Origin of the sequence: Chitinophaga pinensis (genome assembly GCF_007896845.1) — a bacterium.
GTDB lineage: Bacteria > Bacteroidota > Bacteroidia > Chitinophagales > Chitinophagaceae > Chitinophaga > Chitinophaga pinensis_C.
Genome location: NZ_VOHS01000023.1, coordinates 1 through 57,671 on the forward strand (window position 1 = coordinate 1; position 57,671 = coordinate 57,671).

At 45.5% G+C, this 57,671-nt stretch carries 45 protein-coding genes, 1 tRNA gene and 1 pseudogene (1 of these 47 running past the window's edge); 20 read left to right on the forward strand and 27 right to left on the reverse strand.

What is annotated here, in order from left to right; all coding sequences use genetic code 11:
- The 4 genes and pseudogenes from FEF09_RS31645 to FEF09_RS19685 form a co-directional block, all read left to right on the forward strand.
- Window positions 1-235, forward strand: a pseudogene (locus FEF09_RS31645) (hypothetical protein); the annotation flags it as partial.
- Window positions 236-604: 369 nt separating this feature from the next.
- Window positions 605-1,135 carry an MFS transporter gene (locus tag FEF09_RS31650; RefSeq protein WP_261387619.1) on the forward strand — a complete coding sequence of 177 codons (531 nt, stop codon included), beginning with the start codon at window positions 605-607 and terminating at the stop codon, window positions 1,133-1,135.
- Window positions 1,136-1,145: 10 nt separating this feature from the next.
- Window positions 1,146-1,676, forward strand: a complete 531-nt coding sequence (locus FEF09_RS31655; protein WP_222597041.1) for an MFS transporter — start codon at window positions 1,146-1,148, stop codon at window positions 1,674-1,676.
- 130 nt (window positions 1,677-1,806) lie between these two features.
- Complete coding sequence (locus FEF09_RS19685; protein WP_146306691.1) at window positions 1,807-2,958, forward strand: FAD-dependent oxidoreductase; 1,152 nt, start codon at window positions 1,807-1,809, stop codon at window positions 2,956-2,958.
- Between the two features lie 555 nt (window positions 2,959-3,513).
- On the opposite strand, the gene FEF09_RS33285 is transcribed toward FEF09_RS19685, so the two are convergent.
- The 6 genes from FEF09_RS33285 to FEF09_RS19695 all read right to left on the reverse strand — a co-directional run bounded on the left by FEF09_RS33285 (window position 3,514) and on the right by FEF09_RS19695 (window position 6,874).
- A complete protein-coding gene (locus FEF09_RS33285) occupies window positions 3,514-3,843 on the reverse strand; it encodes an alpha/beta hydrolase (RefSeq protein WP_261387620.1) in 330 nt (109 codons plus the stop codon).
- Complete coding sequence (locus FEF09_RS33290) at window positions 3,726-4,055, reverse strand: hypothetical protein (protein ID WP_261387621.1); 330 nt, start codon at window positions 4,053-4,055, stop codon at window positions 3,726-3,728. The genes FEF09_RS33285 and FEF09_RS33290 overlap by 118 nt, the downstream gene beginning before the upstream one ends.
- Window positions 4,052-4,354 carry a hypothetical protein gene (locus FEF09_RS33295; RefSeq protein WP_261387610.1) on the reverse strand — a complete coding sequence of 101 codons (303 nt, stop codon included), beginning with the start codon at window positions 4,352-4,354 and terminating at the stop codon, window positions 4,052-4,054. Before FEF09_RS33295 ends, FEF09_RS33290 begins: the two co-directional genes overlap by 4 nt.
- A gap of 68 nt (window positions 4,355-4,422) precedes the next feature.
- Window positions 4,423-5,067, reverse strand: a complete 645-nt coding sequence (locus tag FEF09_RS33300) for an alpha/beta hydrolase (RefSeq protein ID WP_261387611.1) — start codon at window positions 5,065-5,067, stop codon at window positions 4,423-4,425.
- 26 nt (window positions 5,068-5,093) lie between these two features.
- Window positions 5,094-5,426, reverse strand: a complete 333-nt coding sequence (locus tag FEF09_RS33305) for an alpha/beta hydrolase (protein ID WP_261387612.1) — start codon at window positions 5,424-5,426, stop codon at window positions 5,094-5,096.
- Between the two features lie 1,055 nt (window positions 5,427-6,481).
- Window positions 6,482-6,874 carry a DUF1330 domain-containing protein gene (locus FEF09_RS19695; RefSeq protein ID WP_146306692.1) on the reverse strand — a complete coding sequence of 131 codons (393 nt, stop codon included), beginning with the start codon at window positions 6,872-6,874 and terminating at the stop codon, window positions 6,482-6,484.
- 134 nt (window positions 6,875-7,008) lie between these two features.
- Between FEF09_RS19695 and FEF09_RS19700 the strand changes: the two genes are divergently transcribed.
- A complete protein-coding gene (locus FEF09_RS19700; protein ID WP_146306693.1) occupies window positions 7,009-7,578 on the forward strand; it encodes a Crp/Fnr family transcriptional regulator in 570 nt (189 codons plus the stop codon).
- A gap of 604 nt (window positions 7,579-8,182) precedes the next feature.
- Here FEF09_RS19700 and FEF09_RS19710 read toward each other — a convergent pair.
- Window positions 8,183-8,704 (reverse strand): hypothetical protein, encoded by a 522-nt coding sequence (locus FEF09_RS19710; RefSeq protein WP_146306694.1) that lies wholly within the window; start codon window positions 8,702-8,704, stop codon window positions 8,183-8,185.
- Between the two features lie 52 nt (window positions 8,705-8,756).
- Here FEF09_RS19710 and FEF09_RS19715 point away from each other — a divergent pair, with 52 nt between their 5' ends.
- Window positions 8,757-9,344: a hypothetical protein gene (locus FEF09_RS19715; protein ID WP_261387613.1), complete on the forward strand. Its 588-nt coding sequence runs from the start codon at window positions 8,757-8,759 to the stop codon at window positions 9,342-9,344.
- 151 nt (window positions 9,345-9,495) lie between these two features.
- Here the strand turns inward: FEF09_RS19715 and FEF09_RS19720 are convergent, their stop codons facing one another.
- Genes FEF09_RS19720 through FEF09_RS19730 form a run of 3 tightly spaced genes read right to left on the reverse strand, consistent with a single transcriptional unit; the run spans window position 9,496 to window position 12,383 of the window.
- Entirely contained in the window at window positions 9,496-10,527 is a 1,032-nt protein-coding gene (locus tag FEF09_RS19720) for an ABC transporter permease (RefSeq protein WP_261387614.1), read from the reverse strand.
- A complete protein-coding gene (locus FEF09_RS19725) occupies window positions 10,475-11,488 on the reverse strand; it encodes an ABC transporter ATP-binding protein (RefSeq protein WP_186774418.1) in 1,014 nt (337 codons plus the stop codon). Before FEF09_RS19725 ends, FEF09_RS19720 begins: the two co-directional genes overlap by 53 nt.
- Before the next feature lie 55 nt (window positions 11,489-11,543).
- Window positions 11,544-12,383 (reverse strand): NEW3 domain-containing protein, encoded by an 840-nt coding sequence (locus FEF09_RS19730; RefSeq protein ID WP_261387615.1) that lies wholly within the window; start codon window positions 12,381-12,383, stop codon window positions 11,544-11,546.
- A gap of 1,031 nt (window positions 12,384-13,414) precedes the next feature.
- Between FEF09_RS19730 and ltrA the strand changes: the two genes are divergently transcribed.
- Window positions 13,415-14,716, forward strand: coding sequence for a group II intron reverse transcriptase/maturase (ltrA, locus tag FEF09_RS19735; RefSeq protein ID WP_146306696.1), 1,302 nt, complete (start codon window positions 13,415-13,417; stop codon window positions 14,714-14,716).
- 1,143 nt (window positions 14,717-15,859) lie between these two features.
- On the opposite strand, the gene FEF09_RS19740 is transcribed toward ltrA, so the two are convergent.
- The 3 genes from FEF09_RS19740 to treZ form a co-directional block, all read right to left on the reverse strand.
- Window positions 15,860-15,943 (reverse strand) — tRNA-Leu (locus tag FEF09_RS19740).
- Between the two features lie 61 nt (window positions 15,944-16,004).
- Window positions 16,005-18,632, reverse strand: coding sequence for a malto-oligosyltrehalose synthase (gene treY / locus FEF09_RS19745; protein WP_186774419.1), 2,628 nt, complete (start codon window positions 18,630-18,632; stop codon window positions 16,005-16,007).
- Complete coding sequence (treZ, locus tag FEF09_RS19750) at window positions 18,619-20,451, reverse strand: malto-oligosyltrehalose trehalohydrolase (protein WP_146306698.1); 1,833 nt, start codon at window positions 20,449-20,451, stop codon at window positions 18,619-18,621. Before treZ ends, treY begins: the two co-directional genes overlap by 14 nt.
- A gap of 207 nt (window positions 20,452-20,658) precedes the next feature.
- Between treZ and FEF09_RS19755 the strand changes: the two genes are divergently transcribed.
- Window positions 20,659-22,473: a glycoside hydrolase family 13 protein gene (locus tag FEF09_RS19755; protein WP_146306699.1), complete on the forward strand. Its 1,815-nt coding sequence runs from the start codon at window positions 20,659-20,661 to the stop codon at window positions 22,471-22,473.
- Between the two features lie 77 nt (window positions 22,474-22,550).
- Window positions 22,551-24,683 carry a glycogen debranching protein GlgX gene (gene glgX, locus FEF09_RS19760; protein ID WP_146306700.1) on the forward strand — a complete coding sequence of 711 codons (2,133 nt, stop codon included), beginning with the start codon at window positions 22,551-22,553 and terminating at the stop codon, window positions 24,681-24,683.
- A gap of 1 nt (window position 24,684) precedes the next feature.
- Here glgX and FEF09_RS19765 read toward each other — a convergent pair whose 3' ends face one another.
- The gene (locus FEF09_RS19765; RefSeq protein WP_146306701.1) at window positions 24,685-25,188 is read right to left on the reverse strand and encodes a GNAT family N-acetyltransferase; all 504 of its coding nucleotides are present in this window, start codon (window positions 25,186-25,188) and stop codon (window positions 24,685-24,687) included.
- A gap of 63 nt (window positions 25,189-25,251) precedes the next feature.
- Here FEF09_RS19765 and FEF09_RS19770 point away from each other — a divergent pair, with 63 nt between their 5' ends.
- The 4 genes from FEF09_RS19770 (at window position 25,252) to FEF09_RS19790 (ending at window position 31,930) form a co-directional block, all read left to right on the forward strand.
- Entirely contained in the window at window positions 25,252-25,758 is a 507-nt protein-coding gene (locus FEF09_RS19770; RefSeq protein ID WP_146306702.1) for a YdeI/OmpD-associated family protein, read from the forward strand.
- Between the two features lie 28 nt (window positions 25,759-25,786).
- Window positions 25,787-26,620 carry a S1 RNA-binding domain-containing protein gene (locus FEF09_RS19775; protein ID WP_146306703.1) on the forward strand — a complete coding sequence of 278 codons (834 nt, stop codon included), beginning with the start codon at window positions 25,787-25,789 and terminating at the stop codon, window positions 26,618-26,620.
- 387 nt (window positions 26,621-27,007) lie between these two features.
- On the forward strand, window positions 27,008-30,313 hold the full coding sequence (locus FEF09_RS30820) for a glycosyl hydrolase family 18 protein (protein WP_186774420.1): 3,306 nt from the start codon (window positions 27,008-27,010) through the stop codon (window positions 30,311-30,313).
- 162 nt (window positions 30,314-30,475) lie between these two features.
- On the forward strand, window positions 30,476-31,930 hold the full coding sequence (locus FEF09_RS19790; protein WP_146306704.1) for a T9SS type A sorting domain-containing protein: 1,455 nt from the start codon (window positions 30,476-30,478) through the stop codon (window positions 31,928-31,930).
- Between the two features lie 72 nt (window positions 31,931-32,002).
- Here FEF09_RS19790 and FEF09_RS19795 read toward each other — a convergent pair whose 3' ends face one another.
- The 8 genes from FEF09_RS19795 to FEF09_RS19830 all read right to left on the reverse strand — a co-directional run bounded on the left by FEF09_RS19795 (window position 32,003) and on the right by FEF09_RS19830 (window position 45,224).
- Window positions 32,003-33,118, reverse strand: a complete 1,116-nt coding sequence (locus tag FEF09_RS19795) for an efflux RND transporter periplasmic adaptor subunit (RefSeq protein ID WP_261387616.1) — start codon at window positions 33,116-33,118, stop codon at window positions 32,003-32,005.
- Between the two features lies 1 nt (window position 33,119).
- Window positions 33,120-36,338, reverse strand: a complete 3,219-nt coding sequence (locus FEF09_RS19800) for an efflux RND transporter permease subunit (RefSeq protein ID WP_146306706.1) — start codon at window positions 36,336-36,338, stop codon at window positions 33,120-33,122.
- A 4-nt stretch (window positions 36,339-36,342) separates the two neighbouring features.
- A complete protein-coding gene (locus FEF09_RS19805) occupies window positions 36,343-37,743 on the reverse strand; it encodes a TolC family protein (RefSeq protein ID WP_146306707.1) in 1,401 nt (466 codons plus the stop codon).
- 30 nt (window positions 37,744-37,773) lie between these two features.
- Window positions 37,774-39,108: a sensor histidine kinase gene (locus FEF09_RS19810; protein ID WP_146306708.1), complete on the reverse strand. Its 1,335-nt coding sequence runs from the start codon at window positions 39,106-39,108 to the stop codon at window positions 37,774-37,776.
- Window positions 39,105-39,788 (reverse strand): response regulator transcription factor, encoded by a 684-nt coding sequence (locus FEF09_RS19815; protein ID WP_146306709.1) that lies wholly within the window; start codon window positions 39,786-39,788, stop codon window positions 39,105-39,107. Before FEF09_RS19815 ends, FEF09_RS19810 begins: the two co-directional genes overlap by 4 nt.
- 438 nt (window positions 39,789-40,226) lie before the next feature.
- Entirely contained in the window at window positions 40,227-42,185 is a 1,959-nt protein-coding gene (locus FEF09_RS19820; protein ID WP_146306710.1) for a gliding motility-associated C-terminal domain-containing protein, read from the reverse strand.
- A gap of 32 nt (window positions 42,186-42,217) precedes the next feature.
- Complete coding sequence (locus tag FEF09_RS19825; protein ID WP_146306711.1) at window positions 42,218-44,665, reverse strand: PKD domain-containing protein; 2,448 nt, start codon at window positions 44,663-44,665, stop codon at window positions 42,218-42,220.
- Between the two features lie 259 nt (window positions 44,666-44,924).
- Window positions 44,925-45,224, reverse strand: coding sequence for a protease inhibitor I42 family protein (locus FEF09_RS19830; RefSeq protein WP_146306712.1), 300 nt, complete (start codon window positions 45,222-45,224; stop codon window positions 44,925-44,927).
- A gap of 138 nt (window positions 45,225-45,362) precedes the next feature.
- Here FEF09_RS19830 and FEF09_RS19835 point away from each other — a divergent pair, with 138 nt between their 5' ends.
- The 3 genes from FEF09_RS19835 (at window position 45,363) to FEF09_RS19845 (ending at window position 48,169) form a co-directional block, all read left to right on the forward strand.
- Entirely contained in the window at window positions 45,363-45,896 is a 534-nt protein-coding gene (locus FEF09_RS19835; protein ID WP_146306713.1) for a hypothetical protein, read from the forward strand.
- 126 nt (window positions 45,897-46,022) lie between these two features.
- Complete coding sequence (locus FEF09_RS19840; RefSeq protein ID WP_146306714.1) at window positions 46,023-47,000, forward strand: DUF2157 domain-containing protein; 978 nt, start codon at window positions 46,023-46,025, stop codon at window positions 46,998-47,000.
- Complete coding sequence (locus FEF09_RS19845; RefSeq protein WP_146306715.1) at window positions 46,997-48,169, forward strand: hypothetical protein; 1,173 nt, start codon at window positions 46,997-46,999, stop codon at window positions 48,167-48,169. The genes FEF09_RS19840 and FEF09_RS19845 overlap by 4 nt, the downstream gene beginning before the upstream one ends.
- A 63-nt stretch (window positions 48,170-48,232) precedes the next feature.
- Here FEF09_RS19845 and FEF09_RS19850 read toward each other — a convergent pair whose 3' ends face one another.
- From FEF09_RS19850 to FEF09_RS19860, 3 genes are all read right to left on the reverse strand, one after another.
- Window positions 48,233-49,906, reverse strand: a complete 1,674-nt coding sequence (locus tag FEF09_RS19850; protein WP_146306716.1) for a C25 family cysteine peptidase — start codon at window positions 49,904-49,906, stop codon at window positions 48,233-48,235.
- A 626-nt stretch (window positions 49,907-50,532) separates the two neighbouring features.
- Window positions 50,533-51,540, reverse strand: coding sequence for a fatty acid desaturase family protein (locus FEF09_RS19855; RefSeq protein ID WP_146306717.1), 1,008 nt, complete (start codon window positions 51,538-51,540; stop codon window positions 50,533-50,535).
- Window positions 51,541-51,601: 61 nt separating this feature from the next.
- Window positions 51,602-52,507: a lysophospholipid acyltransferase family protein gene (locus FEF09_RS19860; RefSeq protein ID WP_146306718.1), complete on the reverse strand. Its 906-nt coding sequence runs from the start codon at window positions 52,505-52,507 to the stop codon at window positions 51,602-51,604.
- Window positions 52,508-52,880: 373 nt separating this feature from the next.
- Here FEF09_RS19860 and FEF09_RS19865 point away from each other — a divergent pair, with 373 nt between their 5' ends.
- From FEF09_RS19865 to FEF09_RS19880, 4 genes are all read left to right on the forward strand, one after another.
- The gene (locus FEF09_RS19865) at window positions 52,881-54,224 is read left to right on the forward strand and encodes an alpha-L-fucosidase (RefSeq protein ID WP_146306719.1); all 1,344 of its coding nucleotides are present in this window, start codon (window positions 52,881-52,883) and stop codon (window positions 54,222-54,224) included.
- A gap of 47 nt (window positions 54,225-54,271) precedes the next feature.
- Entirely contained in the window at window positions 54,272-55,060 is a 789-nt protein-coding gene (locus FEF09_RS19870) for an AraC family transcriptional regulator (protein WP_186774421.1), read from the forward strand.
- Between the two features lie 171 nt (window positions 55,061-55,231).
- A complete protein-coding gene (locus tag FEF09_RS19875; RefSeq protein WP_146306721.1) occupies window positions 55,232-55,930 on the forward strand; it encodes a hypothetical protein in 699 nt (232 codons plus the stop codon).
- 17 nt (window positions 55,931-55,947) lie between these two features.
- Window positions 55,948-56,865, forward strand: a complete 918-nt coding sequence (locus FEF09_RS19880; protein ID WP_146306722.1) for a c-type cytochrome — start codon at window positions 55,948-55,950, stop codon at window positions 56,863-56,865.
- Between the two features lie 345 nt (window positions 56,866-57,210).
- On the opposite strand, the gene FEF09_RS19885 is transcribed toward FEF09_RS19880, so the two are convergent.
- Window positions 57,211-57,435: a hypothetical protein gene (locus FEF09_RS19885; RefSeq protein WP_146306723.1), complete on the reverse strand. Its 225-nt coding sequence runs from the start codon at window positions 57,433-57,435 to the stop codon at window positions 57,211-57,213.
- Between the two features lie 53 nt (window positions 57,436-57,488).
- On the reverse strand, window positions 57,489-57,671 hold the 3' end of the coding sequence (locus FEF09_RS19890; RefSeq protein WP_146306724.1) for a hypothetical protein. 351 nt of this gene lie beyond the right edge of the window; 183 of the gene's 534 nt are visible here — the last part of the coding sequence; its start codon lies off the right edge, out of view — the gene reads right to left on this strand; its stop codon occupies window positions 57,489-57,491.

A 57,671-nucleotide genomic window follows, 5' to 3' on the forward strand; every position in this document is an offset into this window, starting at 1 on the left:
AAAACGAACAGGCACTGGAAGAATTTGCCAATGCGTTATCGCGATAGGGCGTTATGAACAAATACCTGTCCTCGACTTATACCATCATCCATTGCTCAAACTGGAGGAAATGGTAAACTTTAAACGTCTGAAGAATCCTCAGACCGGTCAGTACGTTAATTACACTTACCCGGCTTCAGTTAATATACCTTTCGATCCCAAAATGATGAATACCCTTATCCGCCAGCTGCAGTAAACTTACATTCGATGGATTACATCCTTCGGATAAAGGAAATGCGATCATAGCTACTGCGCTTGCGGATGTGTTTAAACAACTCGGGCTGGCACCATTGTAGGACGCTTATATCATTTGCGACTATTTTATTATCGTAGAGGGCTATTTTATTGGGAAATGCGGCGCAACTTTGCAATATGCAACCGACACCTTCTTTTTCCCGCTACCAGCAGTTCGTCATTTTTGTATTGGCAGTTACCCAATTACTGTGGTACTTGATTTTATGGTTATCTCACCGTTGGGTGATGTGCTCATGAAATCGCTTTCCCTGCAACCGCAGGCCTTTGGGTTTGCGGTATCCGCCTACGCTTTAGTGCGGGTATTTCCGGTCTGCTTACTGCGGGTTTTGCAGACCGTTTTGACCGGAAGAAATTGTTACTGTTTTTTTATATCGGCTTCGTTACCGGCACGGTGTTGTGTGGTTTTGCACATAGCTACGAGTTGTTGGTAGCGGCCCGTATTGTTACGGGTTTGTTTGGCGGCGTGATTGCCTCTGTTTCTATGGCCATTATCACCGATCTTTTCACGTTGCAGCAGCGCGGCCGGGTGATGGGGTATGTGCAGATGGGCTTTGGCGCCAGTCAGGTACTGGGGATTCCCATCGGGTTATACCTGGCCAATGCGCTGGGTTGGGAAGCCGCGTTCTGGATGATCGCTGGGCTGGGCATGATCGTGGTGGTGCTGATCGCGCTGCGTTTCCGCCCTGTGGCCGCACATCTGGCCGTGCAGCAGCGCAAGCCGGCATTGATCCACCTGTGGCATACGCTTACCAAAGGCTCATACCGTCTCGGTTTTGCGGCTACGGCGTTGCTATCAATTGGCGGTTTTATGATGATGCCTTCGGCAGCACCTTTGCCGTGAAAACCTGGGATTGACCAATGAACAGCTGCCGTTGTTGTTCATGGTATCAGGGGTGAGTTCTTTGTTCATCATGCCATTGGTGGGACGGTTGAGCGACCGGGTGGACAAGTTCCGCATTTTTACTATAGCAGCCATCCTGATGGGTATTACAAGCGTATTGTACACGAACCTTGGGGTAACACCACTGTTGCCGGTGATGGGCCTCAACGTGGTGATGATGATGGGTATCATGGGTCGTATGGTGCCTTCGGCTGCACTCACCAGCGCTATTCCTGCGCTGGAAGACAGGGGGACGTTTATGAGTGTGAACTCCTCGTTGCAGCAGATTGCGGGTGGTGTGGCTGCGGCCATGGCAGGTTTTATTGTTACCCAACCGGCCAAAGGCGCTCCACTGGAACATTACAGCACTTTGGGGTATATAACGCTGGGCATCTCCCTCCTTACCATCTGGCTTGTGATGGGCGTAGACAGACTGGTAAAACAGAAACCGGAGGCGGTAGCAACGGTGGAGGAGGCGGTTATTTTGAGTGAAGGGTATTAATCCTTACTTCCGTTTTGAGACGATGCTTATACCGTCCACGGCTATTTGGTTCCCAAAACCTATTCTGATTTGCTGGTGAAAACCGAAACACTTACCAAAACAAAATACTTATGTTAATAGCAGCTAAAAAGTGGCTATCATTGGCGGTGGCCCGGGTGGCTTAACGCTGGCCCGCCTGTTACAATTGAAAGGCGTGGATGTGACCGTGTATGAAAGAGATGCAAACGCCGAAGCCCGCGTACAGGGCGCCACGCTGGATCTTCATTTTGAATCAGGCCTGAAAGCTATTAAAGCCATGGGTCTGCGCGATGCATTCCTCGCCAACTATCGCCCCGGTGCGGAAAAGGGCCGGGTGATCGATAAATACGGTAAAATCGTTTATGACGAACATAGTACTAACTTCGGGACAACGGTGGACGTACTGGATCTTGACAGTGAATGTGCCCGGCCGGAGATAGACCGGGGGCCGCTGCGCGATATTTTGCTGGATTCCCTGCGACCCGGCACTGTGGTGTGGGACAGCCAGTTTAAAAACATGATACCGGCAGGTCATGGCTGGCAGATCGAATTCAAGAACGGTCATACGGTTACTGCTGATATTGTGATCGGTGCAGACGGCGGCAATTCCAAAGTACGCCCGTTCGTGACAGATATTCACCCCAGCTATGCCGGCGTAGTGATCGTGCAGGGCAATGTGGGTCATGCCGCTACCACTGTGCCCCAGGCCAGTGAACTACTCAAAGGTGGGAAAGTATACGTGCATGCCGATGGCAAATACCTGCACATTTCTTCCAAAGGCGATGGCAGCATAGATTTTTACTTCGTGGAAGAAAAGCCGGAGGGCTGGTGGAACAACAGCGGGGTTGATTTCTCCGATGGCCGGCAGGTGCTGGCGTGGTTCCTGTCTGAAACACCGGGTTGGAATGATGTATGGGCGCCCATGTTCGAGAAGGCGGACTCGCCTTATTTATTGCGCCCGCAATATTGCATTCCCTTCGACCAAAGCTGGGAAGCCCATGCGAATGTTACGTTACTGGGTGATGCAGCTCACATCATGCCGCCCTCCGGCGAAGGTGTGAATCTGGCCATGCTGGATGCGTTGGAACTGAGTGAATGTCTTACTAACGGGGAGTTTACAGACATTAAAGCGGCCATTGCAGCGTATGAAGCGGCCATGCAGGAAAGGGGCACGGCGGAAGCACGATCTTCCATTGAGATAAGTCAATGGATGCGGGCAGAAGACGCGCAGGAGCGACTATTACAACTGTTTAACCATGTGTGATAATGTATCTTTTTTGATCTGTGGTGGCCTGTTTTTGACGGGCATTTGTGTTAGTCGTATTTAGTAAGGTTATATTAGAAGACAGGATTTAGTTCAGAATCGAACCAGTTCGAGTCTGAATATGGATCATTTATAAAATGTTTGGGAATAGTTTAAAGAGGATATATCAAAAATAAAATAACGTCTTTGGAATAGCTTACATGACCACCTGATTCCCGGCCTGATATAACGGAGAGAACTGTCGACAACTTTTGCTTCAAACTATATTTGACTCTTTTATCCATAAAAAAATGCCCCAAAAGTGTCTAACTTTTTGGGGGCATTTCAACTTTGTGACAGCCTCTTTTTTTGACGGGTAGCGGTAAGTTATCGATTAATAAATTAGTCCAGATTCAAATATCTTCAAGCTTAAAAAGTTAGTCGTATGTATATGTCTATAACGAATCGTTTCTAATAGATAAGTCTGACCACTACCGAAGATTGAACCCGTTTACGTGTTGGAATGAGACAGTAGCGGATTGCGTTGATAAATTTTTAATGCTCATCTAAATGTTCTTATTTGAATAGCAACTGAGCAAACTTGTAGAGGTTATTGCGCCAAACAGGCCAGGTATGGCCGCCGGGATATTCGCTATAGGTATATTTAATCTGCATTTCATTAAACCTGGCCAACATATTCTGGCAGTTATTATAGGCGATGTCTTCTTTGCCGCCCATAGTGATCCAAAATTGTTTTAGGTTACCATTAATTTTGTCGGCTGACTCCTTCATAAAAGCGTATTGTTGTTCAGCAGCGAGTTGCTTACCGCTAAACCAACCGGAGCTGAACACACCCAGATAAGCAAATTGATCAGTATTCCTGACACCGGCGTAAAGTGTTTGTATGCCACCCATAGACAGGCCTGCCAACGCTCTTTGGTTCGCATTTGCAATTGTACGATACCTTTTTCAATAAAAGGAACAACGACTTGCATGAGCTCATTTTCAAATGTCCGCAGTGACTCCTCGTCAAAGCTTCCCCTGGAAACATTGCCATCCATCATCACCACCAGCATCGGTTTAGCTTGTTTTACAGCAATGAGATTGTCGATGATCAAGTCGGTCTTGCCCTGTGTACTCCATCCTCGTTCGTCTTCGCCTCCTCCATGTAAAGATAGAGTACCGGATATTGCTGATTTGTAGCACTGTCATAACCAGGAGGTGTGTATACAAGACAACGACGCCAGGAATTGGTGACTGATGAAAAGTAACGGTTGATTCGTACATCGCCATGAGGCACGTCATTAATGGCATAATAGTCCCCGTCAGCAAAAGGAATTTCAATACCAGCAGCCATACGGCCCATCCCATAAAAAGTTTCGCTGGCCGGATCAGCAAGGGAGACACCATCTATCATCAACGAATAGTAATGGAAGCCTTCGCCGATAGAATCAGTAGTGCCCGTCCAATAGCCTGCGGTATCCTTTAACAGATCATATTTTTTACCAAGATCAATCTGTACACGTTGTGCCTGTGGGCTTTCAAACGAAATACAACGCGGTTGTCAGGTAAAACCTGAGGAAAGCCGGCATTACGCACATTCGTAGCAGCAGGCGTACCAAGTACTGTATACTTTGTGAAAGTAGAGGGATCAATGGGCTTAAATAGAAATTGAGAAAACATATATAGATCGTTTTTCCAGACTTCGAAGTCATGCTTGCCAGATTCTATATAATAAACGTGTGGTACCTTATTTTTATATAAGTAGTCATGTGTTCGTTTACTGAAGCCAATCAACCTGTCATTATCACCGCAGGAAATCCAAAGTAGCCTGAGCTGCCTTTTTGCAACTTCCGGATCAGGCACAAGTATCTCAGGACTTCGGGTATTAGGAGCTGATGAAAACCCACCCACCCAGGCGAACCGATCAAGATTACCTAAGCCGAAGTTAAGCGATTGGCCTCCTCCCATAGATAAACCCGCAATGGCGCGGTTCTCTCTATTAGCAAAAACCGGAAATCGCTTTTCGACAGAAGGAATAAGATCTTGTAGCAAGTCCTGTTCAAAGGTAGCAAACGCCTGCACTTTATCAGGTGCCATAATATTGCCGGTAGCACGATCGTCTTTCATGGCTCTTCCGTTTGGCATAACAACGATCATCGGGCTAATTTACCATCCGCATATAGGTTATCCAGGATCACCTGCGGAGCACCACCGTTAAGCCACTCCTTCTCATCGCCTCCAATGCCATGCAGCAGATACAATACAGGATATTTACCTTTTCTAGAATAACCAGGGGGTGTATACACTAAGGCCTTGCGCGTAGTACCCACTGTTTTGGATGTGTACCGGATGGTGTCAATTTTTCCGTGGACAATATTGCTGCGTAAGATGTCAAAGCCCTCCGGGGCGTGGATTACATCTGGTTGCGCATGGCCGGTTATACAGGCTACGCAAAGGGCTACAATGGTGAGGATTCGCCTCTTCATAGTTAACATAGATTTAGTTTTACATTAGTACTTCCTTGATATGCGTGTACGTAAAAACAAAAGGAATTCTATTAATATAGCATTTCTTTCTCAATCCAGGAATATAAAATGTATTTATAACACTTAAATCAAGACCCACTCTAAAAACTAGCCTTGCATTTTTGTGCCCGGTAGCGGAGTACTGTCGGACTAACTTATACTGATTATTAACAAATTGATTTGAAGCGGTGTAATTTATATTAGCTGGTTCGGATAACTATTCGGTAAAAAGAGAAAAGGTATATCTGGAGTCCAGGTTAAGTTAGCTTTTGCGCTAATGAGATATATGGTGCTCCTTTTTGATTGTAATTCCAGGTGTGCCATCAGGATTTGTTACCTCACAGTTAAAATAAGTTACGTATTTCGTTTGAGCAAGATACTTGTAAGCGATATTCTTCTGATGAATATATTTAGCATCAAATTCCAGATCGCCTGTTCCTGTTACCGTGTAGCAATACTTTGTGATTACTGAGTCAGAAACTCCGGTATTAGTAGTAACGACGATATGACCCTAACCCTGGATTGCCCGAGAGTATAATTTCCCGACAACGGATTACCGGGTGTGGGAGCATCATCTTCTTTGCAGGAGAATAAAAGGAAGGTTAGACTAACGATTAATACCGCAGATTTTACTGCTTTCATAGATATTTTTAATTAAATGATCAGCGGTAAAGATGAGCGCATATATTAGATAGAAAATAAATCATATTACTCGGTCTTACTACTCCTGTAAGCGCAGATGAGATCTGGTAACAATAATGTATAAACCCAACAGCTCAGTCGCTTTATAAAAGCATAAATATATCGGTAGTCTTCTGTGAACGATAAAATCTCAGGTATTCGAAACAGTTTGAAGAGGCAATATCCGGTTTTACAGCAAAACACAGATTAATTAAACGCAAATAAAAAGGGACTATCTGTGATGATCATAGATAGTCTCTTTTATTTAGGAAAATCACTTGTTACTTAGCGAGTAAACGATCTGCGGAACGTAATGGAATATCAGTCACTGAAATTTATTCCTTCGTAAATCCCACCATTGGTATCAGCCTGCAATCGTCTATCGCAGCTAAGCGGAACGGTTCTGCATCGTTTCTGTAGCCATCACTCTCCGCTATCAAAAGGAAGCTGGCAAAGTCTGGATATTCTACCAATAATACATCGTCCCACCACTCATTATCTGCTATGGCCAGTCTGCCCGATACATTACCTCCCCACGCGAGTTTAATGCCTTCCAGTTGTAGCTTGGCTGTCAATTCCTGGAAGGAAGGAATATATTGCTGGTAATAGATTTCGCGGCCACCATCGGGCTTGAAACGCAGCAGGTTCAGCATCACTACGGGGGTGTTGGGAGGAATATTACAGGCGGTTTCTTTCAGACCTTTATTGTCAATCGTTGTTATTCTCATGTTTGATAGTTTTAATACTACAAATAAACCATCAGGCGCGGAGAATAAAATATAACTACTTGAAGATTTTGTAACTGTATTTGTCTTAAACTGTGCTGTTTACTGAATCAATTACTTTTGTCAAAACGTTTCTGATGTTTGATGCCATTTTTAAGAACTTCGCACTACATATTAATCTGGATGCAAGCGAGGTTGAAAGAATATCTGCCGTATTGCAGGTGAGAGATGTATCTAAACATACCTTACTGCTGGAAGCCGGTGCGACCGCGCGGAATGTTTATTATGTGGTTAGCGGATGCCTGCGTCTTTTCTATACCGATGAAAATGGTGATGAACATAATATTTCCTTTTCTCCGGAGAACTGGTGGGCTGTAGATATCACCAGTTTTTCCATGCAAAAACCAGCCTTTATGAGTATCGATGCGCTGGAGGATACGACTGTCTGTTACCTGAGTTATGATGCGATGGAACAATTGTATAGGGAGGTGCCAAAGCTGGAGCGGTTCTTCCGCATTCTCACACAAAATGGCTTGTATGTTTATCAACGTCGCACGATCTCCAATCTCTCAGAGACTGCAGAATCAAGATATAAACGCTTCCGTAAGCGCTACCCTGATCTGGAATTGCGTATTACGCAAAAGCATATTGCTTCCTATCTGGGCATAACACCGGTGTTTCTAAGTATGCTACGGAAGCGTATGTAATGAGAAAAAGCCTGGAAGCATTAATACCTGTCTACCCTGATACTATTTCAAATCTTCTGTCGAAGCACTGAAGTTGATATGTAAGACATTTCCATTGGCTGTTAACAACGATGGTACTGACTTCACTCCCGCCTGTTCGATATAAAATGTTATGGGATGATTATGCGGTTAAAATTGAATGGGATGTACTTTCTATTTATTTTTTGATAAGCACAAAAAGTGCAAGAATTAATGATCGAATATATGAGTAGCTAATTAAATTGAATATTGTAACCTATGGCAAATGTTATAGGAGACTAAATTAATGGTATCAAATAATGGATCTGATATATATATGAATACCATCTCTTGCATGAGTTACCTCGGCAGATAAAACACTTGACCAAAGCTGGCTTTGAGTTCGAACGATTTGACTCCGGTCGGAATACTAAAGGAGCCTTCTTACCGGTCCACCCAACATAATTATCTTACTAATAATACATTGTTCATCCATGAAAACAGTTGTATTCTCTGCGAAACCATACGATAAGACCGTTTTAAACCAGCATAACAATCATTATCACTATGCGTTGCGCGTAATAAGAAACTGGTATAACGCAGAGATTTATTTCTTTTGCAGATCGAAAGTCCCTTGTATAGGAACACGCTCACCAAACACACCCTTGCTGATCAGTGATGTAAACGTTCCTTTAAAAATGCCATTCCTGTAATCCAGACTGGTAATTACCGTATTTCCTCTTTCATAAGTTCCCCATTCCATAATATATCCGCCTTTCCCGGGAGCTGAAGCTACCAGAGTATATAACGGATAAGTCCCACCTACCTGAGTCCATGCGGAAATGCCAAGGCTTTTGGCTCCATTCCCACTGCTGGCCCACAAATGAATAGTTGAGGTATCACCATTCAACTCTCCCCGAAAAAGAAAGATCGTATCCTTATCATCAAAGGTGTAAGTCTGCCCCTCCACTGTAAAAGTAACCAGACCTTTAACATAGACCTCAGCAGGAGCCGCTTCTGGTATCGTATCTATCGGCGGTTCCCGATCAGGGAGATGCTCTTTGTAACAGGCGGTGACTGATAAAATGATCACAAAAATAATGGTGCAGGCACTAAAGACGCGTTTCATGACAGGTGGTCGTATAGGTTAGCACAAAACTACTCAAATTGAATTAAAAAAGATGTGTTCGGCCGGACATAAAAAAACCGAGGCCATCACTTATACAGACAGCCAACCGGTTATACGGGTGCTATCACACTCAACTAAAATTCATTCCCCTGAGCTACAGCGGCTTAAAAGTAAACACTATAACAATGATCATGCAAAGGAAAGCATATCTATCAGTAATTTACTAAAGAAGGACAATCAAGGAAAGGAGCAGGAGCTAAAAGAAACACAGGCGGAAATAAACGAGCTATACATAGGAACACCAAACGCCCGTTCTTTACACCTTGACGATGAATTTACAGCAGAAGAATCTAAAGAGATTAAGACAGACTTGACCAGGAGGACAGAGGAGTTGGAAAAGAAGAAGACAAAGTTATTATCCACGGACGACAACTATCAGGAGTACTTATCCCAAGGCGGCGAAATCATGAAGAACATAGCCAATCGCTATGTTTCAGCTTCCCCAATTGGCAAAAAACAAATCCTTGGTTTGATCTTCGCAGAAAAGCTGATTTTTTCAGATAATAAATTTCGAACCACAGTGCCTAATGTCTTCCCCGAGTTAATTAAGCAGGCCTGGAGCGGACTTAGACGAATATAAATAGCAAAAGGTCGGAGATGTCCGACCTTTCCGCTTTCGTGCTCAATGCTGATATAAATTCGAACCAATTAATTGTGATAATTAATAAGTTATACTACAAAAGCCAGATTGACGCCTGAGTAATCCATTTGAAGTGATCGGCTTAGGAAAGCTAGCTCCTGATCTCTCTCCTCATGAACAGGTAATAGGACCATGCAAAACAAACGGTAGTAGCTGCGACTAATCCGCTTACCTGCGGCCATACGATCATAAGGCTTTCTTTAAAGGGTAAGGGCGCTGGCACGGCACCTGCCATGTCCTCCATACTGACGGGACCCAGGCTGCGTACGGATGGCATCAGTAGGGTGGTAGTGGCATCTGTATAAAGCTGGCTGGGGGCTATCCGTAAAAGGTCAAGAATCATATTGTTGTATCCTATGATCTGCTCCTGTGATAACATACCTGGATCTGCCGGGAGTATGGCCCTTACCAGTAGTTTTACCAGTAGCTGATAAAATACGGTAAGAAAGATCCATATCCCAATAGCGGTTAATGCTGCCGCAGCGCCTTGTTTGAGGCGAACAGACAGCAGGATGGAAAGCGCCAGCCAGAAAGCAACATATATAATGCTGAAGAAGGTAAAAGTGAAGATTCTTAATACCTCCTGTGGTTCTATGCGTACACCGGTAAAGAGCAAACCACCACCTACCATAAGCAATATCAGGGAAGTAAAGAAAACTGTGACAACCATACCGGCGCTCATAAACTTGGAAAGTAAAAAGTTGTCCCGGTATACCGGTTGTGCCATGATCCTGACGAGCGTACCATTGCTCTGCTCTGTATTGATGGCATCAAAACCAAGGCTGATTCCGAGCAATGGCCCAAGGAAACTTACAAATACATGGAAGGGCGGCACTACATTGTCGGTAACCGTGAGCAGTTTTAAGTAGAGAAAAGTGTGATCAGGATCGCTCAGATTGCTGGTAGCATTGCTAATGCCGGAGAGCGAAACGTACATGGCAACTACGAAAGTGATTAAGACAAGCGACACCATAACAATGAGGCGCCAGCTACGTATATGGTCTGCAATCTCTTTACGCACCATCACACGGAAGGGAGAAGGTACATGGGAGACGGTGTACCTGTTACTGCTACGGTTGTTCTTTAAAGAAAGTCCTTTGAAGGAAACTGGCAGGCTTTTCATGAGTTGTATTTTCAGCTACATTGTTTTCAAAATACTTTTGATAGATATCATCCAGGCTGTAATCTTTCTGATGTACGCCGGTTATATCGCACCCATTTTCCACCAGCAGGCGTACAATGGAAGGTGTGATATCGCGGGTGCAGAAGAAGGTAAGGCAGTTGTTCTGCACTGACACTTCTTTCACGGCATCCAGTTCTGAAAAGATAGGCATAAGCGGCCATGGTTGTATAATGGGCCTGACAAGTGTGACGGTGGTGGAGTATCCTTCGCGGTCCAGCAAGTTTCCGGAAAGGGTATCAATATTGCCTTCCACTTCCAGTTTGCCATTTACGAAAATGCCTACCCTGTCACATATCTGCTGTACATGGTGCAGGTGATGGGAGGAGATCAATACGGTGATTCCGTGTTGCCTGCTGAGTTGTCTGATTAGTGTGAGAAATTCCCTCACCCCAGCAGGATCAATACCGAGCGTCGGCTCATCGAGGATAATGACGGCTGGTTTTTTGATTAGCACGTCTGCAAGCCCCAGGCGTTGCTTCATTCCCCGGGAAAAGGTAGATGTACTTCTATTCATATCACCTGCAAGGCCTACCAATGCCAGCGTTTCCGTGGCTCTTGTCTTTACTTCATGCTCCGGAAGGCCATTTAAACGGCCAATGTAAAGCAGATTCTCCAGGGCGGTCATGCTATCGTAGAATCCGACACTGTCCGGCATGTAACCTACGGTACGCTTTACCGCAATTGGCTCCCGGGTAGCATTAAATCCGCACACGTATGCGGTGCCTTCTGTGGGCTCTGTGAGGCCCAGCATCATAAGGATGGTGGTGGTTTTACCGGCACCGTTAGGTCCTAATAAACCGAATATTTCGCCTCTGCGGATTGCGAGGTCGAGACCATTCACTGCTTTCTTCTTCCCATAGCATTTTGTCAACCCTTTCAGTTGTATGATAGGATCGTTCATCTGTAACATGATGTGTTTTTGTTGTTGTGGAAAGGTATATTTAATGGAGGTACCGTTATCGCCGGCCGTACTTACGTATGAGATACCAGACGAGGCCTATAGCTGCGAGTATGACCAGAATGCCGATCCATCCTGCCAGCAATGACGTTTTTACGGTGATGCGGAAAATAGCCTGCGTGTTGCTTTCCTGGCTCCTTGCAGTGAACGTAGCGACGTAATCGCCGGCAATAGTCTTGTCAGGCACGCTTATTTTTGCAGTGACCTCCTGTGAGGCATCCGGGTTCAGTTGCTGAATCTTTGCCGGCTCAAACGTGCATTCCCACTGGGGTGGCAGTTGAGCAGACAGCTCGAGCTGCTTTAGTGGAAGTGTGCCGGTATTCTTTACAGTGAGGTGGATATCATGGTGGACACCTGACGTAACCTCATCACTCAGACGGCCGGTAGGTGTTGTGAGCATGATGTTGTAGCTGCCTTTAACTACAGCTTCAAGCTCTATAGAAAGGGTGTCATGGAGGGATGCTGCCCGGATGGGAATCGTGTACTTTCCTGGTTTTACATTGGGAGAAGGATTCACTTCCACGGAGAGTTCCTCAGACTTTGCACCGGACATATTAAGTGAGGTGACTAGCGTACCCTGGGCGCGAAAGCTTGCGATCCAGCCGGCGGGTACATCTGCCGAGAGTTCATAGATTAAGGGTGTAGTACCAGGATTTTTCAGGGTGGCACTATAGCGGAAGGTTTCATTTGCCGGAGCTTCGATGTTCATTAACCTTACCGTAAAATTCTCATTACCACCCGTAGCAGTGGTGTTTTTTTGTGCTTTTAAAGGTGTTTGCCCTGTGAAGATAGCGATGCATAATAAATAGGAAAAACGCGTTCCTCGTGGCTTGCGCAAGCGAATAGAGAGTGATTTTGTAAACATGATCCAATAACTAAAATTTATAAAATGATAGTTTTCAAAAAATGTCAGTGTAATATCGTTACCAACAATTGGATGGAACGGATGGCAATTTAAAAACATAGAGAAAAATATAGAACAGCGTAAAAAAAAATTAACAAGTTTTTAAGGTGTGGGGTTTCCAGGTGTCAGTTGCATCTTTATATAGAATCGCGATACAGACCAGCGTCAGATGATTGTAAGATAACGGCAAGGCCTGATGTTGAAGAAGACATGCGCGGAAATTAACATCCCTATTTGTTTTACTGCATCAGCTAGTAATTGTCTGGTTAAAAAGGGGCTGATATGCCAATTTATACCAATTCGGACACTTCTCCGACCTTTCCGCTTTGTGCACGGTAGCGGAATGTTTACGATTGCGCTGTGCAAAGTCCGTGGGGTGGGGATTTTTTTTCAGATGAAACACCTCGAAATTACCCGACAGGTACTCAATCCTGTCCGACAAGGTCTAATCAACTATCGGAAGCGAGTCTTGCGTAGTCATCAGAAATGATGGCACGAAGCGTAGACAGCGACTGCCGAAGGTATGCTATTGAGCCTCGAAATGTTCCTGTATGTCGAAGCTTTAGTTGTTCGTAAGGCTAAAGCAACATCAAACCTGCGTTATAGACGAGTGGGGACGATTCGACCGGGGTCTGAGAACATATCGAAGTCAGACTGGGGTAGTACGGGAACACAGGAGAGCCTAACGTCTCCAAACGGAAGTCGGTTCATGGGATTGACCGAACAAGAATAATCCGGGCTTATAGGGTTTGTATCGTCACCTTGTTAAGCGCTAAGAAAAGGCGATATCGGGAGGTATCCGAACCGAGAGAAATTGAAGGTAAGGAGAAGGACGAAGGCAGTCTTAGCATCCTCATAGTACTGTTAGAAGGGTGGGAAATCAGCTCTATGAAAGCCACTTAGTAGGGAAGGGGGATGTCTGTTTACGGAACTAGCATCTTAGCAACACTAAATGTACCAGAGACATGAATGAAGTGTTAACAGTAGAGATGCAGATAGCGGCCCGGGCAAGGAAGTATCCGGGAGAAGCGCTGACTAACCTGCATGAATTTATTGATATCAGACTATTGCATAACTGCTTCGATTCCCTGAATAAGAAGGGCGCAAGCGGAGTAGATGCGGAGAAATGGACTGATTACAATAAACAAAGAAATGAGAGAATCCCCGAGTTATTGACGGCTTTTAGGAGCGGTAACTACCGTGCACCCAACATCCGGCGGGTATTTATACCAAAAGGAGATGGAAAGCTGCGTCCGTTAGGTCTTCCGACAGTGGAAGATAAGCTGTTGCAGACGGCTGTATCGCGCGTCCTGACGCCGATATATGAAGGCATATTCTATCATGAATCGTATGGATTTAGGCCGGGCAAATCCCAACACCAGGCAGTAGAAGAACTGTCCAGAGAAGTGAGCATGAACCGGATGCGTTATATTATTGACGCAGATATGCAAAACTACTTTGGTAGCATAGATCATAGCCGCCTGCGTGAGTTCCTTAACCTAAAGATAAAAGATGGTGTGATAAGGAAAATGATAGACAAGTGGTTGAAGGCAGGTATACTTGAAAATGGTCAGGTCGTGTATCCCACGGAAGGTACTCCTCAGGGCGGTAGTATATCTCCGTTACTGAGTAACATTTACCTGCACTATGTACTGGATATCTGGTTCAAAGATCAAATCCAGCGATTACTGAAGGATGACAGCTTTATGATCCGTTTTGCGGATGACTTTCTTCTTGGTTTTACCAACAAGGAAGATGCATTACGAGTGATGGCAGTTTTACCGAAACGATTAAGTAAATACGGACTGATCCTACATCCAGAAAAGACCAGATTAATAGATCTGGATGATGATGGAGAAGATCATCCCCGTACTACGTTTGACTTTTTAGGTTTTACTCACTATATAACTAAAAGCCGAAATGGAAAACGTATCCTTAAGCGCAAAACAAGCAGTAAGAAACTGAACGCGGCTTTGAAGCGTCTGAGTGACTGGATCAAGTTCTATAGACACAAGCTACCTATAGCAGAACTTATAGCATCACTGAACCAGAAACTACGCGGCCACTATGCCTACTATGGTATAACATTCAATATCCGGAAGCTGCATACGTACTATAACCGGACTAAACGCTTGCTCCATAAATGGCTAAACCATCGCGGAGGTAAGCGTGTATGGACATGGGAAAAGATAAGAATGCTAACGATGGAGTGGATACCCCTTGTAAGACCGAAGGTCTATCACAGTTATCAATTAGCGAAACCGTAAACAGAGGAACCGTATGCGGGAAATCCGCTCGTACGGGACTGTGGGGGAGCGGGGAGGTAACGAACCGCTCTACCCGGAACCAAATTAAATTGATAATCAAAAACTTATCAACAAAATGCGTATTTGCTTCTAATATTTGTCATTAACAATGATCCCCTTACTCTAAATCTATTAGCGATTTCATTTCGTCAATGAAATGATACCCGTTGGTCTATCTTCCAAAGATGGCTGACAACAGTATCAATTTCTCTTCCAGCTCTGAAGTGGTAATATATTTTAGTCTCAAATGTCGAATCTGTCTCATAAAAATCTGCTATCAAAGTATCTTTTATTATATAATCTGCATCACAAAAACTAGCGATCTGCATTTTGCTTATCTCATTCAATGTTCTTGTGTTAACCGTAATAATAAATCTGTCTCCACAGTGACCTCCGAAACAATTGATGTAAGCCACCGATACACTATCATTAATTTTATATACGCCAAATCCGGTTATATAAGGAGCCCGTTTGAGATATAATGAATCAAAGCTGAAATATCGGTTTAACTGTGAAATTGGAATTTCCTTTCGTTCCGCAATAAGTTGTAATATCGGAGTACTGCTATCTTCTCCTTTACTGACTGACGTAGTATATTTATTCAATAATGTGTTGGGCACTTTTTCCTTGGGGACACTGTGTCTTTGAAAGTTGCATGAACATAAGGTATATGATAAAATATAAACTAATAACATTGCGCTATCATGATATCTGTCAAATACTGTCCTACTCATAAGATATTCACTTGTAAAAAACTAAGAATTTTAATCTGATCTATGCTGTTACTAATTTTAATAGCATCTTACGTGAAGATATAGGAAGGTATTGACGTTTTTAATGTTCCTTTCCAACTCGAGTGGTTAAGGTGTCCTGAGGATTCCATGAATGGGTACGTTATATGTTTAGTATCAGTCAATACTAAATACATTGGGACAAAAGTCATGTTGCGATTTCAATAAGAGGGAATTATGTAAATACTGAATTTTGCTGAAAGGGGGGACCGGAATCGAACTTGTTTTATGCTGATTAAGAGATAGTTACAAATTGGATCAGTAATCACAAAAATAGTAAGACCCGCTCTAAGAGCGGGTCTTACTATTTTTGTGCCCAGAACTGGATTCGAACCAGCACACCCTTGCGAGCGCTGCGACCTGAACACAGTGCGTCTACCAATTTCGCCATCTGGGCAACTGATTTCCGTGTCAGGGAGTGCAAATGTAGAAACTTTTTTAAAACCAACAAATTTTTTTTAAAAGCCTGCATTTAACAACCCCAGCCGGAACTTCCCAAATACCTCCGAAACCTTTATCTGTCCGCTGCTATCCATCATTTCTCCTGTGAAAATATTTTTCCATCTGCCCGGTGCTCCGGCTGGCAATAGCACTGTTGTATCTGTAGGAACCTCTCCGGATAACGGCACAATTACAATCACCCATTCCTGCCGATACACACGCGCATAAGCCACAATATGTGCGTTATTTGTCTGTAAAGGCAGATAATCACCATCCAGAAAAATTTCGGCATGCGATCTCCGGAAGTTTAACGCCTTCCAGGTAACAAACAGCTTTTCCAGACCAAGCTGCCTGTTCTCGGAAAGATATCTGAAGAAATCAGACTGTTGTTCTCTGGCGATAATGTCATCGAGATATTGTTGTCGCAAAGTGTAATTGACTGGGCGACGGTTATCCGGATCTACGTAACTATGATCCCATAGCTCGCAGCCCTGATAGATATCCGGAATGCCCGGGGCGGTAATTTTAATCAGCACCTGTGCAAGCGTAGCTGTAATTGCCTGTTGATCGATAGTATCAACGAAGCTGCGTACGCTGCTCAGAAAATGTTCATCCGTCAGCAGTTGCTGTACAAAATTAGTAGCATGCTGTTCGTAGGTCTCTTCAGGAGCTGACCATGCTGTATTCACTTTTGCTTCCCGCAATGCTTTGATCAGATATTGCTGCAGACGTTCAATGTATTCCGGATTGACAACTCCGTCTATCGGAAAACCGGCAATCACGGACTGATAAATAAAGTATTCATCGTTCAGTGTCAGGCCGCTGCCAGGAAACTGCTCCCGCCATTGGGTTAATTGCTCTTTCCATTGAGAAGGATGCAGTGATAGCATATTCAGCCGCATACGACCATCTTCTCCACGTTTGGTGTCATGGGTAGAGGTGGTATTCAGTGAGGCAGGAGTATGTTGTTGACGAGCTGTTAACCTTTGGTGGAAGGTATCGATGGAAAAGTCGCTTGTCGCCGGACTATCACCCACCTCGTTATGCGCAAGCAGAGCATTGTATACATAGAAGGTCGTGTCCTCTACACCTTTCGCTGTCACCGGGCCTGTAAACTGCATCAGTCGTTGCAGGAATAACAGGCGGTTACGGGCTCGCTCCGCATCAGGAATATCTTCCCATAATGCCTCCAGTAATCCTATCTCTGTTTCTGCGTGACGATTCATAGCGCGTATACGGGCAAACGTTGTTTGTATGATTTCCCGGGAATAGTCATCAATTGGAAACTGCCCCGGATAGAGCCGGTATATTGGCAGACAAATAATAAACAGCGCAATAGCTTCTTTCAATTGTTCCCGGTCAGTACGTGCATCAGCCAGTTTAAGCGCATAACAATAGCGGATGAGGTTCTCCCATTCCCCGCCCATATATCGCTCTAAAATCAGCCTTTTCTTCTCATAAACAATGTCCTGATAGGCTGGTAGCTCAGGTAGTAACTCCTGATACCAGTCAGTTAGTTGTTTTTCTCCGGAATTGCTGGTCAGGAGATGGTTGGTAAAAGCCAGAAACTCATAACCGCTCGTACCTTGTAATGCCCAGTCAGCAGGAAGAGATTCCGCATGCTCAAGGATTTTTTCTGCTATAATGTAACAATTACTTCCAAATAACATCCGTAGCCGCTGAATATACGTCGCCGGATCACGCAGACCGTCTATATGATCTATACGAAGTCCCTGTATCAGTTCCTCTCTGTAAAGACTATGCAGGAATGTATGATATTCGTCAAACACGGCTTGGGACTCCATACTTAGTGTGATCAACTCATTTACCGTAAAAAAGCGGCGGTAATTGATCCGTTGATCTGCTTCCTGCCAGCTGCAAAGTAGATAATACTGCTGTTGCATCAGTTGCAGCATAACCTCTTTGTCATTGCTGATGCGTGTCGCAATACCCTCCAATACAGATCGATTAGCTGTACCATACAGTTCTTGTTTCACCTGCGTCCAGTCTTTCAACGCAATCCCTTTGGTGGCCTGCTGATACAAATTGTCAAACAAACCCAGCACCGGCAATGCATCGCTGTCTTTTAACAGAGACTGTAACACTTCATATGCGGAAATGGATAAAGGGAACGTCTGTTCAAAATAAGTTATCTCTAATTCTTTATCGGTATATACCAGTTTAATTTCACCTGCTTCAATACACGCTTCCAGACTTTTCCCCAGAAAAGGTGTCATCAGCTTACCCGCAAGGTCAGGAGATGGGTGCTGCCAATCTATATCAAAATATTTGTAGTAAGGCGATAACGGACCGCGCTCCATCACATCATATAATCTATGATTGCTCAGATGAAACGCCATATGATTAGGCACAATGTCCTGCAACCAATTCATATCCCGTTGTTGTAATATCTTTTTGATCTCGCGCAACTGCTCTATAGTTCCAATAGCAGGATTGATCATATGTGGATCTGTCACATCATACCCATGCATACTACCCGGAGCCGCCGTGAAGATAGGGGAGGCGTATACCGTGGAAATACCCAGCTTGTCCAGATAGTCCAGAATATCTTTCAGATCAGTAAATGTAAACCCGCCATGCAATTGCAGCCGGTAAGTGGACGAAGGTGGATTATTTGATTTCATAAACGATAGCTGAGAATGGTTGTATTGAGATTGCTTCGGATGTAGTCGCCTGATCAGGTGTTGTACTGCCCGGCCCATGCCAGACGGCAGCCGCAGAATCAAACTTTTTCAATAAGTCGCCTGCCCCTGTGTATTGATAAGTTACAGCATGATCACTGAAGTTGAATAGTATCAACAGCCGGTCATCATTGCCCGACCGCTCTACTAACAGTAATTGTTCTTCTGCCTGTGGAATCTGCACTTTTACTCCTTCCCGGGATGTGTTTAGCATAGCCTGTCTGGTTCTGCGAAATGCGATCAGGAATCTGTACAGCTCCGTCAAAGCTGTTGCATTGTCGGTTTTGGTATGCCAGCTGAGAGTGGACTGATTAAATGTTTCGACAGACTGTGGATCTGGTACTTCGCCTTCCCAGGCAAAGGAGGCAAATTCTTCCCTGCGTCCGTTCGTAACAGCAGCAATCAGATCCTTGTCGCTATGACTGGTAAAGAACTGAAAAGGGTTTGTTTCGCCATATTCCTCACCCATAAACAATAGTGGAATATGCGGAGATAACAATACTACCGCTGCCGCCAGTTTTTGCGCTTCAAAAGGCAATTGTGTTGTCAGTCTGTCGCCCAGCATCCTGTTACCGATCTGATCATGATTTTGCGCAAACACCACAAATTGATGGTAATCATTCTCCGAAGGAGCCACACCAAAATGCCTTTTCCTTACACTGGAATATTCCCCGGTAAATACATAAGAATCCTGATAGGACTTAGCCATTGGCGCTAATCCACCGAAATCTGCATAGTAACCATTCACCTCGCCTGTCAGCAGACTATGCAACGCGTGATGAAATTCATCTATCCACTGCCCATGCATTCCATAACCGCCTTTTTCCCGTGGAGTGATGTACCGCGGACTATTCAGATCAATCTCCGCAATCAGAAACTTCTTTTTGCCGGATGATACTTGCAATGCATCTACCAGTTCAGACAATTCAGCTGTAAAATGACGTGCTCCGCAATCCCATATCGCATGCACCGCATCCATCCTGAGCCCGTCTATATGAAATTCATCCAGCCACATCAACGCATTCTGAATGTAATACGCTCTGACAGCATCACACCACGCATCATCAAAATTGAGTGCCGGCCCCCATGGTGTTTTGTATTTGTCAGTAAACCATGGGCCATATTGTGCAAAATAATTACCCTCCGGACCGAGATGATTATACACTACATCCAGAATAACTGCAATGCCATGCTGGTGGGCAGCATTTACCAACGCCTTTAATCCGTTAACGCCTCCATAAGAATGCTGCACGGCAAAAGGATAAACACCATCATATCCCCAATTACGATCACCGGGAAATTGCCCCACCGGCATAAGTTCTATTGCGGTTATCCCCAATGAACGGAGATAACCTAGTTTATCAATAATGCCCTGAAAATTGTGTGTCGGAGAAAATGTGCCGGTATGTAACTCATAAATGATCAGTTCCTGTAGTGTAAGCCCTTCCCAACTATTATCCGTCCATTCAAAATCAGGGCTGACTACTTCAGATACACCATGTACGCCCTCTGGCTGATAACGGGATGCCGGGTCTGGTAAAGATGTTTCTTCGTCCAGTACATATTTGTATTGCGTACCTGCAGATAAACCTTCAATTGTCGTATGCCAGTACCCCTTATCATCCCGTTGCATAGGATAGACCTGCGGATCCGGTTGTACTACTGATAATGCAACCTGCTGACGAAAAGGAGCCCAGACGCTGAATTTACATGTATTGTCGGGCTGTAAAGCAGCCCCTGCAAAAGGATAAATATTTGCCAAAGTTTTTTTGAGGAGAAACTGAAAATAATATGCCAGTGATCTGGTCTGCATCATAACTGTCTATCGGCTTGATCATGTGGAAATTATGCGGCACAATTTCTACATTCTGGGCCGAAAAAATGCGTTGTCCCGGCTTACACACAGCAGATTGAACTGTGCAGGGTTTTTGCTAAGTATAATCTCATTAACCCGAAAGTAGATCTATCTATGTCAAGTAAAGTAAAGGACACAAACTGGTGGAAAGAATCGATCATCTATCAGATCTATCCATGGAGTTTTAAAGACAGTAACGGTGATGGCATCGGTGATTTGCAGGGTATCATCTCCAGACTCGACTATATCCAAAGTCTGGGTGTTGATATGGTGTGGTTAAATCCCATTTACAAGTCTCCTAATGATGATAATGGTTATGATATCAGTGACTATTATGATATCATGAAAGAGGTGGGCACAATGGCAGATTTTGATGCTTTGCTTAAAGGACTACATGACAGAAAGATCCGTCTTATGATGGATATTGTTGTCAACCATACCAGTGATGAACATCCCTGGTTTCAGGAAGCAAAACAATCGAGACAAAGCCCTTATTATAACTATTACCACTGGTGGCCTGCCGAAAAAGGAAAACCACCCCGCCGTTATAGTCACTTCGATGCCACCGGCAGTGCATGGACATATAATAAAGCAACTGACTCTTACTATCTGCATTACTTCTCCGAAAAAATGCCTGATCTCAATTGGGAAAATCCGGAGGCGCGTAAAGCTATCTATGCCATCATGAACTTTTGGTTTGATAAAGGCGTAGACGGCTTCAGAATGGATGCTATCTGCTATATTTCAAAAGATACCAGTTGGCCGGATGTGGAAAAAATAGTAGCAGAAAAGTATCAGCACGATTGGGCTGGTTATTATGCACATGGTCCGCATTTACATGAATACTTACAGGAGATGCACCGGGAGACGCTGAACCGGCCCGACGTTACCACATTGGCAGAAGCATCTGGTATTACAAAAGAAGAAGCACTTGATTTTGTAAAGGAAGACCGGAAAGAACTCCACATGCTGTATCATTTTGAGGGAGTCCAGCTTGGATTCGCCAAAGAAGGATATAAACGCCTCGACCCCAAAGGGCTTGATCTCCGACAGTTGAAACAATTATATACCGACTGGGACAGAATCTTCGAACTGGACGGCTGGGGGACCATCTATCTCGGCAATCACGATCAGCCACGTATGGTGACGCGTTGGGGGAATGACGATGAACAATTCCGTGAAATCTCTTCCAAAATGCTGATCACCTTCCTGCTCACCATGAGAGCTACGCCGATTTTCTACTATGGAGACGAACTCGGTATGACAAATATCCGTTTTGAGAAGATTGAAGACTATCGCGATATAGAGACCATCAACATGTATAAATACATACAGAGTCAGGGTGGTGATCTGGCGCATTTTCTGAAAGATGCAGCTCTTACCGGTAGAGACAATGGTCGTACACCCTTTCAATGGGATGAATCTCCCAATGCCGGTTTCACAACCGGTAAGCCATGGTTGAAGATCAATGAGAATTATAAACTGATCAACGCCGCTCAACAGGATAGGGATGAACGCTCTATTCTGCAATACTTCCGGCAACTGGTACTGCTACGTAAACACAAGCCAGTACTTATTCATGGTAAATATGAATTGCTGGATGCGGATCATCCACAGGTGTATACCTACACCCGCACATTGGATCAGGAGAAAATGCTCATTGTCCTCAACTTTTCAAAAGAGGAAGTGTTGTATACATTACCGTTTGTACTCGATGTCGGTACTGAACCACTCGTGAATAATATGCTCTCCTTCAAGCTCGAGAATGATTCCGTAACACTTGCTCCTTATCAGGCATTGGTCTTCGGACCACTGCCAACAGACTTACCACCCTTACAGGACGAGGAACAGGCTTTTGCCGAAGATCTGCCTATTGTGAAAGTAAAAGAAGAAAATTCAAGCCTTGAATCCAATGAGCTTGCTATCTGACAAATGATTAACTAAACATACTCCATGCTATCCCTTCCTTGACGCGGGAAGGGATAGTGGGAGGCCAATCATGTGCTATGAACCAGACTGTAGTATATCCGGGCAGTCCCTATCCATTAGGGGCCACCTGGGACGGAAAAGGAGTAAATTTTGCCCTCTACGCAGATAATGCAACCGGTGTTGAACTTTGCCTGTTTAATACAACCGCAGACGAGGCAGAAGCCTTTAAGATAAAGATCAAAGAACGTTCTCACCAGGTATGGCACTGTTACATACCCGATATAAAACCCGGCCAGTTGTACGGCTACCGCGTACATGGTCCCTACGAACCGCAAAACGGTCATCGTTTCAATGCTAAGAAATTATTGATAGATCCATACGCCAAAGCAATCGCCGGTACCATCGATTGGAGTGACGCCCTGTTCGGGTATAAATTGGGCGATCCCGAAGAAGATCTCAGTTTCAGTGATGTGGATAGCGTACCATTTATTCCCAAAAGTGTAGTAGTGGACCAGTCTTTTGATTGGGAAGGTGATCGTGCTCCTAAGATCGCTTATAATGAATCCATCATCTACGAGGCACATGTCAAAGGCTTTACAAAGCTGCATCCTGATATCCCGGAGGATATCCGGGGTACCTATGCAGGTATGGCTCATCCGGTGACCGTTAATTACCTGAAGGAATTGGGGATTACCGCCGTCGAGTTAATGCCGGTACATCACTTTGTGGCAGACAGGCACCTTGTAGACCGCGGACTTACCAACTATTGGGGCTATAATACCATCGGCTTCTTTGCACCGGATGCCCGCTATGCCGCCCATGGTGTACTGGGAGAGCAGGTAACCGAATTTAAACAACTGGTCAAAACCCTGCATCAGGCAGGTATAGAAGTGATTCTGGATGTGGTATACAACCATACAGGGGAAGGCAATCATCTGGGACCGACTTTGTCTTTCCGGGGAATAGACAACGCGTCTTACTATCGGCTGACAGAAGATAAGCGCTATTACATGGATTACACCGGTACCGGGAATACCCTGAACGCTTACCTTCCAAACGTACTGCGCCTGATGATGGACAGCCTGCGTTACTGGATTCAGGAAATGCATGTAGATGGTTTCCGCTTCGATCTGGCATCAACACTGGCACGTGAACTTCATGAAGTAAATACATTGAGTGCCTTTTTTGATATCGTCTATCAGGATCCGGTGATCTCTCAGGTCAAACTGATCGCTGAACCATGGGATATCGGCGAGGGCGGTTATCAGGTGGGGAAATTCCCTCCCGGCTGGGCCGAATGGAACGGTAAGTACCGTGATTGCATCCGGGACTACTGGAGAGGAGCTGATAGTATGCTGGGTGAATTTGCTGAACGCTTTACCGGGAGCTCCGATCTGTATAAAAATGACTACCGTAGTCCGACAGCCAGTATCAACTTTGTAACAGCGCATGATGGCTTTACCCTTCGGGATCTGGTATCTTACAACGATAAACATAACGAGGCGAATCTCGATGATAACAGGGATGGGGACGATCATAACCGTTCATGGAACTGTGGTGCAGAGGGCCCTACTGATGATGAGGGCGTATTGGCACTGAGAAGCCGCCAGCAGCGTAATTTCTTTGCAACACTTTTATTATCTCAAGGGGTGCCGATGATCGTCGCAGGAGATGAACTCGGCCGTACCCAGAGAGGAAACAACAACTGTTATTGTCAGGATAATGAATTATCATGGGTGAATTGGCAGCAGATCGACAACGATCTCTTACAGTTTACCCGCCAGCTGATTGCCCTGAGAAGAGCACACCCTGCCTTCTGTCGCAGACGTTGGTTCCAGGGGCAGCCAATCAAAGGAATAGGACTGGAAGATATCGCGTGGTTCCTGCCGGATGGTGTTGAAATGTCTGATGAACACTGGAGTCACGATTTTGCAAAGTCTATGGCAGTATTTTTCAATGGTAAAGGACTACACCATAGCGGTCCCAAAGGGGAGCAGATCGTGGATGATAGTTTTTATATCATTTTTAATGCGCATTATGAGCCATTGGATTTCACCCTTCCTCCGGAAAAATATGGTCACACCTGGACCAAATTACTGGATACGCGTGATACGCAGGTTACAGAACGTGAGGAAGTTTACAAAGCACAGCAGACAATCAATGTAGATGCCCGCTCGGTCATGGTGCTCCGGCATAAACTGATGCACTGAGCTAATTGATAAAATACATAAATTCAATAGTGCTGCCCGGCAACTGTACCATCTTCTCATGGTGCAGGCCGATTTTGTTCAGCAAGGCAATGGCATGGTCATTCTTTTCTGTTGTAATAGCAGCAACCCGGGGCAGTTTCAATGTAGTAAGGGCATAGTCTTTTACAGCATTGGCTGCCTCATAGGCATATCCCTTACCGGTATAGTCAGGAAGAAAAGCAAACCCTATATCTACCTCCTCCAGACCGTCTCTTTTTATCAGACCAGTCATCCCGATAGGCGTTTTTTCCTCTTTCAGGGTCACCATATATAAACCGAAACCATGCTGATCATAGCTGGCCAATGGTCCATTGATCAGATAATTGCGGGCGTCATGCAGGCCCCTGACATTCCTGTCCCCGATATAAATCAGCCAGGTAGGAGAGTTTAATAAACGGTATATAAAAGGCGCATCATCAATGGTAAATCGACGGAGTTGCAGGCGGGCTGTTTCGCAGATAAGCATAGTACTGTTTCTATAAGTTCTTAAAATGACAGCTATTAAGTAAGTTAGCAAAAAAAATGCTAGATGGTGAAGTATACCACGACCATATTGAAATTTGAGCAGCAGGGCGAGAAAACAGGATGGACATACATTACCGTCCCGGAAGATATTGCACAGGAAATCAAACCGGGTAACAGAAAGATATTCCGTGTAAAAGGAAAGCTGGATAAATACGCAATAGAAGCAATCGCACTGCTGCCCATGGGAGATGGTTCCTTTATACTGCCCCTGAACGCGGCAATACGTAAGGGCATCGCCAAAAAGGTCGGTGCGAAGGTCGAAGTACAACTGAAAGAAGACGATAATCCAGATCCTGTGAACTCACCCGAATTCATGGAATGCCTGCAGGATGAACCGGAAGCACTGGCTTTTTTCAATACACTGACCAAAGGTCACCAGAATTATTTCCTGAAATGGATAGAGACGGCAAAGACGGAACCTACCAAGGCAAAACGTATTGCACAGTCCATTACCGGACTGGCCCGTAAACAGGATTATCCGGCAATGATCCGATCAAACAAAGGAAAATAGTACCTTCGCGGCAAAATAAAGCGATTACATGTATAAAGTAGGTGAATACAACCTGTTAAGGGTAAAGAAAGAAAGCGAATACGGCCTGTTCCTGGATGGGGGCGATCAGGAAATCCTGATGCCTAAACGTTTCGTACCTGCCGGCGCCCAAAAAGGAGATGAACTCAAAGTATTCATTTATCACGATTCCGAAAACCGGTTGACTGCTACTAATCAGGAACCTTATGGGATAGTGGGTGATATCGTGAACCTGAAAGCAACCGGCGTCACAGAACAGGGCGCATTTCTGGACTGGGGACTTATGAAAGATCTGTTCGTACCCGCCTCCAAACAGCTCAGTAAAATGCATCCCGGTCAGGATTATCTGGTAAAGATCTATCTGGATGAACTCACCAACCGCGTAGCTGCTACCGAAAAAATAGATCCTTATCTGAGCAATGAAAACCTGACAGTAAAAGAACTGGACGTGGTAGACATGATCGTATACCGTCGCTCCGAAATAGGGTTCATTGTTATTATTAATAATCAACATACTGGCATACTGCACTACAACGAGGTGTTCGGAACCGTTGATATAGGCGATAAACTCAAAGGCTTTATCAAATCCATAAAAAGAGAAAAGATCGATGTGGTAGTTGGTAAACCCGGCTACGACAGAGTAGAAACTGAAAGCGACAAGATCCTGCGTCTGCTGAAAGAAAATGACGGCTATCTGCCTTATCACGATAAATCCTCTCCTGAAGAAATCTATGAATTCTTCAGCATGAGTAAGAAGACTTTCAAAATGACCACAGGCGCTTTGTATAAACAACGTAAAATCATCTTCACGCAGACAGGTATTAAACTGATGGATGAAGAATAAAATAATAAGAAAGAGGAGGCAATATGCTTCCTCTTTTTGTTTGTATACCCCCGAACGAATAGCAATATTTTGTCCATGCAATACTGCCGCTATGCATATTCACCATATGAATATCCGATAACCCCGGCAGTAAAGGTTTCCAATCACACATTCCCTGTTGTAACGTATGCTGTTTATGCATTGCATATCAGTCTGCTGCGTTTCAGCGAGTCACACTTCGAAAAAAAAGTAATCGTTTGCGTGGTACCCTTGAGGTACTTGCACGACAAATATGTTGGCCTGACTCAGCGGAGTCCGGTGAGCCGTACCTTTTAGTCTATGATAAACCTTAAATAAAACCCTCCAATGAAAATCCATTACACAAGCCGGTTGTGCATTCCACGAAGTATGCGTCAACTAAGACTATTCTGTACACTATTGCTGCTGGTCCTATGTCTGGGCGCAGAGCAGGCATTTTCCCAGCTGTCCCGCCTGCGGGCAGATGGTAAACGTATTGTCAACGCCAGTAATCAGGAAGTGATCTTTAAAGGGATCAATGTTGGTGGCTGGTTGCTGCAGGAAGGATACATGATCAAGCCTTCCTTCTCAGGTGGTGGTACGCAATGGTCTGTTAAAAAGCGTCTCTATGATCAGGGGCAGAGCGATGCCGCTGTAGAAGCATTCTACCAGAGCTGGCGTGACAATTTTATCACCAAAGCGGATATTGATTACCTGGCTTCACAGGGTTTTAACAGTGTTCGCCTGCCATTGCACTATGACCTCTTTCTGACAGCTGCACAGCGTGCAGTAAGAAATGGTGTAGCGCGTAACTCATCAACTTACAATAGCTATGTAAGTTCTTTGACAAGCTGGTATAACAGCAATCAACTGTTCAACGATCAGAATCTGGAAGGTTTCCGCCTGACAGACAGCTTGTTGAAATGGTGTGCTGCCAACAACATGTATGTGGTACTTGACCTGCACGCAGCTCCGGGTGCTGCCGGTACAGATGCCAACATCTCTGATGCACTGATGGGGAATGATCTCTGGAACAAACCGATCTATCAGGACATCACCGTACGTTTATGGCAGCGTATTTCTGCACGCTACATTAATGATGATCGTGTAGCTTTTTATGATCTGATCAACGAACCCAATAACGTTCCGGCTAATCAGAGCATTCACGCGCTCTTTGAAAGACTGATCAACGCTATTCGTGCACAAGGTGATACACACCTGTTAATGGTGGAAGGAAATGGCTGGGGTAATCAGTACAACTACCTCGAACCATTCACGTTTACCAACAGAAGCAACCTGGTGTACAACGCACACCGTTATGGTACATCCACATCGACTACCACTACCAATGGAGATGCTAACCAGATCAATGAACTGGGTAACATCAATAACTTCCGTAACACACACAATGTGCCGGTAGTAGTAGGAGAAACCGGTGAAAACAACAGCAACTGGCTGCGTGCCAATATCGCTGCTATGAATGCCGCCGGAGTGGGTTGGTTCCACTGGACTTACAAACGTTTTGATGGTGGTGAAAATGCGGCATTGCTCCGTATTCCCCCGCCTTACCTGATGGACGGCGCTGGTAACATGAGTGCTGTATTAAACAACATCAGATTTGTCAACAACGTAAAAAACACAAATACAATCGCTGCCGTTGCGCCGGGTAGAAGTTCTGCCAATGCTCCTGTCGGTAAAACGATCTGGCTGCAGGGTTTTAACAACAAATACGTTAATTCAAAGAACGGACAAGGCGCTATGTGGTGCGATTCCGATGTTCCACAGGCATGGGAACTCTTTGCCGTGGTAGATGCGGGTAACGGTAAGATCGCCCTGAGAGGTAACAATGGTATGTATGTTTCTTCTGAAAATGGGGAACAGGCGATTACCTGTAACAGACCAACAATTCAGGGTTGGGAAGTATTTGACTGGCTGGAAACCGGCGATGGTAAAGTAACGCTCAGAGGTAGCAACGGTTTGTTTATCTCTTCTGAGAATGGTGCTGCTGCTATGACCTGTACACGTCCTGCTGCCAGTGGCTGGGAAGCATTCTCCTACAGTGTGGTAGGTAACGCTCAGGATGTTCCTGATCAGGATGGCCCTACTGCTGCACCAGGTCAGTTTAAAGTTGTAGGTTACTGGCCGGGATGGGCGGGTAGTCCAAGTACCAGCAAAGTACCTTATAACAAACTGACGAACGTGAATTACGCGTTCCTCCTGCCAAACAATGATGGTACATTACAGGGACTGGATAACCCGGCCGCATTGCGTGATCTGGTATCACAGTCACACGCTGCCGGTGTTAAAGTATCGATCTCTATCGGCGGATGGAACAATGGTAACGATCAGGGCTTCGAAAATCTGGCACGTAATGCATCTACCCGTACCACTTTCGTGAACGCAGTGATTGCCTTCGTCAATCAGTATAGTCTGGATGGCGCTGATATTGACTGGGAATATCCTGATAATGGCGCTTCTGCCAATAACTACGTATTGCTGATGACAGAACTCTCCACTCAGCTGCATAGCCGTGGTAAACTGCTCACAGCGGCTGTGGTAGGAGAAAATGGTGCAAGCATCCTGGGTAGTGTATTCCCTCTGGTGGATTACCTGACACTGATGGCATATGATGAAAATGATTACCAGCACTCTACCTATAGTTACGCACAGCGTTCTCTGAGCTATTGGAGAGGTCGTGGTTTGCCAAAAGAAAAAGCTATTCTGGGTGTACCATTCTATGGTCGTCCCAGCTGGGAATCTTACGCACAGCTGCTGGCAAGAGGAGCGAGTCCTGATGCAGACACCTATCAGGGTGTAGGATATAACGGTATCCCTACGATCAAGGCGAAAACTAACCTCGCATTCGATCAGGGTGGTGGTATTATGATCTGGGAACTGTCACAGGATGTTACCGGTGCAAACTCCCTCCTGAATGCGATCAATCAGGTGGTATTACAGAGAGGCGATACGACAGTAACAAATCCGGACCCTACTACTGTGCCTATTGGTAAAACGATCTGGTTGCAGGGCTTTAACAGCAAATATGTGAATTCAAGGAACGGACAGGGAGCCATGTGGTGCGACTCCGATATTCCGCAGGCGTGGGAACTGTTTACAGTGATAGATGCAGGTAACGGCAAGATCGCGCTGAGAGGTAACAATAGTATGTATGTTTCTTCTGAAAATGGTGAACAGGCGATCACTTGTAACAGACCAGCTATCGATGGCTGGGAAGTATTCGACTGGATCAGTAACAGTGATGGTACTGTTTCCCTGCGTGGCAACAATGGCATGTACGTTTCTTCTGAAAATGCAGAACAGGCGATGACTTGTAACAGAACTGCCATTGACGGATGGGAAAAATTCAACTGGGCAGAAGCATCTGCATTGACTGCCTCAGCAATTGCTGCCGTTCAACAGGAAAAGACAGCGATGAGCATTGCTGCGAATGGTAGTCTGCTGGTATATCCTAACCCGGTAATGAAGGGAAGTACCCTGACTGTCAATGTGAAGAAATACAATGCAGCCGCTCCGGTACATGTATCGGTAGTGGATGTGAATAAGCGGGTAGTAGCTTATAAGAAAGCCAACGCCGCAGTAGTGACATTATCTACAGGCAATATGGCCGGTGGTTTCTATATACTGACTGTTACCAATGGTAATAACATATTTACCAGCAAGGTACTGATCCAGTAACCATATAACACGGGAAGGGCTGCCTTCAGGTAGTCCTTCCTTTCAAACAGATGTGTGCGACGTAAGAAACGGTAAATAATCATGATGTAATCAATGCTATTTATATAAACCCTCACTGGTTGAAAGTCCGGTGATCTTTTCCCTCAAATTAACCGTTTAATTATGCGTAAACACTTCTACTGTTTACTGGCTATGTTCGCCAGCTGCCTCGTATCTCCACTGTCACAGGTACAGGCCCAGACAACTCCTGCAACATGGCAGGAACATTGGTTTGAACACGTGCAATTATTACAACGTGTTTATCTGGACAATGACCTTGCGCTCTATTATGACAATGATGTGAGCCGCTCTGTCACCTGGCCTAACCAGTTCCTCTCAGATGTATGGCGGTACACTAAAAAAACATACGGCTCCTTCGGTACAGAACCGCAGCTGTATGCCATCATGCACACCAACAAATACAGCGGTGGTCATCCTTCTACTTACTTTGATGCCAGCCACGATTACAGAAATGTCATCGATGCAGGTCCGGGTAACTGGACTGGCGCCACAGAAGGTGATCATAACCTGCTGACGCATGAGGTAGGGCATATTGTGGAAATTGGCTCTAAAAACACACACGGCTCTCCTGCCTTCGGCATATGGGGAGACAGTAAATGGGCGGAGATCTATCTTTATGACGTCTACAAAGGTCTGGGACTAACTACCTACCAGAACTCAGTCTACACACAGTTCACAGCAGGCCGGGACAATTTCCCCAGAGCCAACACCGCATGGTTCAGAGATTGGTTTTATCCTATCTATAATCAGTATGGAGGCACACAGGTTTTAAACCGTTATTTCGTACAGGTAGCACTCTATTTCTCCCGTTCCGGCTCCGAATACAACGGTGGCATGAATATGGGTGAATTCGTACATTTCTGGAGCGGAGCCGCAGGTGTAAACCTGAAGTCACTGGCAACAACAGCATTCGGCTGGACCAGCGAATATGAAACACAATTCGTACAGGCACAGCAGAAATATCCCTTTACTTATAGCACGCCTAAACCAATTGCTGCCAGTCTGTTCCAGGATATCAATTACGGTGGTTACGGGGTATACCTGCCGGAAGGCAATTACAACCTGACAACCCTGAGAGCTTACGGTGCACGGAATGATGATATTACCTCCCTGAAAGTAGCGGCTGGTTATAGAGTGACCTTCTACATGGATGATAACTTCACCGGTTCCTCCAAAGTATTTACTGCGGATGCTGCTTCTATGGAAGCAGGTTGGAATGATCAGGTGTCTTCCATCAGAGTGGAAAAACTGGCCTCTGCCACGGTAAGTGTGGCGCCTGAAAAAGAAGAAGGCTTATCCGTATCTGCTGATAAAGGACTTGTAGTATTCCCGAATCCTGTCAGCAGAGGTACTTCTCTGACAGTAAGGGTAACGGAGTATGACGCAAAAGCGCCTTTGAAAGTGTCTCTGGTAGATGTGAATAAAACGCCGGTAGCCTATCAGACGGCCAACGCGGCAACTGTGTCAGTGAATACAGGAAACGTGGCAGGCGGCGTATATGTGCTGGTAGTTACAAACGGTAGCAGGTATTATACAAAGAAGATAGTCATTCAATAGTATTCGGCTCCCTATATATATGCAAAAAGGCGGTCCTGTAAGACCGCCTTTTGCTTTTGATTTCATCCTTTCTTACTTGCCTGTTTTAACGTGCTTCAGTTCAGCGCCTTCTCTTATTTCTTCGTTAGCGGCAGCCAGAATGGTGTCGCCTTCGTTGAGATTACCATAGATTTCAACTTTACCATCAGCTTCGCGGCCGGTCTGCACCTGTACTCTTTCCGCTTTGCCGTTTGTTACCCTTACCACAAATACATTCACCGTAGAATTCACCACCGCTGCTTTCGGTACCAGAAAGGTACTGTCAGCCGCATCCATCGGAATATTTACTTCCGCAATCATACCGGGTAACAGCTTTTTATCATTATTAACCACATCCATTTCAATACGCTGTGAACGCAGACGGGCATCCAGTGCACCGGAAAGACGGTTTACCTTCGCAGTGAACTGCTGACCGGTAAATGCCTTCACATTGAACTTCACTTCACTGCTGCTGTTCAGATAAGCAGTATAAGATTCAGGAACAGAGATCACCAGACGTAATTTCTTTTGCTCCTGAAGGGTAAATAAAGGCAATTCTGAGCCTTTTCCTGTCGGACCAACATAAGCACCCGCACTTACGTTTCTCGCGCTTATAACGCCGGAAAATGGTGCCCTGATCTCCAGATAGTTTCTGTTATCGGAGATCTCCCTGTAAGCTGCCTTACCGGCATCCCACTGTGCAAGGTCTGATTTCATACGCGCCTGCGCTATATCCAGATCGTTTTTGGAAACGGTACCCGGTGTCAGACTGGTATTATACAGACGGTCATAGTTCGCTTTACTCGCCAGATACACCGCTTCCTGTGATTTAATTCTGGATTCCGCACCTGCCAGCTGAGAGCTGATCTCTGGTGCTTCCATGGTAGCCAGCAGCTGGCCCTGACTCACTTCTGTACCCACATCTACATGCAGCTTCTTTACGAAACTGCTCACCTTCGCATAGATATCTACCTGCTGATAAGCAATCAGCTCACCGGGTAATTGCAGGGAAGAAGCGAGTTTACCTTTCTGCAGGGATATAGCCGCTACAGGAGCTTCCTCCTGTACGTTTTCTTTATTTTCTGATTTACCTTCTGTGTGACTACAGCTGCTGAACAACAGAGTGGCAGGTAAACTTATTGTGATAGCAAGTGCTTTAATACTGTTCATATTATTCGTGTAAGGATGGTACATAGTTTTTACTTTCTTTATCTTCCGGATCGAGTGATACCGATTGGGTCGTCGCTTTACCCTGTGCCCATGCAAATACCAGTGGCAGTATAAACAGGGTGCTGAAGGTAGAAGCGATCAGGCCACCGATCACCGCGCGTCCCAGCGGAGAGGTCTGGTCACCGGATTCACCCAGGCCGCTGGCCATAGGGATCATACCTGCCACCATCGCAAGACTTGTCATCAGGATCGGACGGAGACGCAAACCTACTGCTTCTTTTGCGGAAAGCAGCGCGTTACCATTTTCGAGGCGTAACTGCTCTGCATTCGTGATCAGTAACACCGCATTCGAGATCGATACACCCACAGACATGATGATACCCATGTAAGACTGTAAGTTCAATGTAGATCCGGTCAGTAACAGTAATGTCAGGGATCCGATCAGCACCGCCGGTACGGATGCCAGCACCACCGCAGATACTTTGAATGACTGGAAGTTAGCCGCCAGCATCAGGAATATCACAACGATCGCTACCAGCAGACCTGATTGTAAGCTGTCCAGCGTTTCTGTAAGGGTAGAGCTGAGACCGATCAGTTCCACATTAAGACCGCGCGGTAATTCACCCAAAGACTTGATCGCTTTCTGTACATCCTCAGCCGCTGTACCGAGGTCAATGTTATTCGTATTAGCCGTAACAGACAGACTCGGAATAGCGCCAAGGTTATCGGCTTCTCCATAAGTAGTATCCGGCACAATGGTAGCCACATCTCCAAGTACCGGTCTGCTGGAATTTCTCAGCAGCGGGATCTCATTGATCGACTGTATATCCGTCATTTTGTTTTCCGGTACCTGTACCTGTACGCTATAACTCAGGTTGGATTTCTCATCGATCCAGATGTTCTTCTCTGTATAACGGGAAGAAGAAGTGGACGCTGTCAGTGAACGGGAAATATCGCTCACATCCACACCCAGCTGTGCCGCACGGATACGGTCAATGTTCACACGCAGGGAAGGATATTTTGTAGACTGCCCCAGTTGCACATCTCTCAGGTAAGAGATCTGATTCAGTTTAGTGATCAGCTTCGCCGCAAATTGCTCGTTCAGCTGTTTGTTTCTACCGGTAAACCTTACCTCGATAGGGGTAGGAGAACCCTGACTCAGGATCTTATCTGTCAGTTCGATTGGCTCGAAAGATGGTTTTACATCAGGCATTTCTTTTTTCATTTCTGCTCTGATCTTATCTTTCAGCTCGTCCATATTCACTTTGTACTCTTCTTCCAATGCTACCTGAATCACGGCTTCCTGTGGACCCGGCATAAACAGATAGATCGGACTGATGGAGAACTGACCCGGGTGTTGACCCACATATGCAGAAGAAATAGATACATGTTCAGGGCCAACGATACGTTTGATCGCATTGATCGTCCTGATAGTGATCTCCTCCGTTCTCTCCGCTCTCGTTCCTTCCGGTGCACGCAGGCGCAGCTGGAACTGACTGCCATTACCGCGTGGTAATACGTCACGTCCGATGCTGCTGATCAGTACAACTACCAGCGCAATACCTGCCACCAGATAAACAGTCACAATCAGCTTACGTGCCGGCATCACTCTGTTCATAAAGCGCATAAAGCGGTTACGCACGCGTTCAAAGCCGGTCACTTTACCATTATTATCGAAATCTGCTCTTTCTATCAGTTCTTTTTTATCATGATGCGGAACAGGTTCTCCGGCCTTATGATGTACGTGATCCTTCATCAGCCAGTTGGCCATGATAGGTACGAATGTCTGCGCCAGAAAATAAGAGATGATCATCGCAAAACCGATCGCCAGTGCCAGCGGCAGGAACAGTGAACCCGGGATACCACCCATAGTGAACGCTGGTGCAAATACCGCAAGGATACAAAACAGGATCAGCAGTTTAGGGAAAGCAATCTCCTTACACGCATCCCATATGGCCAGCCCCTTCGGCTTACCCATGTCAAGGTGCTGGTGTATATTTTCTATCGTCACCGTACTCTCATCCACCAAAATACCGATCGCCAGTGCCAGACCACTTAATGTCATGATGTTGATGGTCTGACCGGCCAGTTTCAGACATAATACTGCCGCAATGATGGACGTCGGAATGGTCAGGATCACAATCAATGCACCTCTGGGGTCACCGAGGAACAACAGTACCATCAAACCTGTCAGTATCGCCCCGATCGTGCCCTCACTGATCAGACTTTTTACTGCGTTGATCACATATACGGACTGGTCAAATTCATAAGTCAGTTTCACGTCTTCCGGTAGCAGGGACTGGAATTTCGGCAATGCAGCCTTTAGTTTCTGTACTACTTCCCATGTAGATGCATCACCGGATTTTGCCACACTGAGATATACGGAACGACGCCCGTTTACCAGTGCATAACCGGCGGTTACGTCAGCGCCATCTTCTACCGTCGCAACGTCGCGGAGGTAGAGGTTCTGTACACCACCTTTAAAGAGTGGGATATTTTCGAAATCTTTTACAGTTCTGATAGCCGTGTTGGCAGGTGTGATATAGTTCACATCGCCGATACGCACGTTACCGGAAGGGGAAGTCTGGTTGTTAATACGCAGCGCTTCTACCAGCTGGTCAGGTGTCAGATTATGGGAACGCAGCAGTTCAGGGTCAGCCTTAATTACTACGGTACGTAAGTTACCACCGAAAGGAGGTGCGGATACAAGACCCGGGATCTGTGTAAAGGACGCACGTACATAAGTGTTTGCCAGATCCAGCAGTTCGTTATTAGTACGCTTTTCACTGCTTAATACCAGTTCGCCCACAGGCAGGGTAGAAGCGTCAAAACGGATAATGAACGGTGGCTGTGAGCCGGGCGGGAAAATAGCCTGAATACGGTTACAGAATGCACTGAGCTCTGCCTGTGCCTGCGCCATATTGGTGCCCGGATAAAAACTCACTTTAATGAGGGTCAGACCCTGTATGTTTTTGGTCTCAATAGCTTTGATACCATTTACATAAAGTAATATGTTGATGTACTGTTTACCGAAGTAAGCTTCCATCTGGGTAGGTGTGTATCCACCAAAAGGGTGCGCGATGTACATCACCGGCAGGTCCAGTTTGGGGAAGATGTCCACCTTGATCGTTCTTACAGCACCTATACCGAAGAAGAAAAGGGCAGCCACTATTACCAGTATGGATATTGGTTTGCGTAATGCTGATCTTATCAGGTTCATTTAATTAGAATTCATTGATGAATAGAGAAAAATTGCCACTCGCAGCTGCTTTCAGCAACAGTGCCTGCCAAACATTGGTGTAGGCAATATCACGGTCTGTCTCTGCCCGGTTCAGGGTATAGAATACCTGTGTTACATCCACGATTGTATTCAGTCCGTTACGGTATAATACTGTTCTCTGATTGTAAGCCTCTGTTGCTGCATTCACCTGTATCGGCGCTTCGGCGTAGTTGTCGAGCGCATTTTTGATTCTGGTATCTGACAACGTTAACTGTGCTGCCAGTTGCTGGCGTACCAGCTCATATTCATCCTGCAGGGCTTTTGATACATATTTCTGGGAGGCTGTCTGGTGTTTTACTCTCAAAGGAGAGGTCAGGTTCCAGGTCACCCCTATACCCAGCAGATAGTTGCTGCGGTTAGGTTTGACACCATCCCAGTAACCCTTGTTATATGCTGTCTGATCGGTGATGTAGTTCGCGTCAAATCCGGACCCCCTCGTCTGCATCGCCCCGAATACTGAGAATGCAGGGTAATTCAGGGTATGGATATAACGGGCCTGTTCATCACTTACCTTAATACGGTTCTCGTAGAACTTCAGTAATGGATGTCCCTGTATGTTTGCGCTGACACTGTCAGACAAGGCGCCCGGTATACGTGCGATAAATAAGGTGTCCAGTACAAAATTGCCGGGAGCTACGCCCATCAGCTGTGCCAGTTGATTGGCATAGGTCTGTTCAGCATCCTTCGCCTTGGTATAGGCGATCTTTGCATTGGATACCTCTGCGTTTGCCAATGTTGAGTCTACGCCCGGTATCAGACCATTCAATGCTCTGGTTACTACTACAGAACGGAAAGTATCCGCACGCTCCAGGTTGTTCCACCATGAACGGGTAAGGCGTTGTGCTGCCAACAGGTTCAGATAGGCGCCTGCCACCCTCACGGAATGTTGGAACTGCTCCTGCTCCCAGTCTGACTGATCTCTGTTTACCGCTGCCTGCGCTGCCTTGATCTTCTCTTTGGCGCGGCCAAAGGCAAAGAAATCCCAGTTAACGTTGGCGAGGTAAAGTCCGCCAAATGCCGCATTCCAGTTCTGTGAAGGAAGGGTAGGACCCGAAGAAGCCACCCCCAGACCATTCAAACCATAAGACGGCCCAAACTGCCCGTTGACAGTACCATAATCCTGTTGTGCTGATACGTTCAGGTTCGGGAGGTAATCCCGTTTTGCCTGTGTTGCTGTAGCTTTGGACGCGCTCAGGTAATTGGCTTTAGCCCTGACGGTCCCATAGTTGGCCAGCGCGGTCTGTACTGCTTCTTTCAACGTCAGTACCTGCTGTGCGTGTAGCGCCTCCATCGATCCGTGCCATAACAGCAGGAAAAGGACTACGACGATTCTTTTTGTTTGCATGATAATACTTAAACATTAAGACCATGAACCCTAAAACTGTTTCTCAGGAAAACGTGTGCTGGATGCTTCCTTTAGCGGCTTTATGTTCTCTGTTGATTCCTCGAAAATAATTTGCATGATATGCCAGCCTTCGGCGTAATCATATTGAATGTTGAAATGGTTGACGTCACAGATCTGTTTGACGATCGCCAGACCTATACCGATTGAATCACTGTTCCTGCTTCCTTTTTTGAAACGTCTGAACAACTGATTGGTAGGTACTTCCGGCGGATTACCGGTATTGGCGATGACCAGTGCGGATCTGTTTAATGTTACACGGATCTGCCCTCCCTGTACGTTGTGTCTGATGGCATTGCTCAGCAGATTGCCAAGCAGGATGTCTGTCAGCGCCGGGTGTAGCTGCACCTTGACGCCAGAGGTGATCTTCGTCTCCAGCGTAATGGATTTCATATCCGTCAGTTCTGAAAAACTCTGCAATGCATCTGTGATCAGTTGTGACATAGAGATGCTTTGCCGGGTGTCAAACTCGTTGTTTTCGAGTCTGGCAAGTAGTGTCAATGAACTGTTGATCCTTGATAATTTGTCAATAGCATTCTGCATATCCCCGATCAGCGGTACGATAGTATCTGGTTCCTTGCCCTGCAGGTATGACTCTGTCAGCAGTTCAAGTTTGTTGCGCAACACAGCCAGCGGGGTCTGTAATTCATGAGACGCGTTCTCTGTAAACTCCTTCAGCGAACGGTAGTCGTCCAGCGCTTTGTCTGCCATCCCGTTCAGGAAACAGTTCAGCGTTTTCAGTTCAGCCGCATTGGCATCCGGTAATTGCAGCGGCTTTCTGTCTTTGAGGTTGAATGAACGCACTTTTTTCATCGTCTGATGAAAAGGCGCCAGTATCAGTCTCGATACGAAGCGGGCCGACAATACCGTCAATGTCAGCAGAATGGCAAAAATCCAGATGAAAGAACTAAACAGGCCTTTTAATATTTCTTTCGCCTTGGTGATATAGTTGTAGGACGAAATACTATAATAGTGGCCATTGATATTATAAAAAGAAGTAACCGTCAGCCTGCACTCCCGGTGTTGCAGCATAGTATTGTAGAAAGTATGCTCATATACATCATACTTATTCACCGGTATTTCAAATTCCAGCAGCTTGATATCTACTGGTCTGCCTTTCATATAAGTATCCGGTGATACACCGTGCCGCATCTGCATCGCCATCTGGTCATTACATACCTTCAACCGATCGATCTCCGCCTGATCTATACCCGATTTTACCTTGTGGTACGCAATTACAAATCCTACCAGCATCGCGGTCAGCGTGATGCACAGATACCATAAGGTGAACTTGTTGATCAGCTTCATGATACAGCAGTATTAAATTTGTAACCTAATCCGTACACAGTATTAATATAATCTGCTCCCTCTGCAGCATGTATCTTCTTGCGGAGATTCTTCACATGCTGGTATACAAAGTCAAAATTGGCCAGGTTATCGGTATAGTCGCCCCACAGATGTGCTGCGATCGACTGACGGGATAATACCCTGTTCTTATTCACAAGAAAATATAAAAGCAGATCGAATTCCTTCGGTGTTACATCCAGCCGGATCTCATGCACACTCGCTTCCAGCGTATCCGTATTCAGCGTGATTTCATTAAAACTCACAATATTGCTACCCTGTAGTTTCTTCCTTCTGAAGATAGCTCTCAGTCTGGCATGTAATTCTGGTAGATGAAAAGGTTTGGTCAGATAATCATCCGCCCCGCCTTCCAGACCACTGATCTTATCGTCCAGTGAGTTTTTCGCGGAAATGATCAGTACACAACTGTCAATCTTTTCAAGGTGCATGAACTGTAATAATTCCAGTCCATTTCCGTCCGGTAAGGTGATATCCAGTAACACACAGTCATACTGGAAACCTGACAACTTATCGTAAGCTTCACTGCTGGTATGGCTTACCTCACACAGATAACCCTCTTTTTCGAGAAAGCTACTAATGCTGCCGGCCAGCTCCATGTTATCTTCAACGAGCAGAACTTTCATATAAGCTGCATAATTCGTTTTTAAATTTGAAGCAATCTTGAAGCTATTTCACGCTTACGTTTATAAAAAAAGAACCACCGGTCATACGTGGTTCTTTTTAACTGTCTTGATGTCCGTTGAGTACCTTTAAAATTGTAGTGTAAAGTTGGTAAGAATCCTGTTCTTAAGATTGTTCCATTCAAATGAATAGTTGTAAAATTCAAAGTTTTTTAATGGACGGGGCTGCTGATGAAATCGGAGTATAGCTGGTATTTTTGTTAAGTGATTGATAAGTATATATTTATGTGTGTATCATCTGAATGCCTTGCCGCCGGTTTTTTCACTATTTAATTCAATAGTTGTCTTTTTCAAAGGATCGGGTGCATATTTCCGGGTAATAGAAAGGGGTTGTCCGCCATCGGCGGACAACCCCTGGAATAAAACGGGTCTGTTGCAGGTTTATCGTAACAAATTGATGGCTCCTTTTTTAACCACACTGGTCTTATCCGTCATCGTAATTCTGACAGTATAGCTATACACGCCTGATGGCTGTAACTTACCATTATAAGTTCCGTTCCATCCGGTCAGCTGATTTGTCTGATAAATCAGCTCTCCCCACTGATTAAACACTTTCATCTCAATCGCAGCAATAGAGGTACCCTCCGGCTTGAAATAGTCATTCTTACCGTCACCATTCGGTGTGAAGGCGTTTGGAATAAAGATCTCGCCCGGTTTAGGTTTGGCGCTGGCCAGTCCCGGCAGACTGTTTTGACATGCCTGAGGACCGAGTGCAATTACCTTGATATTGATAGACTGCTGATTCGTAATACCGCTCACAAGGTGAGTAGTGCCTGTATTACCACTGCTCGGCGCAATATAGGTGCCACCATCTACAGATACCAGATAACCGGTAGCTCCGGGTACAGGATCCCAGGTAAAGGTCACGCCAGTAGCTGTAATCGTACCTGCTTTTACTACGGGAGTAGCCGCTCTGTCAAACGGTGTGACCGTTACAGCTGTCCTGTCACTTGCACATGGACCATTCACCGCCTCTACATACCACGTCGTTTCTGCCGTGATCGCCGGCGTCTCATATGTTGCGCCTGTACCGGTCACACTGCCTCCTGATGGGAAGGTGTACCAGTTGTAAGTAAATGGCGTGCTGGCGTTGGTAATATTCAGGGTTGCTGTACTATCCGGACAAAGCGTCACCGGTGTTACCAGTGGAGCATCAGGTTTTTTAGTCACGGTGATCTTGATGCTGTCTATCACTTTACATCCATTTTCATCAACACCTGTCAGCTTGAATGTCGTTGTTGTATCAGGTGAAATCGTGAAACTGGAATCGGTTCTGGTACCCGGTTCCCAGGTATAGGACTGCATACGTCCACCTGTCGGAATCGCCCAGACCTTTGTGTCAGTACCCGTACAGATATCGCCCGGTTTGGCCAGTGCCTTCAGCAGGATCATGGATTCCTCACTGACATCTGCGGTGAAATCCGCCGGACAACCATTCGCATCAGTTACAGTCAGCGTATAGGTACCCGCTGCCACACCGGTAGCGGTTTCTGTTGTCTGTACCGGCGTAGTATTCCAGGAATAGCTCAGAGGGAAAGAACCGCCGGAAGCTGTCGCCTGTACACTGCCATCACTATTACCACAGGTAGCTTTGGTTACTTCAGTAGTTACTGCAATGGGTACATATGCCTGACCGGACACTGCCAGAAACACCGCTCTTGAGCTATTGCCAGGATCGCCGCTCTGTACATAATTGATGGTAACAGATTCAATATCCTTTGCCTGATTTTCACAGGCAGGAGCAATATCGATACAATAGATACGCGGGTCATTTGAAGAGAGCCCTTCTACACTATAAGGGCCTGCTGCCTGTCTTTTGATACGGCCATAGCTGTCAAAAACAGGATTGGTACCACCAAACCAGTCAAGGATGGTAGATGTATCAGGAACGGAATGTGTACCGTCAGTATAATTAAAGGTAATGGACACCGTGCTGCTTTGCTCTGTGGAATAACAGAGAAAACTGATCTTACTGTACGCGCCGGGTGTAACAAACGTCAGGGTGTCTAAACCTGTAGTTAATGCGACACCTCCGTTTTTAGACATATACAATACGTTGTTGCCGGTATAATCGGCCATCTGGTAAGTACGTAAGCCCGTGGAGAAAAGACCATCATTGGGTATACCCGCATCCAGACTGTTAAGCGCGGCAAAATCAAAAGTATACAGGATCTTTTCCTGGATATCCAGACCTGTAGTGGTTACGGCTGTAGCGTTTAAGCCTGCTTCTGCAACACCATCATTGTTGTAACCCGTTACAGCTATAGGCGTATAGGTTTGTGCATATAGCCTGCAGGCACATATTACCAGCATGGAGGCAACAATTAGAACACGTTTCATTCAATTGGTATTTTTGGTTGATACTAAATTTATTACCGTAGCAGCGCCACCCATCCTGTGTAGGGCTTCTCGTCTGCCGATGTTTTGATGACATAATAATAAGTGCCCACTGGTAGTGGCTGCCCACGTCTGGTACCATCCCATGGGGTATAACCGATGCCTGTAAATACGATCTGGCCCCAGCGGTTATAGATTTCTGTTGTAGCCATTGGCCTTGCTTTCAGACCATCAACAATCCATGTGTCATTGATCCCGTCTCCATTCGGACTAAATGCGTTCGGAATTTCCAGTATCAGGTCGGGCGTTACGATATACCATGCATGGCTGATGCTATCAGTACAGCCGATCTCATTTGCTGCGTAAAGGGTTACTCTATAGCTGCCGGGTAATTCATATTTATGCTGTGCATCTTCCGTATCGGCGGAATTGCCATCTCCGAAATCCCAGCTGTAGTTCACTGCAAATTCAGAGGTGTTATTGAACGTAAAAGTGCCATTCTTGAATTCTACTGGTACATTCTCTCCGGGAGCTGCGCTGAATGCAGCTACGGGCGGTGTCAGTATGTTGATCAGAGCTGTCTTTGTAATGGTTCTTGTACATAATCCCTGTGCACTGGCAGTCAGCGAAACAGTATAGGTACCGGGCACTGTATAGTTACATACCGGATCTGTTGCATTGGACTGTGTACCATTGCCGAGGGTCCATGTGTAGCTGTCCGCCAGCTGTGAAAGATTTGTGAAGTTGATTTCCTGTGGGGCGCATGCCGTTGTCAGATCCGTTGAGAAATCTGGTACCGGTATCGGGATAGCGGTAATGGCTACCGGCACCGCCGTATCAGCACATACTCCATCCTGTATGGAAAAAGTAATTGTGCCGTTCCGTTCATAAGTGATCGTATATGGACCATAACCAGTACCGCTTCTTACGGCGCCGCCTCCCCAGTTCCAGGTAGGTACTGCATCCGGACTATTGGTACCTGTATAAGTGATGGTAGTGGATTCTCCTGCGCAGATCGGCGTTTTACTCACAGTGAACGAGGCAATGGGTGGCTGTGACACCACAATATTATGTGTCGCCATGGCTGACACACATCCGTCTGCCGTGATCTGTAGTTGTACCGGATATTGTCCTGCTGCATTGAAACGGATATCATAAGGACCGGCGCCCGTACCGCTTTGTACAGTGGCTCCTGCAAAGTTGTGCCAGTTATAGGTAGCCGTTGGTCCTGCCGTACCCGTAAAAGTCAGCGTGTTGCCGGTGCCCAGACAAACGGTATCTGGTAAAACATTGAAATCGGCAACAGGTGTAGGTTTAACTGCTACTTCGACCGTATCTCTGACTATACAGCCAAAGCCATCCTGTGCGGATACAATATAAGATGTAGTATCTGTCGGCGTCACCGTAATACTGTTTCCTGTTCCTGTTCCCGGTGTCCATGAATAGTTACTGACCGCACTGCCACTGGCTGTGACACTGAGCGTTGATGTCTCGCCGGCACAGATCTGTGTGGGCATAGCACTGGCAGTAAGTGTAGTAGTAGATAACATCTCAACCGTTTCAGTCACATTGGTCACGCAGTTATTGGCATCCCTGATAGCCAATGTATACGTACCGCCAGCCAGTCCGCTTGCTGTAGGTGTAGTCTGGACCGGCGTGGTGTTCCAACTGTAGGAGAGCGGTTGTGTGCCGCCGGTGGCTGTAACAGCAATACTGCCGCTGGCGCCTCCGCAGACAGCATCAGTTTTGGTACTGGTGTAGGTCAAAGGGGTAAAGGATACGCCTGATAAACCGACAATCAGTGCCCGCGAACTGATATTCGGTCCCTGTACATACAGGAATGAAACAGACCTGACCAGCTTCGACTGGTCTGCACAGGGAATGTTGAAATCAAAGGAATACATACGTGGCTCGGTAGGCAATCCGTCTACTGTCGGTGAAGTCGTCGTCCGGGTGAGACGTCCCATGCCACTGAAGATAAAAGGTGTTCCAAAGAACCAGTCCTTGATCTGTAAGGTACCGGCGTTGGCCGATGTGCCATCGGTAAAGTTGAGTGTAACAATAACAGTACTGTTGTTCTCTGTACCAAAGGCCAGAATACTGAGCTTACTGTACATGGCCGGAGTGGCGAATGTGAGCGTACCTGCTGCCAGTGAATTGGCCACATTGCCATTGGCGGACAGGTATAAGGCATTGACAGCCGTGTAAGGGTTCATCTGGTAAGTACGGGTGCCGCTGACGAACGTGCCGTTGTCAACGATCCCGCCACCGATACCATTAGTAGCTGCGAATGACTGGGTATGCAGTATGTGGTTGCTGCCATCGATCACGGTAGACGTTACCGCCACCGCATCAGTACCTGCTTCTGCTACAATGTCTGCATTATAACCTGTCACTGCGATCGGTGTAAAGGTCTGTGCATACAATAACTGCGTGCTGGTGTAGATGGACAATAATAGGGTAATAGTAAAGATGCGCTTCATGAACGGTCGTTAGATTTCGGTCAATAAATTGGCAGGGTATAGGCTTATAGCCATGCACAATTACGGAGGCCCCTGAAGGAAGCATCCGCCAGCAACAGTTAACTTTCACAGGTAAATACTCGGAGATGAGAGAAATGGGTGGGTGAGGGAATATATATTTTTTATTTCAATAATTAAAACAGGTAAGGGATAGACTGTTTTTACAGCTATCGGGGTCTGAAGATGGCAGGTTTTAGAAAAGAAAATTCCCAAAAACAGGTCAGATGACAGTTATTTCGAATCTTCTGGAATTAATAGCAGGCCCCTCTTTTTCCCAGGTGCGGCGCTGCTCAAAGGTGACAGTCGCCTGTCCCGGTTCTTTCCCGTTGATTACAAAGGACTCTTCATTATTAATACGTGCTTCCAGCCGGATGGCGTCTGCCTCCTCGTCGTGCGGGCTGACTTCTACACATGCCGTATTGCTGATCTGATAAAACCACTGGAAGCCGGCAGTACCAAGACCGGGCAGAATAACAGGTAAAGAAGTCCCTTGTTTTATCTTTTTAGATTCGGTTTCCATAATTGCAGGTTTTAATGGAAATTGAGGATGACAGTACAATTATAATTGTGGCAATCTTCAGGCCAGAAAGATAATCAGGCTGTTGCAACAGCTTATGGAACGATAATTGCTACCTTTCGCCCGTTTAAAAAAGCCAACATGAAAGCAAAACACATCATGTACATGTTCGTCCTGGGTTTATTCCTGGCTTTTACCGCATGTACAAACCCCACCCCCGAAAATTATTTTGACAGGGCAGTACTCAATACCAATATGTTTAATGACTTCGCCAGTGAGAATTTTACAAGAATGCTTATCGCTACTACCGTTAAGTACGAAGGTGTAAAGGGTGATACCGCTAAGAATCAGGCGTTCACCATGGTAGACAGCAAAGCAAAGTATATCGCGAAAGCACTGAAAGATATCAAGGCGCTGAAGCAGACCGATGAAACAAAAGAGATGCTGCAGACCTCTATCGCTTTACATGAATATGTATTGCCGGTTTATCAGAATGAATATACAGCACTGGCGAAACTGTGCGACAGCGGCGGATCCAAAGAAGATATCGCCGCCCTGGCACTGGAAATCGATAACAAATATGCAGCGCACTTTGAAGAGCTGTTTATCAAATTGACCAACGAAGGAAAAGCTTACGCCAAAGCACATAACATCAACGTGACCTGGGGTAATTAATGATATAACATCTGCTCAGCTGACGGGCTGTCGCCGGTATCCACTCCGGCGACAGCCCGTTTCTTTTGCGGGGAATCTTTGTCAATATGAATTATTTGTTATATTTTCCCGGGTCATTTGAATGCTATGGACCAAGAATTGTTTGAACGACTTCAAAAAGAAGGTATTATCTCCGCAACATCTGCAGAAAAGATCCGGACAGTCACCGCGCACAGGCTATTTTCTGTACACTGGGAACTTAAAACCATCCTCTACCTCGGCGTACTGCTATTGAGCGGTGGATTAGGTATTCTCGTATATGAGAATATTGATACGATCGGCCATCAGGTCATTCTCCTTGCAATAGCTCTCGCATGTGCGGGCTGTTTCTACTATTGTCTGAAACACAAGTTGCCGTTTTCGAGAGAGAAAGTACCTGCACCGAATGTCCTTTTCGACTACATCCTCCTGTTAGGATGTTTACTGCTGATCACCTTTATCACTTATTTACAGGTACAGTACAATGTATTTGGTACGCGCTATGGTATGGCGACCTTTATCCCGATGGCCATCCTGTTCTGCGCCGCGTATTACTTCGACCATCTCGGGGTACTGAGTATGGCTATTACCAACCTTGCTGCGTGGATGGGAGTAACAGTGACGCCTTTGCAATTGCTGACAGAGAATGATTTCAGTAGTATGCCTTTGATCTACAGCGGACTACTGTTGGGAATTATGCTGGTGGGTGCCGCTGCAGTGAGTAAATACAAACATATCAAAGCACACTTCACTTTTACTTATAGTAACTTCGGTGTAAACGTATTTCTTATTGCGACGCTGGCAGGTCTGTTTACCGCTTTTGATGGTGCTATCGCACTCTGGAGCTTCCTGCTTGTAGGCGCCGTAGCCCTGTTTATATCACAGGCCATCAAACATAAATCCTTCTATTTCGCATTGATCATCACCCTTTATGCTTATGTCGGGTTGAGCTATGTATTAGTCCAGTTGTTAATAGAGATAGATGATATCGGTGCTATCTACGCCGGATTATTATACTTCATCGTATCGGCTATTGCCTTCGTGATCTTACTCGTGAAACTGAACAAAAAACTGAAAAAAGCATGATCGCATATAACAGTAAATCTTTAGACAACCGCGATATACTGGAACAGGCTGAAAATGCCAAAGAAAGAGCCTTCATCACGCCTGAAGAGCTGGAAGCCGTGAAAGCTGCTTATCCGGTAGATCTCTACACACCCAATCCCTATATGCGGATTGGTATCTTTATATTGACCACCATCATCATGCAGTTCTCGTTCGGACTTTTTTGTCTGATCATGGTAAGCGCCATGAGTGAGAAAGCGTTTTCTGTGCTCTGTTTCTTTTTTGGAATCGGCTCGTATGCGATAGCAGAATTCATGGTGCGGGACAAGAAACATTATAAGTCCGGTGCCGATGCTGCTCTGATATGGATTGCCGGTGGCTTTATCCTCGGAGGTGTGATACTTGCTGCAAATGCGGAAGGTAATCCATGGGGCTATTGTCTGGTTACTCTGATATTGTCCACTTTGTTCGTACTGCGTTTCGCAGATGTGGGAATGAGTATCGTGGCACATTTATCACTGCTGGCATTACTGTTTTCTGTACTTGCATACATGGGTACTCCCGGAAAGATCGTTGTTCCTTTTACAGTGATGTTAATATCACTGGGGGTATATATTGTAAGTTTAAAACTATCAAAGATCCACACATACCGGCATTATAAGGCCTGCTTACAGGTGTTGCAGGGAGTGTCTCTGATTACACTATACCTCGGTGGTAACTATTTTGTAGTGAGAGAGTTGAGTATCGAGATGTTCAACCTCGATCTGCAGGAAGGGCAGGATATTGCCGGCGGCTGGATCTTCTGGATATTGACAGTGGTTTTGCCATTGTTGTACATCTATCTCGGTATCCGTAGAAAAGACCGCATACTGATCGGTATCGGATTACTGCTGATCGCCGCGATGGTGTATACCATCCGTTATTATCATAGCGTAGCGCCGCTGGAAGTAGCTATGACTGTCGGCGGACTGACAATGATCGCTGTTGCCTACGGATTAATACGTTATCTGAAAGTGCCCCGTAACGGCTTTACCGCCGATTCTGCACAAGAACGAAATATGATGGAAGCAGTGCAGATAGAATCACTGATAATCGCACAAACAATGAGTCATACACCTTCGCCTCAACCGGATCAGTATAATTTTGGTGGTGGTACCGGCGGTGGTGGTGGTGCCTCCGGAGAATATTAAAAGAAAGGTGACCGTTTCCCTTTCGGAGCGGTCACCTTGTATTTGTCGGCTTGTGGGTTATTATCAGATGGTGAAACGGAAATAAGACCATTCAGACCATGCGCAATAGCGGTCGCCCACTTTCGCTCTTACACGCCAGCGGCCCGGTTGCGCACCAACAAAACTGTGGTTGAAAGAAGTACCTGTAATATTGTGATACACACCGAAACTACGGAACGATTGTGCCGCCCATTGTCCGGCGTTGATGGCACCAAAGGCGTCTACTTCCAGCGAGTACGTAGCTCCGGGGATATTCACCGGTAACCAACGAAATGTAAGTGTGCGTGGATAATGATTGAAAACAGCACCTTCCGCAGGTTCCTGCAGTCTGGGAACGGCCCCCTTCCACCATGTCAGCGTAGGATCGCCCAGAATGCTCATACCATAGAACCATTGTCTTTCTCCCAGATCATGATCGGCACCACGTGCCTGCCACCACTGTACCATTGCCTGTCCGATACAACTACCCTTGCCGATAGGCTCATAGAAATCAGCAAAGAATAACATCGATCCCGTTTTGGTACTGCCTACTACTGTCAGACCCATATTGGTCTCGCCACCACTTTTATCAAAGATGTACCATCCACCGAGATAATCATTCTCTGTAAAACGGGCAGTACTACAACAGAACAGGTTGAAGAAATTAGCATTCGGACAACGCTCATCCCTGAAATAAGACCGGTCTATCCATTCCGTAGTACCCTCAGAAGGTATCCGGAAAGAGTGTACATGCGGAGATGAATGAGAACAGAGCTGTACAAATGAACGGGTACGGTTGATCTCTGTTTTATACAGATCAGCATCTGTAATGTCAGGATTAGTGTATTTGGTAATATAGGCAGAAGGAGTCATCAGATCCATTTCACAATCATCAAATCCTGTCCAGTCGTCTTCCACATAGGCCAATGCAGAACGGGAATGTCCCAGTCCGCCGGTACGGAACAGGTGATTGCGGTCAAAATAGTTATTGATCAATGTTACATCGTTACCGTTGGAAGTAGGTGTCCAGATGCGTCCTACCCATATCTCCGGACTTACATCGCCGCTAACCGCATTGTATTTACCGTCGGCATCAGCGTCTGTCCATGTACCATTGGTATCCATGTAGAAAAGGTCACACGGAAACTCGGCATGTGCACCGTAGAAATCATCATCCATTTCAAACCACGCCACAGGAATAGCGCCTGTCATTACAACACCTGCGGGTGATTTACTACGGATATAATTCCTGATATAGGCAGGCTTACCACCTTTTACAACATGAATGGTTGCCCAGAAACCATCACGTCCCAGATCAAGTACATATCTGTTTACACGGTCCTGTACCTGTGTAAAGATATCTGCATGTACCATTACCAGCACCTTGCCGCGGGGAAAACGCAGCAGACTATAGGTATTCAGATAACTTTCTCCGGAAGGATAGGAGGGACGTGGCTTTTCTTCGATCAGTGGTGTCAGGTCCAGAAATTTCTTATACAGTTGCAGGTATTCAGTATATGTTTTCAGCTGAATATTATTCTTATCGGTCAGCTTTAGATTGCGAACGCTTTTATATGCCTGACCCAGTTTGTAGTTACGGCCTACAGCATCAAGGTTGAAGAGGGTTCTGTCCTGCACCACCTGCGTACGGATATGTTGTACGTCAACAAGGGATTGTTTTTCAGCGGCCGATGCGCGGCCATTCTTTTCTTTAGACATTTTGGGGTTGTTTTGGAGGTTAAACGATGATAACAAAGGTAAATGCAGGTAAGAGGAGAACCGGTGTAGAAAGTACCTGAAAAGGCCAGGTATTTATACCTGAATATGATGAAGCTGAAGTCATGCTATGTATATCCTTCATTGATCCTTCGTTCCTCAACAAAGGATCAATGAACAATGACTTATATAAAAAATAGATCATTGCCCTGATCTGAAGAAAAAGTATCTCTTGTAATGTTGTTCTGGTATAGATGTCCCGGTGATGCATCGTATATAAGCCGTATTTACTTCGTGTCTATTCCATTTTTTAGTCTTTCAGAGGGGATTCAGCACAAACTATCACTGGCTTTATGTAGTCTCGCTTTGTAATATATTATAAATCATTGTGTTCCCATAGATAACCCGTATATAAGCCGTATATAATCCGTATCTATAAGAATGGCTTATATACGGCTTATATACGGGTTATCTACGGCTTATCCTGCAATTATCTCATATACCCGAACGGCATTAGGTATAGTCCTGATATAGGTTTACACTTTCAGCATCTGCTAAAAACAAAAAAGACAGATCGGAGAGATCTGTCTTTTAATGCCGGAAGGAACCGGTATATTTTATTGCCTGTATCAGGCTCTTAGCTCATAACTCACAGGAGTAGTGCTTACTTCTCCCAATGCGGTCATTTTATTGATATCGGGATTCCATACTTTCAGTCTCAGACAGGCCAGAATAGCCTTTGGAGACAGTGAAGTGGTCTTTGCACGCTGCAACTCAGGAATCGCTTCCATTGCTTCCGGAAGGCGGTAGAACGGAATACGTGAATTCAGGTGATGAATGTGGTGATACCCGATATTACCAGTCACCCATTTCCAGAAAGCATTCATCTGCATATAGCTGGAAGAAGCCATTGCCGCGTTATCGTGGCACCAGCCTTCTTTATCTCTGAAAGTAACACCCGGGAAATTATGCTGCGCATAAAATAGATAAGCACCGATAGCGCAGGCGATAAAGAATGGAATGATCAGTAACAGGAGAAGACTCAACCAGCCCATATAGATGTACAGCAGGGTACCCATCGTGAAATGAAGCACCAGCGCCAGCAGGGAGTCCATATGACGGGAAGGGCTGCTGGTAAATGATTTTACACTCATTCCTATCATAAACATGCTGAAATAGCCAAATAAAATGGTCAGTGGATGACGTGCAGCCAGATAAGCCCTTTTTTCAGCAGGAGTAGACTCTTGAAATTTCTGTTGTGTCATGATCGGGAAAGAACCGATGCTGGCGGTGAACAGCTTGGAATTGTGCGCATGGTGATAATCATGCGAACGCTTCCAGATGCTGGCAGGCGCCAGTATAAATATACCAAAAGCACTAAACAGCACATTTGCCGCTTTCGACTGGTAAAGAATGGTATGATGCTGAAAATCATGATATATGACAAACATGCGCACAATCACCAGACCGGTGAGTATACTACACGGTATACGCAGAAACAGTGACGGTAAGAAAGCTGTACAGGCAAAAAGACCGATGAGGACAGCAGCGGTGGAAAGCGTATAATACCAGCTTTTCCACTTAGTTTCTTTCGCATATGGCTTGGTTGCCAGGATTAATTGTTTTCCAGTTAGCATTGATAGTAATAAATGTGGTGTAGATGTCTTCTTATCTGATGTCGCAGGTTTTTCTTATTTGTTATATGGCTGGCTCTGCGACGGTGGATTCTTTTGCCGGCACAGGGCGTTTGTGTTTCCATCTTCTGTGACTCCACAGCCAGTATTCAGGATGTGCGCAGATATCCTGCTCCAGTGCCTGCGTATGTGCGGTGGTGATTTCACCATCCTTTGTAGCAGATGGCTGATCGAAAAGCGTGCGTGCGGAAATCTCGTAATAGCCGCGTTTTACCCGCTGTACATGTACATACACCACAGGATAGTTCATTTTACGGGCAATCTTTTCCGTACCCTGAAATACAGGCGTATCCTGATTCAGAAAATTGGTCCAGTAAGCACTGGTAGGAGCCGGCGTCTGATCAGCAATAAATGCTGTCGCATCCAGTTCGTTTTTGTGCGCGACCATGTCACGGAAAGTATCTTTCATAGCAATCAGACCTGTACCGAAGCGCGTACGCATACGATACATCAGTCCGTTGAAATATTTATTGCTGAGTGGATGATATACTACGTAGAGGTGGTGTTTACCCTGCAGACTGAACGTGTTACCTGCCCATTCCCAGTTGCCGTAATGGCCCATCACGATCATAATGCTTCTGTTCTCAGCTGCATAGCGGTCAAACAGCGCCTGTGCTTCCGGCGTCAGTTTACAACGCCTGATAGCAGCCGCTCTGGAAATAGTCAGCGTTTTGAATGTTTCCAGTAATAGATCGCAGAAGTAACGGTAGAAACGGCGGCGGATCTTTTCAATTTCCTTAGCAGACTTTTCCGGAAAAGCATTTTGCAGATTCTGTAACACGACTTTCTTGCGGTAGCCGATTACATAATACAGCAACACGAACATCACATCACAGAGTCCGTAAAATAACGGAAACGGTAATAGGGAAATCATGTAGATAAACGGAAGTAGGATATAATAAGTCAGCATTAGTTCAAAAATACAATTAAATGTAAATATAAAGCAATGTATTTAAGTGTGATAGATATAAAATGTTAATTTCTATCTACCAGTCCGGCGAAATTATCTGTATTGTCCTGAAGACCAGTCCCCAGCAGCCCTGCAGTGACCAATGTAGTACATCTCACTGCGAATGGTTTTCGACCCTGATTTACAGCACTTTTGTGCAATACAGGGCATTTCCTCTCAGTTCACCAATTTTACCGGATGTTGATAGTTATTTAACGGTAAATATGCCAGATACCCCTATAACATTGAAAATCATTGTAGCGGCCCGGATTGAGCACTTGCACTTACTGACATTTCTGTGTATTATTATCATTCAGCCAAAAGTGAACAAAATATGTTGAGACGAATCTTTCTGGCAGCTTCCTGCCTTGTCGTGTGTATGTATGCAAGCGCACAAAAAACAGCGAATGACCCCGCAAAGGAAAAATGGTTTATGGACCTCGGTTTAGGCATGTTCATTCACTGGAGTGTGGATGTACAGGTGGGCGCGGTGATCAGCCATTCCATGGCAGGCGCTTCTGATGAATATCTGGAACGTTTTACTACCGAACTGCCCAAAACCTTCAATCCGCATAAATTCAATCCGGATGACTGGGCCGTACTCGCAAAACTGGCTGGTATGAAGTACGTCGTCTTTACCGCCAAACACCACGCCGGCTTCTGTATGTGGGATACCAAAACGACGCCCTTCAATATCATGAACACCCCTTTTAAAAAGGATGCAACCCGCGCAATCTTCGATGCATTCCGTAAACAGGGTATTGCTATTGGTGTGTATTTCTCTCCGGAGGACTTTTATTACCTCTACAAACATAAAGTGCCCATTGGCAGAATGCAGTTGCCACAACATTTCCCGGAAAAGAATCCGGGTCTGATGGCATATGATAAATCTCAACTGAAAGAACTGCTGACCAACTACGGAAAGATCGATTTTATCTTTTTTGATGGTCCGGCGGAAGGTTTGAAAGAATACGCATGGGAACTGCAACCGGATATTGTAGTCACCCGCGGACAAATGAACACGCCCGAACAGGAATTGCCGGAGGCGATCATGCCCGGTCCATGGGAAGCTTGCTTTACCATGGGAACAGACTGGCAATATAAGCCGACTAACGATCCACAGAAATCAGGTACAGAAATGATCAATATGCTGATCGAAACCCGCGCAAAAGGAGGGAACCTGCTGCTGAATGTAGGACCTAAACCGGACGGGGAGATACAGATAGAGCAGGAAGCCCTGCTGCGTGAACTGGCCCTCTGGAACCTTGCAAACGGAGAATCTGTACATGGCGTAAGACCCTGGAATATCGCCCGGGAAGGAAATGTCTGGTTCACCCGTGGAAAAGATACGAGTACCGTATACGCTTTTGTACCAGGTGGAAAAGACTGGAAATATGGTGAGCGCAAGGAACTGGTGCTTCGTACTCTGGAAGGTAATCCGCAAACGAAAGTATCCATTCTGGGCTATGCCAGTGAGCTGGTAGAATACAAGGAAGGGTTTGATGCGGGCATTTATTCACAATCAACACCTGTGGGATTACTGATCAGCGCTGTAAACGGACAACGTTTTTATACTGATAGAAAATGGCCCAATCCGGTAGTGATAAAGATCGAAAATGTGAAGTATCGTCCCCTTATTAACAGCTATAAACAAAGCACGCTTGATGGTGCGAAATAAATAGAATATCAGGGGAATTGGCGACCTTTAGGCAGAGAATGCCTGCTATGTCAGTTTCCGATCCGAAAAGCGGTATGTTCAGCAAAGAATATCTGCAGCCTGATAATCAGCTGCAGGACCATATACATGCCTATATTGTCCTGCAGGCTGATTTTCCGGATCCTGTCAACCGGGACTATATGCTATTACCACAAGTACATCCCTTCCTGTTGCTTAATTTGAGCGAAACGCATACTATACAAAACAAACAGACAGGTGAATATTTACTACGACACCTGCTCATTCCCCCACATCATCAATCTCTGTCTTTCAGGATAAGTCCCCGGATGAAAATACTCGCCATACAGGGTGTTGCCGGTAGCGGTAGTCATTTGTTTGAGGATATTTTGCAGCTGGATCATATACAACAGCAACTGTCGCAATGTAAGGATACACAAAGCATGCGGACCCTGCTTAATACTTTATTATCTGCCTGTTTAAAATGTGAAAAACGATCTGCCGGGAGTATACGCGAGGCCGTGCGCGTCATTTTGCATACAGGTGGAAATGTGCTTATCCGTCAGCTGGAAGCAGCTACATTTCAGACAAAGCGTACACTCGAACGGGGCTTTCTGACACAGACAGGGCTGCATCTGAAAATGTTCTGCCGCATTATCCGTTTCAGAAGAGCGATTGCCTGCATAGAAAAAGAAAAGCAATTGTGCTGGGCTAAACTGGCGCAGGACTGTGGTTATTGCGATCAGACGCATTTCATCAATGAATTCCATTTCTTTGCCGGTTGTCTGCCGGGTGCTTATATCGGTACGCCTTCGTCATTCGAGCAGGCCATCGGTTAAAATTGTCACTTTTATCCGATACTGCCGTACTTTACTTTCCTAATTTTGTCATAAGAGCACTTCTGTTTATACTTCACATGTAACCGGCCGTATTCCAGAATACCAACAATATAACCCCATCGGGCTGGTTTTTCGTTATGCCACAACTGAACTGATATAAAAATTGTACACATGGAAAATGCTGACCTGTTTACGAACCGCCGTGACTTTCTGGGTAAAATGATGCTGGGCGTAACAGCTTTAGGTTTACCCGTGCTTTCCTCATTACCGTTGCAAGCTGCAACAGCTGCTGTCTCCACAACAGACAATAGCGAGGATCCAGATGCCTGGATCAACAGGATCAAAGGCAAACACCGCATCATTATCGATGTTCCCCGTCCGCATGAGATCATGCCATTTGCCTGGGCGCGCGTCTTTTTACTCACTAACGAAGCTACCGGCGTCCCTGAAAAGGATTGTGGCGTGGTAGTCGTATTGCGTCATGACGCGATTCCTTATGCTATGAAAGATGACTTATGGGCCAAATACAAATTTGGTGAAGTATTTAAGGCAGATGATCCGATGACGAAAGCGCCTGCTACCAGAAATCCTTTCTGGCAGCCTAAACCGGGTGATTTTAAAGTGCCGGGTGTGGGCAATGTCGCTATTGGTATCAATGAACTGCAGGAGAGTGGTGTGATGTTCTGTGTTTGCAATGTTGCCCTGACTGTATATAGTGCTGTTGTTGCACAGCAAATGGGCATCGGAGCAGAAGAAGTAAAGAAAGACTGGATGGCCGGTATCTTACCGGGTGTACAGGTTGTACCATCTGGTGTATGGGCGATTGGTCGTGCACAGGAAAAGAACTGTTCGTATTGTTTCGCTGGTTGATCCGTCAATCATAGGCTATGCGTTTTGGGATCCCCTTATTGTTTGGCTGCGTAGTAGCAGGCAGTGTAATGGCTGTTTCCTGTAAGCGGGGGGAACATGTCTGGACGGCGCCTGATACAGTCAATATTCCTCATAATACATCCGGAGAGCTGATCCGGTATGGAAGGGAATTGATTGTGCATACAGCGATGTATTTAGGTCCGGAGGGTAAAGTCGCCACCATCAGTAACGGGATGAATTGTCAGAATTGCCATCTGGAGGCGGGTACAAAGTTTATGGGCAATAATTTCGCGGCAACAGCGGCGAACTATCCCCGTTACCGGGAAAGAAGCGGAAGCATTGAATCGCTGGATAAGCGTATCAATGACTGCTTAATAAGAAGTCTGAACGGATCACCACTTGATAGAAATAGTCATGAGATGCAGGCAATGATTGCCTATATCGAATGGGTGGGAATGACAGTGAATAATGGCGCTAAGCCGCCCGGCAGTGGTATCAGAGAGCTGCCCTATTTGCTCCGGGCGGCTGATACGTCAAAAGGCAGACTGGTATTTGACAATAAATGCCGGGAATGTCATGGTACAGATGGAACCGGAAAGTATGATTCCCTGACAAAAGAATATGTTTATCCTCCGCTATGGGGACCGCATAGCTATAATAATGGCGCAGGTATTTTCAGACTGTCAAAATTTGCCGGATATGTTAAAGCGAATATGCCATTGAATAATGCACGGCTGACAGATGAAGAGGCCTGGGATGTGGCAGCGTTTGTAAATTCGCAGCCGAGGACAGAGAAATTGTTTGAGAAGGACTGGCCTGATCTTAACACGAAGCCCCCTGATGTTGCGACAGCTCCGTTTGCGGATACATTTTCTGCTGTGCAGCATAAGTATGGTCCATTTGGGGTGATTGTGAAAAGCAGGAAGAAGCACTAACTGCTGTTGAGTGGTTAGTGCTTCCTGCTATTTAGTTGTTATTTTGGATTTTGCGCTGTTTTTGTTTTCCTTACACAATTTTGTTGTTAACTATTAGATTGTTCAGCGTCCCGCTTTTCTTTTCCTCCTCCATGAATTGCTCACACATAATTTGCGCAATAGTCTTTTTCTGCTATCTGTCAGGCACAAATCCCGATGTAATCTGCTGATCAGGTTATCAGAAGGAATTGTTTGTTGACATCATTACCGGGTAATTAGAAAATGAGACTTTAAGTACGCGTTTATCGATTGTTTTGGTGCTCTTATCCACATATGATTGGTGTTAACGGGATAATAAGATGCGATTCATTGCTGCGCTTTTCTCTTTTCCTCAAGAAGTTTTTCCAGCAGGATCTCAGCTATTGACTTGGGTTGCTTTTTGTAAGGAATAAATCCCCACATAAGTTCTACTCCTAATATACCAGGTGCAGGTATAATCATACCATTGTCAGCACCCGGTAGTTTAAATAGTAAATTCCTGACAGCTCGCTCATCGAGTGTTTTGTGTTTCTTTTTTCTTTTCCAGAACATATTTTGTGTTTTTTAAAAGTTAAGAATGCTATGTAAATATGAGACGCAAATAACTACTTTTTATCGAGATTTATATACTCCCAAATGCAATATAGGTAAGGAATGCAAGCAGTAATGGCTAAGTAAAAAGCAAAGTGGTAAAATGTTGTTGCGCGTTTCAGTTTGCGCTTTCTTGTTTCAATTATTTTTTCCAGATCTTCGATGTAACTGGATTTAATTTGTATGTCTGTTATGTC

Bases quoted from the DNA above. Each gene is read 5' to 3' on its own strand.
- FEF09_RS33295 (WP_261387610.1), bottom strand. From the start codon at position 4,354: ATGATAGATGGTGTCTCCCTTGCTGATCCGGCCAGCGAAACTTTTTAT.
- FEF09_RS33300 (WP_261387611.1), bottom strand. From the start codon at position 5,067: ATGAAAGACGATCGTGCTACCGGCAATATTATGGCACCTGATAAAGTG.
- FEF09_RS33305 (WP_261387612.1), bottom strand. From the start codon at position 5,426: ATGAAGAGGCGAATCCTCACCATTGTAGCCCTTTGCGTAGCCTGTATA.
- FEF09_RS19695 (WP_146306692.1), bottom strand. From the start codon at position 6,874: ATGAGAATAACAACGATTGACAATAAAGGTCTGAAAGAAACCGCCTGT.
- FEF09_RS19700 (WP_146306693.1), top strand. From the start codon at position 7,009: ATGTTTGATGCCATTTTTAAGAACTTCGCACTACATATTAATCTGGAT.
- FEF09_RS19710 (WP_146306694.1), bottom strand. From the start codon at position 8,704: ATGAAACGCGTCTTTAGTGCCTGCACCATTATTTTTGTGATCATTTTA.
- FEF09_RS19715 (WP_261387613.1), top strand. From the start codon at position 8,757: ATGTGTTCGGCCGGACATAAAAAAACCGAGGCCATCACTTATACAGAC.
- FEF09_RS19720 (WP_261387614.1), bottom strand. From the start codon at position 10,527: ATGAAAAGCCTGCCAGTTTCCTTCAAAGGACTTTCTTTAAAGAACAAC.
- FEF09_RS19725 (WP_186774418.1), bottom strand. From the start codon at position 11,488: ATGAACGATCCTATCATACAACTGAAAGGGTTGACAAAATGCTATGGG.
- ltrA (WP_146306696.1), top strand. From the start codon at position 13,415: ATGAATGAAGTGTTAACAGTAGAGATGCAGATAGCGGCCCGGGCAAGG.
- treY (WP_186774419.1), bottom strand. From the start codon at position 18,632: ATGAAATCAAATAATCCACCTTCGTCCACTTACCGGCTGCAATTGCAT.
- FEF09_RS19755 (WP_146306699.1), top strand. From the start codon at position 20,659: ATGTCAAGTAAAGTAAAGGACACAAACTGGTGGAAAGAATCGATCATC.
- glgX (WP_146306700.1), top strand. From the start codon at position 22,551: ATGAACCAGACTGTAGTATATCCGGGCAGTCCCTATCCATTAGGGGCC.
- FEF09_RS19765 (WP_146306701.1), bottom strand. From the start codon at position 25,188: ATGCTTATCTGCGAAACAGCCCGCCTGCAACTCCGTCGATTTACCATT.
- FEF09_RS19770 (WP_146306702.1), top strand. From the start codon at position 25,252: ATGGTGAAGTATACCACGACCATATTGAAATTTGAGCAGCAGGGCGAG.
- FEF09_RS19775 (WP_146306703.1), top strand. From the start codon at position 25,787: ATGTATAAAGTAGGTGAATACAACCTGTTAAGGGTAAAGAAAGAAAGC.
- FEF09_RS30820 (WP_186774420.1), top strand. From the start codon at position 27,008: ATGCGTCAACTAAGACTATTCTGTACACTATTGCTGCTGGTCCTATGT.
- FEF09_RS19790 (WP_146306704.1), top strand. From the start codon at position 30,476: ATGCGTAAACACTTCTACTGTTTACTGGCTATGTTCGCCAGCTGCCTC.
- FEF09_RS19795 (WP_261387616.1), bottom strand. From the start codon at position 33,118: ATGAACAGTATTAAAGCACTTGCTATCACAATAAGTTTACCTGCCACT.
- FEF09_RS19800 (WP_146306706.1), bottom strand. From the start codon at position 36,338: ATGAACCTGATAAGATCAGCATTACGCAAACCAATATCCATACTGGTA.
- FEF09_RS19805 (WP_146306707.1), bottom strand. From the start codon at position 37,743: ATGCAAACAAAAAGAATCGTCGTAGTCCTTTTCCTGCTGTTATGGCAC.
- FEF09_RS19810 (WP_146306708.1), bottom strand. From the start codon at position 39,108: ATGAAGCTGATCAACAAGTTCACCTTATGGTATCTGTGCATCACGCTG.
- FEF09_RS19815 (WP_146306709.1), bottom strand. From the start codon at position 39,788: ATGAAAGTTCTGCTCGTTGAAGATAACATGGAGCTGGCCGGCAGCATT.
- FEF09_RS19820 (WP_146306710.1), bottom strand. From the start codon at position 42,185: ATGAAACGTGTTCTAATTGTTGCCTCCATGCTGGTAATATGTGCCTGC.
- FEF09_RS19825 (WP_146306711.1), bottom strand. From the start codon at position 44,665: ATGAAGCGCATCTTTACTATTACCCTATTATTGTCCATCTACACCAGC.
- FEF09_RS19830 (WP_146306712.1), bottom strand. From the start codon at position 45,224: ATGGAAACCGAATCTAAAAAGATAAAACAAGGGACTTCTTTACCTGTT.
- FEF09_RS19835 (WP_146306713.1), top strand. From the start codon at position 45,363: ATGAAAGCAAAACACATCATGTACATGTTCGTCCTGGGTTTATTCCTG.
- FEF09_RS19840 (WP_146306714.1), top strand. From the start codon at position 46,023: ATGGACCAAGAATTGTTTGAACGACTTCAAAAAGAAGGTATTATCTCC.
- FEF09_RS19845 (WP_146306715.1), top strand. From the start codon at position 46,997: ATGATCGCATATAACAGTAAATCTTTAGACAACCGCGATATACTGGAA.
- FEF09_RS19850 (WP_146306716.1), bottom strand. From the start codon at position 49,906: ATGTCTAAAGAAAAGAATGGCCGCGCATCGGCCGCTGAAAAACAATCC.
- FEF09_RS19855 (WP_146306717.1), bottom strand. From the start codon at position 51,540: ATGCTAACTGGAAAACAATTAATCCTGGCAACCAAGCCATATGCGAAA.
- FEF09_RS19860 (WP_146306718.1), bottom strand. From the start codon at position 52,507: ATGCTGACTTATTATATCCTACTTCCGTTTATCTACATGATTTCCCTA.
- FEF09_RS19865 (WP_146306719.1), top strand. From the start codon at position 52,881: ATGTTGAGACGAATCTTTCTGGCAGCTTCCTGCCTTGTCGTGTGTATG.
- FEF09_RS19870 (WP_186774421.1), top strand. From the start codon at position 54,272: ATGTCAGTTTCCGATCCGAAAAGCGGTATGTTCAGCAAAGAATATCTG.
- FEF09_RS19875 (WP_146306721.1), top strand. From the start codon at position 55,232: ATGGAAAATGCTGACCTGTTTACGAACCGCCGTGACTTTCTGGGTAAA.
- FEF09_RS19880 (WP_146306722.1), top strand. From the start codon at position 55,948: ATGCGTTTTGGGATCCCCTTATTGTTTGGCTGCGTAGTAGCAGGCAGT.
- FEF09_RS19885 (WP_146306723.1), bottom strand. From the start codon at position 57,435: ATGTTCTGGAAAAGAAAAAAGAAACACAAAACACTCGATGAGCGAGCT.